The sequence below is a fragment of the Streptomyces sp. NEAU-174 genome, assembly GCF_052665095.1.
Genome location: NZ_JBQTCE010000001.1, coordinates 220,590 through 277,936, shown reverse-complemented (window position 1 = coordinate 277,936; position 57,347 = coordinate 220,590). Strand labels below are relative to the sequence as shown.

At 72.5% G+C, this 57,347-nt stretch carries 48 protein-coding genes and 1 riboswitch (1 of these 49 only partly in view); of the genes, 25 read left to right on the top strand and 23 right to left on the bottom strand.

The window, feature by feature from the left end:
* Both cdgB and ACT2CW_RS01150 read left to right on the top strand, forming a co-directional pair.
* Positions 1-549: the 3' portion of a diguanylate cyclase CdgB gene (cdgB, locus tag ACT2CW_RS01155; RefSeq protein ID WP_445515199.1), read on the top strand. It extends 1,143 nt beyond the left edge of the window; the window shows 549 of its 1,692 coding nt (coding positions 1,144-1,692); its start codon lies beyond the left edge, outside the window; it ends in the stop codon at positions 547-549.
* A gap of 265 nt (positions 550-814) precedes the next feature.
* On the top strand, positions 815-1,807 hold the full coding sequence (locus tag ACT2CW_RS01150) for a CBM35 domain-containing protein (RefSeq protein WP_445515198.1): 993 nt from the start codon (positions 815-817) through the stop codon (positions 1,805-1,807).
* A gap of 186 nt (positions 1,808-1,993) precedes the next feature.
* Here ACT2CW_RS01150 and ACT2CW_RS01145 read toward each other — a convergent pair whose 3' ends face one another.
* From ACT2CW_RS01145 to ACT2CW_RS01135, 3 genes are all read right to left on the bottom strand, one after another.
* Positions 1,994-2,956 carry a 1-phosphofructokinase family hexose kinase gene (locus ACT2CW_RS01145; protein ID WP_164425364.1) on the bottom strand — a complete coding sequence of 321 codons (963 nt, stop codon included), beginning with the start codon at positions 2,954-2,956 and terminating at the stop codon, positions 1,994-1,996.
* A gap of 318 nt (positions 2,957-3,274) precedes the next feature.
* The gene (nagA, locus tag ACT2CW_RS01140; RefSeq protein WP_445515197.1) at positions 3,275-4,594 is read right to left on the bottom strand and encodes an N-acetylglucosamine-6-phosphate deacetylase; all 1,320 of its coding nucleotides are present in this window, start codon (positions 4,592-4,594) and stop codon (positions 3,275-3,277) included.
* Complete coding sequence (locus tag ACT2CW_RS01135) at positions 4,594-5,526, bottom strand: ROK family protein (protein ID WP_445515196.1); 933 nt, start codon at positions 5,524-5,526, stop codon at positions 4,594-4,596. Before ACT2CW_RS01135 ends, nagA begins: the two co-directional genes overlap by 1 nt.
* Positions 5,527-5,817: 291 nt before the next feature.
* Here ACT2CW_RS01135 and ACT2CW_RS01130 point away from each other — a divergent pair, with 291 nt between their 5' ends.
* From ACT2CW_RS01130 to otsB, 3 genes are all read left to right on the top strand, one after another.
* Entirely contained in the window at positions 5,818-7,101 is a 1,284-nt protein-coding gene (locus ACT2CW_RS01130; protein WP_445515195.1) for an extracellular solute-binding protein, read from the top strand.
* Between the two features lie 31 nt (positions 7,102-7,132).
* Entirely contained in the window at positions 7,133-7,435 is a 303-nt protein-coding gene (locus ACT2CW_RS01125; protein ID WP_445515194.1) for a DUF3263 domain-containing protein, read from the top strand.
* 129 nt (positions 7,436-7,564) lie between these two features.
* Positions 7,565-8,416, top strand: coding sequence for a trehalose-phosphatase (otsB, locus tag ACT2CW_RS01120; protein ID WP_401644485.1), 852 nt, complete (start codon positions 7,565-7,567; stop codon positions 8,414-8,416).
* A gap of 294 nt (positions 8,417-8,710) precedes the next feature.
* Here the strand turns inward: otsB and ACT2CW_RS01115 are convergent, their stop codons facing one another.
* A complete protein-coding gene (locus ACT2CW_RS01115; protein WP_445515193.1) occupies positions 8,711-10,189 on the bottom strand; it encodes an alpha,alpha-trehalose-phosphate synthase (UDP-forming) in 1,479 nt (492 codons plus the stop codon).
* Positions 10,190-10,372: 183 nt separating this feature from the next.
* On the bottom strand, positions 10,373-11,320 hold the full coding sequence (locus tag ACT2CW_RS01110; protein WP_445515663.1) for a glucosyl-3-phosphoglycerate synthase: 948 nt from the start codon (positions 11,318-11,320) through the stop codon (positions 10,373-10,375).
* Between the two features lie 199 nt (positions 11,321-11,519).
* Positions 11,520-11,661: riboswitch (SAM riboswitch) on the top strand.
* 18 nt (positions 11,662-11,679) lie between these two features.
* Between ACT2CW_RS01110 and thrC the strand changes: the two genes are divergently transcribed.
* From thrC to groL, 4 genes are all read left to right on the top strand, one after another.
* A complete protein-coding gene (gene thrC, locus ACT2CW_RS01105; protein ID WP_164425374.1) occupies positions 11,680-12,972 on the top strand; it encodes a threonine synthase in 1,293 nt (430 codons plus the stop codon).
* Entirely contained in the window at positions 12,969-13,247 is a 279-nt protein-coding gene (locus tag ACT2CW_RS01100; protein ID WP_037960442.1) for a MoaD/ThiS family protein, read from the top strand. Before thrC ends, ACT2CW_RS01100 begins: the two co-directional genes overlap by 4 nt.
* A 408-nt stretch (positions 13,248-13,655) precedes the next feature.
* Positions 13,656-13,862: a cold-shock protein gene (locus tag ACT2CW_RS01095; RefSeq protein ID WP_009716982.1), complete on the top strand. Its 207-nt coding sequence runs from the start codon at positions 13,656-13,658 to the stop codon at positions 13,860-13,862.
* Between the two features lie 352 nt (positions 13,863-14,214).
* Positions 14,215-15,840 (top strand): chaperonin GroEL, encoded by a 1,626-nt coding sequence (gene groL / locus ACT2CW_RS01090; protein WP_037960437.1) that lies wholly within the window; start codon positions 14,215-14,217, stop codon positions 15,838-15,840.
* 115 nt (positions 15,841-15,955) lie between these two features.
* Here the strand turns inward: groL and murQ are convergent, their stop codons facing one another.
* Both murQ and ACT2CW_RS01080 read right to left on the bottom strand, forming a co-directional pair.
* Positions 15,956-16,897, bottom strand: coding sequence for an N-acetylmuramic acid 6-phosphate etherase (gene murQ, locus ACT2CW_RS01085; protein WP_445515192.1), 942 nt, complete (start codon positions 16,895-16,897; stop codon positions 15,956-15,958).
* Between the two features lie 198 nt (positions 16,898-17,095).
* On the bottom strand, positions 17,096-18,064 hold the full coding sequence (locus tag ACT2CW_RS01080; RefSeq protein ID WP_445515191.1) for a MurR/RpiR family transcriptional regulator: 969 nt from the start codon (positions 18,062-18,064) through the stop codon (positions 17,096-17,098).
* Positions 18,065-18,287: 223 nt separating this feature from the next.
* Here ACT2CW_RS01080 and ACT2CW_RS01075 point away from each other — a divergent pair, with 223 nt between their 5' ends.
* Positions 18,288-18,644, top strand: a complete 357-nt coding sequence (locus ACT2CW_RS01075) for a hypothetical protein (protein WP_086883249.1) — start codon at positions 18,288-18,290, stop codon at positions 18,642-18,644.
* The gene (locus tag ACT2CW_RS01070) at positions 18,644-18,916 is read left to right on the top strand and encodes a DUF4031 domain-containing protein (RefSeq protein WP_138915104.1); all 273 of its coding nucleotides are present in this window, start codon (positions 18,644-18,646) and stop codon (positions 18,914-18,916) included. Before ACT2CW_RS01075 ends, ACT2CW_RS01070 begins: the two co-directional genes overlap by 1 nt.
* Positions 18,917-19,170: 254 nt before the next feature.
* On the opposite strand, the gene ACT2CW_RS01065 is transcribed toward ACT2CW_RS01070, so the two are convergent.
* On the bottom strand, positions 19,171-20,442 hold the full coding sequence (locus tag ACT2CW_RS01065; RefSeq protein ID WP_445515190.1) for a Cmx/CmrA family chloramphenicol efflux MFS transporter: 1,272 nt from the start codon (positions 20,440-20,442) through the stop codon (positions 19,171-19,173).
* A gap of 215 nt (positions 20,443-20,657) precedes the next feature.
* On the opposite strand from ACT2CW_RS01065, the gene ACT2CW_RS01060 reads away from it, so the two are divergent.
* Positions 20,658-22,124 (top strand): DUF222 domain-containing protein, encoded by a 1,467-nt coding sequence (locus ACT2CW_RS01060; protein WP_445515189.1) that lies wholly within the window; start codon positions 20,658-20,660, stop codon positions 22,122-22,124.
* Here the strand turns inward: ACT2CW_RS01060 and ACT2CW_RS01055 are convergent.
* Positions 22,118-22,435: a hypothetical protein gene (locus tag ACT2CW_RS01055; protein WP_445515188.1), complete on the bottom strand. Its 318-nt coding sequence runs from the start codon at positions 22,433-22,435 to the stop codon at positions 22,118-22,120. The genes ACT2CW_RS01060 and ACT2CW_RS01055 overlap by 7 nt on opposite strands.
* 172 nt (positions 22,436-22,607) lie before the next feature.
* Between ACT2CW_RS01055 and ACT2CW_RS01050 the strand changes: the two genes are divergently transcribed.
* On the top strand, positions 22,608-23,438 hold the full coding sequence (locus ACT2CW_RS01050; RefSeq protein ID WP_445515187.1) for a helix-turn-helix domain-containing protein: 831 nt from the start codon (positions 22,608-22,610) through the stop codon (positions 23,436-23,438).
* Positions 23,435-23,659, top strand: coding sequence for a DUF397 domain-containing protein (locus ACT2CW_RS01045; protein WP_414084012.1), 225 nt, complete (start codon positions 23,435-23,437; stop codon positions 23,657-23,659). Before ACT2CW_RS01050 ends, ACT2CW_RS01045 begins: the two co-directional genes overlap by 4 nt.
* Before the next feature lie 434 nt (positions 23,660-24,093).
* On the opposite strand, the gene ACT2CW_RS01040 is transcribed toward ACT2CW_RS01045, so the two are convergent.
* The gene (locus tag ACT2CW_RS01040) at positions 24,094-24,771 is read right to left on the bottom strand and encodes an HD domain-containing protein (RefSeq protein WP_445515186.1); all 678 of its coding nucleotides are present in this window, start codon (positions 24,769-24,771) and stop codon (positions 24,094-24,096) included.
* A gap of 56 nt (positions 24,772-24,827) precedes the next feature.
* Between ACT2CW_RS01040 and ACT2CW_RS01035 the strand changes: the two genes are divergently transcribed.
* Positions 24,828-25,550: a copper homeostasis protein CutC gene (locus tag ACT2CW_RS01035; RefSeq protein ID WP_138915110.1), complete on the top strand. Its 723-nt coding sequence runs from the start codon at positions 24,828-24,830 to the stop codon at positions 25,548-25,550.
* Between the two features lie 314 nt (positions 25,551-25,864).
* Here the strand turns inward: ACT2CW_RS01035 and ACT2CW_RS01030 are convergent, their stop codons facing one another.
* Both ACT2CW_RS01030 and ACT2CW_RS01025 read right to left on the bottom strand, forming a co-directional pair.
* Positions 25,865-27,961: a HelD family protein gene (locus ACT2CW_RS01030; protein WP_445515662.1), complete on the bottom strand. Its 2,097-nt coding sequence runs from the start codon at positions 27,959-27,961 to the stop codon at positions 25,865-25,867.
* Positions 27,962-28,333: 372 nt separating this feature from the next.
* Complete coding sequence (locus ACT2CW_RS01025; RefSeq protein WP_445515185.1) at positions 28,334-29,983, bottom strand: DNA repair helicase XPB; 1,650 nt, start codon at positions 29,981-29,983, stop codon at positions 28,334-28,336.
* Between the two features lie 211 nt (positions 29,984-30,194).
* Here ACT2CW_RS01025 and ACT2CW_RS01020 point away from each other — a divergent pair, with 211 nt between their 5' ends.
* On the top strand, positions 30,195-31,094 hold the full coding sequence (locus ACT2CW_RS01020) for a VanZ family protein (RefSeq protein ID WP_445515184.1): 900 nt from the start codon (positions 30,195-30,197) through the stop codon (positions 31,092-31,094).
* Between the two features lie 63 nt (positions 31,095-31,157).
* Here ACT2CW_RS01020 and ACT2CW_RS01015 read toward each other — a convergent pair whose 3' ends face one another.
* On the bottom strand, positions 31,158-34,055 hold the full coding sequence (locus ACT2CW_RS01015; protein ID WP_445515661.1) for a helicase C-terminal domain-containing protein: 2,898 nt from the start codon (positions 34,053-34,055) through the stop codon (positions 31,158-31,160).
* A gap of 309 nt (positions 34,056-34,364) precedes the next feature.
* Between ACT2CW_RS01015 and ACT2CW_RS01010 the strand changes: the two genes are divergently transcribed.
* A complete protein-coding gene (locus ACT2CW_RS01010) occupies positions 34,365-35,654 on the top strand; it encodes a hypothetical protein (protein ID WP_445515183.1) in 1,290 nt (429 codons plus the stop codon).
* A 35-nt stretch (positions 35,655-35,689) separates the two neighbouring features.
* Here ACT2CW_RS01010 and ACT2CW_RS01005 read toward each other — a convergent pair whose 3' ends face one another.
* From ACT2CW_RS01005 to ACT2CW_RS00995, 3 genes are read right to left on the bottom strand one after another with little or no spacing between them, the layout of a single operon-like run.
* Positions 35,690-36,640: an ABC transporter ATP-binding protein gene (locus ACT2CW_RS01005; RefSeq protein ID WP_445515182.1), complete on the bottom strand. Its 951-nt coding sequence runs from the start codon at positions 36,638-36,640 to the stop codon at positions 35,690-35,692.
* Positions 36,637-37,842: a FecCD family ABC transporter permease gene (locus ACT2CW_RS01000; protein WP_445515181.1), complete on the bottom strand. Its 1,206-nt coding sequence runs from the start codon at positions 37,840-37,842 to the stop codon at positions 36,637-36,639. Before ACT2CW_RS01000 ends, ACT2CW_RS01005 begins: the two co-directional genes overlap by 4 nt.
* A complete protein-coding gene (locus ACT2CW_RS00995) occupies positions 37,839-38,948 on the bottom strand; it encodes a FecCD family ABC transporter permease (protein ID WP_445515180.1) in 1,110 nt (369 codons plus the stop codon). The genes ACT2CW_RS01000 and ACT2CW_RS00995 overlap by 4 nt, the downstream gene beginning before the upstream one ends.
* A gap of 66 nt (positions 38,949-39,014) precedes the next feature.
* Between ACT2CW_RS00995 and ACT2CW_RS00990 the strand changes: the two genes are divergently transcribed.
* The gene (locus tag ACT2CW_RS00990; protein ID WP_164425400.1) at positions 39,015-39,656 is read left to right on the top strand and encodes an HAD family hydrolase; all 642 of its coding nucleotides are present in this window, start codon (positions 39,015-39,017) and stop codon (positions 39,654-39,656) included.
* Positions 39,657-39,748: 92 nt separating this feature from the next.
* Here ACT2CW_RS00990 and ACT2CW_RS00985 read toward each other — a convergent pair whose 3' ends face one another.
* Positions 39,749-40,057 carry a hypothetical protein gene (locus ACT2CW_RS00985; protein ID WP_445515179.1) on the bottom strand — a complete coding sequence of 103 codons (309 nt, stop codon included), beginning with the start codon at positions 40,055-40,057 and terminating at the stop codon, positions 39,749-39,751.
* A 167-nt stretch (positions 40,058-40,224) separates the two neighbouring features.
* On the opposite strand from ACT2CW_RS00985, the gene ACT2CW_RS00980 reads away from it, so the two are divergent.
* Positions 40,225-40,608: a cold-shock protein gene (locus ACT2CW_RS00980; RefSeq protein WP_164425404.1), complete on the top strand. Its 384-nt coding sequence runs from the start codon at positions 40,225-40,227 to the stop codon at positions 40,606-40,608.
* A gap of 216 nt (positions 40,609-40,824) precedes the next feature.
* Here ACT2CW_RS00980 and ACT2CW_RS00975 read toward each other — a convergent pair whose 3' ends face one another.
* The 4 genes from ACT2CW_RS00975 to ACT2CW_RS00960 form a co-directional block, all read right to left on the bottom strand.
* Entirely contained in the window at positions 40,825-41,727 is a 903-nt protein-coding gene (locus ACT2CW_RS00975) for a 1,4-dihydroxy-6-naphthoate synthase (RefSeq protein WP_311766692.1), read from the bottom strand.
* Complete coding sequence (gene mqnB / locus ACT2CW_RS00970; protein ID WP_445515178.1) at positions 41,724-42,659, bottom strand: futalosine hydrolase; 936 nt, start codon at positions 42,657-42,659, stop codon at positions 41,724-41,726. The genes ACT2CW_RS00975 and mqnB overlap by 4 nt, the downstream gene beginning before the upstream one ends.
* Before the next feature lie 81 nt (positions 42,660-42,740).
* A complete protein-coding gene (locus tag ACT2CW_RS00965) occupies positions 42,741-43,247 on the bottom strand; it encodes a hypothetical protein (protein WP_445515177.1) in 507 nt (168 codons plus the stop codon).
* A gap of 332 nt (positions 43,248-43,579) precedes the next feature.
* Positions 43,580-45,079 carry an MFS transporter gene (locus ACT2CW_RS00960; RefSeq protein WP_445515176.1) on the bottom strand — a complete coding sequence of 500 codons (1,500 nt, stop codon included), beginning with the start codon at positions 45,077-45,079 and terminating at the stop codon, positions 43,580-43,582.
* A gap of 420 nt (positions 45,080-45,499) precedes the next feature.
* Between ACT2CW_RS00960 and ACT2CW_RS00955 the strand changes: the two genes are divergently transcribed.
* Together ACT2CW_RS00955 and ACT2CW_RS00950 are read left to right on the top strand one after the other, a co-directional pair.
* Positions 45,500-46,402 carry a DUF3027 domain-containing protein gene (locus ACT2CW_RS00955; RefSeq protein ID WP_445515660.1) on the top strand — a complete coding sequence of 301 codons (903 nt, stop codon included), beginning with the start codon at positions 45,500-45,502 and terminating at the stop codon, positions 46,400-46,402.
* 858 nt (positions 46,403-47,260) lie between these two features.
* Positions 47,261-50,878 (top strand): sacsin N-terminal ATP-binding-like domain-containing protein, encoded by a 3,618-nt coding sequence (locus ACT2CW_RS00950; RefSeq protein ID WP_445515659.1) that lies wholly within the window; start codon positions 47,261-47,263, stop codon positions 50,876-50,878.
* Positions 50,879-50,976: 98 nt separating this feature from the next.
* On the opposite strand, the gene ACT2CW_RS00945 is transcribed toward ACT2CW_RS00950, so the two are convergent.
* Positions 50,977-51,795, bottom strand: a complete 819-nt coding sequence (locus ACT2CW_RS00945) for an SAM-dependent methyltransferase (protein ID WP_445515175.1) — start codon at positions 51,793-51,795, stop codon at positions 50,977-50,979.
* A gap of 349 nt (positions 51,796-52,144) precedes the next feature.
* Positions 52,145-52,426, bottom strand: coding sequence for a DUF2530 domain-containing protein (locus tag ACT2CW_RS00940; RefSeq protein WP_445515174.1), 282 nt, complete (start codon positions 52,424-52,426; stop codon positions 52,145-52,147).
* A gap of 209 nt (positions 52,427-52,635) precedes the next feature.
* Here ACT2CW_RS00940 and ACT2CW_RS00935 point away from each other — a divergent pair, with 209 nt between their 5' ends.
* From ACT2CW_RS00935 to thpR, 4 genes are all read left to right on the top strand, one after another.
* Positions 52,636-54,102: an NCS2 family permease gene (locus ACT2CW_RS00935; RefSeq protein WP_445515173.1), complete on the top strand. Its 1,467-nt coding sequence runs from the start codon at positions 52,636-52,638 to the stop codon at positions 54,100-54,102.
* 263 nt (positions 54,103-54,365) lie between these two features.
* Positions 54,366-54,827 (top strand): MarR family winged helix-turn-helix transcriptional regulator, encoded by a 462-nt coding sequence (locus ACT2CW_RS00930; RefSeq protein WP_164425416.1) that lies wholly within the window; start codon positions 54,366-54,368, stop codon positions 54,825-54,827.
* A gap of 129 nt (positions 54,828-54,956) precedes the next feature.
* A complete protein-coding gene (locus tag ACT2CW_RS00925) occupies positions 54,957-56,294 on the top strand; it encodes an MFS transporter (protein ID WP_445515658.1) in 1,338 nt (445 codons plus the stop codon).
* Positions 56,295-56,506: 212 nt separating this feature from the next.
* Complete coding sequence (thpR, locus tag ACT2CW_RS00920) at positions 56,507-57,115, top strand: RNA 2',3'-cyclic phosphodiesterase (RefSeq protein WP_445515172.1); 609 nt, start codon at positions 56,507-56,509, stop codon at positions 57,113-57,115.
* Positions 57,116-57,347 lie beyond the last annotated feature (232 nt).

Here is a 57,347-nt window from a genome sequence, read left to right as displayed (position 1 = left end):
TCCGGCGGGGTCTATGTGGACGCGGCGGGGCATCTGCACGGCTTCGACGAGTTCGAGTTCTTCGGCACCCCGCCCCCGGTCGAGACCGCCCCGTTCGACGGCCATGTGCACACCGTCCCGCCCAACGAGGACTCCGACATCGACGACGGCCACAAGGGGCTCGCGGTGCTCTTCTGCGACCTCGACGGCTTCAAGTCCATCAACGACCGGTTCGGGCACCACGCGGGCGACGCCGTGCTCATCGAGGTCGCCCGGCGGCTGACCAACGGAGTGCGGGAAGGGGACACGGTCGCCCGCCTCGGCGGTGACGAGTTCGTCGTCCTCGCCGACGGCCTCGGCCGGGCCGACGCGGCTGACCTGGCGGTGCGGCTGCGGAACGCGATCATTCCGCCCATCCGGGTGGACGGCCGGGCGGTCCGGGTCGGTGCCAGCTTCGGTATCGGCTGGGCGGGCTGCGGAATGTCGGCCGAAGAGGTTTTGCACTCCGCTGACCAGCGGATGTACATCGAGAAGCGGTCCCGCTCCAAGGAGCGCCGCCGGGCGGGGTGAGGGGTGCGGGGCGGTGCGGGCGCGGGGTGATTGTGAGATATGTCGGCGGGTGGGAGGTGAGCGCCGCCGGGCCGGATGAGGTAGGGGGACGGTCGGGCGCGGTAGGCTGCGCCGATGCGGCCCTGCCGCCGACAGTGAACCGATCATGAATATTGGCCATCCGGACAGCACACGCCCTGTTGAGGCCCTCTCGACCCTGATATGAGCTGTCGTGGCGCGTTCTGATCCCGCGCCGATGGCCATATGCATAGGGGAGTGACGAGGGATGACGGCCGGCAACAACGGCTCGGGCACACCGGAGAACGACGACCCGTTCGCGTACCTGTATCGCTCGGAGGGCGATCAAGGGAACGAGGGCGGTCAGTCGGGCCAGCCGGGTGCCGCCCCCCGCACCGGTGGCTATGGCTACCCAGGCCCGGCCCAGCCGGGGGTTCCCCGCACCTCGTACAACCAGGTCCGCGCGGTGGGTGAGCGCAACTACGGCCAGCAGATCCCGAACCAGCAGCCGCAGGGTTACGGCCAGCAGGGCGGCTACGGCCGGCAGAACGCCCACTACGCCGCCCCCGAGACCCTGCCCGGCGGCGCCCCCCGCCAGCCCGGTGCGGCCGCCCCGCGCGGCGGCCATGGCGGAGGCGGCCGGGGCCCCAACAACAAGGGGCTGCTCATCGGCGCCATCGCCGTGGTCGCGGTGGTTCTCGTGGGCATCGGCGTCGCCATGATCACCAACGGTGACGACAACAAGGACGACAAGGCCGACCCGACCGGTCAGCCGACGGCGGGCTCCAGCGTCCAGCCCAGCGAACCCTCCGGGCCCTCCAAGGGCCCGGGCGAGGAAAAGCTGCCCATCGAGGACGCCGCGAAGATGAAGCTGACCGGCGGCGCGGCCCCCGCGAGCGACATCAAGGGCGCCAAGGCCGCGGGCGGCACCTACGTGGGCGGGCTCAACACCCCGGGCTCGTCCGCGACCTGGAACGTGGACGTGGCCAAGGCGAAGTCCTACCGGCTGTACGTCACCTACGGCGTGCCCGGCGAGGACCAGAGCATGTCGCTGACGATCAACGGCAAGAAGGAGACGCGGCCGCTCAACATGAAGAACTTCTCGGGCGGGCCGAAGGGTGACTACGAGAAGGGCTGGACGGAGACCTGGTCGATCGTCCAGCTCACGAAGGGCACCAATACGATCACCCTGTCGTGCGACCCCGGCGACAAGTGCGATGCCAACCTGGACCAGATGTGGCTCGCCAAGGCCAAGGGGTAACCAGGGGCTGGGCAAGGGCTGGGTGGTGTCCGGCGGTACGCGTACGCCTGCGGCGGGCTGCTCCCCTCCCCGCCCCTTCCCGAAACTGGGGCTCCGCCCCAGACCCCGGGGGCCAGGGGCGGAGCCCCTGCCGCGTGGCGGAGCCGCCGGACACCCCGTAGGGCCGGGACGGCGCTCCGTGGTTGGTCAGGCTGCTGCTGGGTGTTCCGTCACTTCGATCCGCGTCAGCGCCTCGTCGTAGACCGCACGGTCGAACTCGCCCGCCGCCGGGGCCCTTACGGCGGCCGCCGACAGGGCGACGGCGCGGGCCAGCCGGTCCGGCCAGGGGGCCTCCTCGACCAGCCCGGACAGCAGCCCCGCGACCGCCGCGTCCCCGGCGCCCGTCGGATTGCCCGTCAGCCGGCGCGGTGGGGTGGCGCGCCAGGCGCCGTGGGCGGTGACCATGAGCATGCCGTCCGGGCCCAGCGAGGCGGCCACCGCGCGTGCCCCGCGCCGCCGGGCGTCGCGCGCGGCGCGCAGCGGGTCGGTGGAGCCGGTGAGCCCGGCGAGCTCATCGGCGTTGGGCTTGACGAGGTGGGGGCGGGCGGCGATGCCCCGGCGCAGCGGTTCGCCGCTGGTGTCCAGCAGCGTGGGCACGCCCGCCGCGTGCGCCTCGCGGATGAGCTGGGCGTACGTCCCGACGGGGACCCCGGGCGGCAGGCTGCCGCACAGCGCGACCGCCGACGCCTCGCGCAGCAGCCGGCCGTAACGGTCCATGAAGGTGGACCACTCGGGGGTGGTGACGATCGGGCCCGGCTCGTTGAGCTGGGTGGTGTCACCCGTGGCGGCGTCCACGACGCCGATGGTGCGCCGGGTGGTGCCGGCGATCGGGACCAGCGCGTCGGTGATCGTGCCACGAGGGGCCTTGGGGCCGCCGCCGGGCGTGGCGAACTCGGCGAGCAGCTGCCGCAGCACCGCACCGGTGACCCCGCCGACGAAGCCGGTGACGACGGTGTCATGGCCCAGCGCGGACAGCACCCGGGCCACGTTGAGGCCCTTGCCGCCGGGTCGTTCGGTGACCTCGGTGACGCGGTGGGTGGTGTGCGGGCGCAGTTCCGGCACCCGGTAGGTGACGTCGAGGGCGGTGTTGAGCGTGACCGTGAGGATCACCCTGGCATCCCCTCTCCCGTCCCCCCGCCGGACGGAGACTCCTGTGCTGAATGCGACTGTGTGCCGAGCCGTGCGTACCCGAGCCGTGCGTACCCGAGCCGTGCGTACCCGAGCCGTGCGTACCCGAGCCGTGCGTACCCGAGCCGTGCGTACCCGAGCCGTGCGTACCCGAGCCGTGCGTACCCGAGTCGTGCCTGCCCGTTCCCGTGCCCGAGCGATCATGCCAAAACGAGTGGCTTCGGCCCAGACCTCCGCGTCATTCCGGACAGCGTCCGACAGTGGCAACACCCCGTCACCGCCACCTGAAACCAGGGCACTTCAGCTCAGTTCGGGACGGACCACCCAAGCGCCCCGGCGCATCACGCCCCGCAGCCGGAAGTCGTCGTCGAGCACGACGAGATCGGCGTCCTTGCCGGGCTCGAGCGAACCCACCCGGTCGGCGATGCCCAGCACCCGGGCGGGGGTCGCGGACAGCGCCCTTACGGCCGCCTCGACGCCGAGCCCGTCGATCGTGACGGCCCGCCGGAAGGCCCGGTCCAGGGTGAGGGTGGAGCCCGCGATGGAACCGGCCGTCGGCCCGTCGCTGATCCGCGCGACACCGTCCTTGACCTCGACCTCCATGGGGCCGAGCGGATAGCGGCCGTCGCTCATGCCCGCCGCGCCCATCGCGTCGGTGATGAAGGCGACCCGGTCCGCGCCCGCCCGGTGGAAGGCCAGCCCCAGGACGGCGGGGTGCAGATGGGTGCCGTCGTTGATCAGCTCCACGGTGATCCGCTCGTCCTCCAGCAGCGCGGCCACCGGGCCGGGGGCGCGGTGCAGCAGCGACGGCATCGCGTTGAACAGGTGGGTCGCCACGGTCGCGCCCGCCTCGACGGCCTCCAGCGTCGCCTCGTACGTCGAGTCGGTGTGGCCGACGGCCGCGAGGACCCCGCTGTCGGCCAGCAGCCGTACGGACTCCAGCCCGCCCGGCAGCTCGGGGGCGAGGGTCATCATCCGCGCGGTGCCGCGCGCCGCGTCCACCAGCTTGCGCACATCCGCCGGATCGGGCGCGCGCAGCAGCGAGGGCTGGTGGGCGCCGCAGCGGTGGGGGGAGATGAACGGCCCCTCGAAGTGGATGCCCGCCAACTCGCCCTGCTCCACCAGCTCCGAGAGGGCGGCGGCCTGCCGGGCGAGGTCGTCCAGGTCGCCGGTGACGGTGGAGGCGAGCATCGTGGTGGTGCCGTGCCGCCGGTGCGTACCAATGGCGGTCAGGGCCTCCTCGGGGGTGCCCGCCGAGAACGAGGCACCGCCGCCGCCGTGCACATGCAGATCCACGAAGCCGGGGACGATCCAGCCGCCCGCCAGGTCGAGCGCCTGCTCGCCCGCCAGGTCGCCCGCCAGGTCGAACGCCCGCCCGCCGCCGGAATCCGCGTGGCCGGGCGCGGAATCCGCCGCGGGTCCGGCCGCCGGCTCCGCCGCGGGTCTGGCCGCCGGTCCCCCCGCGGGTCCGGTCGCCGGTCCCGCCACCGGCCCACCCGTCGGCCCGGTCGCCGGTCCCGCCGCCGTGATGCGCGTGCCCTCGACCGTCACCCGCCCGTTGTCGACCACGCCGTCCGGCAGGACCACCCGGGCGCCGGTGAGATGCGTTCGCTGGACCATCAGGCGGTTACCTCCGTGGAGAGTCGGTCCCAGGCGAGCAGACCCGCGCCCAGGCAGCCGGCGGTGTCCCCGAGGGCCGCCGGGACGATACGGGGGAGCTGCTGGAAGGTGAGCCGCTCCTCGACCGCGGTGCGCAGCGGTGCGAACAGCGTCTCCCCGGCCTCGGCCAGCCCACCGCCGACGATCAGCACACCGGGGTCCAGCAGGGTGAGGCCGGTGACCAGGCCGTCGGCGAGCGCGCCCACCATCTCCCCCCACACGGCCACGGCCCTGGGATCGCCGGACCGTACGGCCTTGGCGCAGTCGGCGGCGTCGGCGGCCGGATCGCCGCTCGCGGCGGCCCAGGCGCGGCCCACCGCGGCCGCCGAGGCGAGCGTCTCCAGACAGCCGGACTGACCGCAGCCGCAGGCGGCGCCGCCCGGCCGGACGACGATGTGGCCGATCTCGCCGGAGGAGCCATGGGTCCCGGGGTCGATGCGCCCGTCGACACCGATGGCGCCCGCGATGCCGGTGCCGACGGAGACGAACAGGAAGCGCCGTGCGCCCTCGCCCGCTCCTATGCGCCCCTCGGCCAGCCCGCCCAGCCGGACGTCATGGCCGAGCGCGACCGGGATCCCGCCCAGCCGCTCGGTGAGCAGTGCCCGCAGCGGGACGTCGCTCCAGCCGAGGTTGGCGGCGAAGACGGCCACCCCGCGGCCCTCGTCCAGGACCCCGGGCACCCCGACCCCCGCGGCCAGCGGGGGCCCGCCGAACCGCCGCTCGCCGATCTCGCGCAGCTCGGCGGCGAAGTCGAGGATCGCGGCCACGACCGCCTCGGGCCCGCGCTCCCGCTCGGTGGGCCTCCTGGCCTCGTGGAGGAGTGTGGTGTCCGCCCCGACCAGGGCGGCCTTCATACCGGTGCCGCCCACATCCAGGGCGATGACGTGTTTCACATGGAACAGTCTCGCGCGATCCACCATGAGAGGTCTAGTCCACTCGCCGCTTCTCGTCGGGAGTTCACGCCGTCGCCCGTAGCGGAGTTGGTGTGAACCAACCCCTCCGTTTGTGACTGGGTGACACATCCCACTTACGCGTGTAGCACCTCGCTCACCTGGGCATTTGGGCTCTGATACCGAAGCGATATGCCCATGGTGTAGACCTTGTGGAGGTTTGCAAGGCAGACTCGCTCGACCTCGGGGGAGGACCCTTGAGGATGAAACAAGCCATAGGGTGGGAAAACAGCGGTGCAGCGGCGACGGTTCTTGGGTCTGACAACGGCAGGGGTCGCGGCGGTGGCGACGGCACCAGGACTCACCGCCTGCGGCAGCGAAAGCTCCGGCTCCGGCGGTGATGTCACCCTGAAGGTGGTCGCGGCCGACTACGGCGACAGCACCGCCAACAGCTCCCAGAAGTACTGGAACAAGGTGGTCCGGGCCTTCGAGGCCAAGAACAGCGGCCTCAAGGTCGACGTCAAGGTCTACAGCTGGACCGAGGTGGACCGCCGGGTGGCCGAGATGGTCAAGAACGGTCAGGCCCCGGACATCGCACAGATCGGCGCGTACGCCGACTACGCCGCGCAGGGCAAGCTCTACCGCGCCGACGAGATGCTCTCCATCCCCACCCAGGCCGGTTTCATCACCTCGATCGCCCATGCGGGTGAGGTGCGGCGGGTGCAGTACGGAGTGCCGTTCGTGGCCAGCGCCCGGCTGCTCTTCTACAACAAGAAGCTCTTCGACCGGGCCGGGATATCCTCCGCCCCCACCAGCTGGGACGAGCTCAAGGAGGCGGCCGTCCGGCTCAAGGCCAACGGGGTGAAGATCCCGTACGGGCTGCCGCTCGGCCCCGAGGAGTGCCAGGCCGAGACCATGATGTGGATGCTCAGCGGCGGTGGCGGCTACACCGACCCCAACGGCAGCTACACCATCGACTCCACCCAGAACATCGAGGCCTTCGAATGGCTGCGTGACGAACTCGTCGGCGCGGACCTCACCGGCCCCGGCTCCCCCGCCCGCACCAACCGGCAGGACACCTTCGACGCCTTCGTCCGCGGCGAGGTCGGCATGCTCAACGGCCACCCCACCCTGATGCAGCAGGCGTCCGGCCACGGCATCGCCTACGGCACCGCGCCGCTGCCCGGCCGCAGAGGCAAGTCCCCGTCGACGATGGGCGTCGCCGACTGGCTGATGGCCTTCAAGCAGAACGGCCACCGTAAGGAGATCGGGAAGTTCCTCGACTTCGTCTACACCGAGGACAACGTGCTGGACTTCGTCACCGAGTACGACCTGCTGCCGGTGACCACCGCCGTCGAGCAGACGATGCTCGGCGACCGTGAGTACAAGCGGCTGTGGCGGTTCCTGGACGAGCTGGAGACCGCGGAGTTCTACCCGGCCGACAAGACCTCCTGGGCGGAGGTCAGCAAGCTGATCAAGCAGAAGATCGGCTCGACCGTGGCCAAGGGCGGCGACCCGGCGAGCGTGCTGGGCCAGATCCAGCGCGAGGCCGACGCCATGGAGAATGCCGGGGCATGACAGACGCCGACGCCATGGAGAATGCGGGGGCATGACAGTGGACACGCCCGACCCCGGCCCTTCCGAAGACCCCGCCGACCAGGCCGGGGAAGCGGAGCCGGGCGCGGACACCGGGCTGTCGGAGCGCGACCTGGCCGTCCTCGCCGTGGAGCGGCGCGGCTGGCCGGGCCCCGGCGCCAAGGAGCGGGCCATACGGGAGGGGTTGGGCCTCTCCCCGACCCGCTACTACCAGCTGCTGAACGCGCTGCTTGACGACCCCAGGGCCCTGGAACACGACCCGGTGACCGTCAACCGACTGCGCCGGATCAGGGAGGAACGCCGAGGAAGGCGCTGACGCGCCGCGGGGCGGGACGGCCGGAACCGTGCACCGGGGGGCGATCGTGGGGGCCGGTCACCGGGGGAACGGCCGGGTGGGGCCCGTTGTGTTGGCGGGGCCGGTAGGGTCGCCGGCATGGGCAGCGCTATGGGAAGTCACCCCGTCCCCGTACCCACCACCTCCGCCGGTCGTGAGGGCCTCGTCGCCCTTCTCGCACGGCCCGGGCGCGCCGTCGTCGGACTCGACTTCGACGGCACCCTCGCCGAGATCGTCCCCGACCCCGACCAGGCCCGCGCCCACCCCGGCGCCGTCCCCGCGCTCTCCCGGCTGGCCCCGCGGATGCGCTCGGTCGCGGTGATCACCGGACGGCCGGCCGAGATCGCCGTACGGTACGGCGGCTTCGCCGGGGCCGAGGGGCTGGACGGGCTCGTCGTCCTCGGCCTCTACGGCGCCGAGCGCTGGGACGCGGGCAGCGGCGAGGTCCAGGCGCCCGACCCGCACCCCGGCGTCGCCGCCGTCCAGGCCGAACTCCCCGCCGTCCTCGAGGAGCACGGCGCCTCGCGCGGTACGTGGATCGAGGACAAGGGCCGCGCCGTCGCCGTCCACACGCGCCGTGCCGAGGACCCCCAGGCCACGTTCGAGCGGCTGCGCGCGCCGCTGCACGCCCTCGCCGAGCGCCACGGGCTGATCGTCGAGCCTGGCCGACTGGTGCTGGAGCTGCGGCCGCCGGGCATGGACAAGGGCGTCGCGCTCATCGACTACGTACGGCGGACGGGCGCGGAAGCCGTGCTCTACGCGGGCGACGACCTGGGCGACCTGGCCGCGTTCGCGGCGGTGGAGCGGCTGCGCGAGGAGGGCGTGCCGGGGCTGCTGGTGTGCAGCGGCAGCACGGAGGTGACCGAGCTCGCCAAGCGGGCCGACCTGGTGGTGGACGGCCCGGCGGGCGTGGTGGACCTGCTGTCGGCTCTGGCCGCCGCGGTCAGCGACGAAGCCGCCTAAGCAGGTCGGAGGAAGTCCGCTACGGTTCGGGCAGCGCCCCGAAGGGGCGCGGGGCCGTGTCGATGTGCGGCTCCGCCGCGCGGGCGCGACCAGCCACGACGGCGCCGCAGTCGGCCGACGACCCATCGCGACACTTCCAGCGGAGCGCTTAGGGCTGGGCGGGACAGCGGCTCGCCCGCCCGGCATCCGGATCGCGTCCGGCGCCCGGGGGCCGTGTCCGTAAGCCGGGCCGTGACGCGAGCGCGCCGCGCCGCGCCTTGTGCCCGGGGCGCGTTACTCACCCGGGCCGAGCCGTCACAGCGCCCGCAGCTGCGCCAGGAACCAGGCCTGTGGCGGTAGCGCGGTCGCCGCGGCGGCGAGCCGCTTCGTGCGGTCCGCGCGCTCGTCGTCGCTCATGCGCAGCGCCTCATGCAGCGCGCGGGCCGTGCCCTCCACGTCGTACGGGTTCACCACCAGCGCGTCCTCGCCCAGCTCGGCGTACGCGCCCGCCTCCCGGGACAGCACCAGCGCGCAGCCCCGCTCGGAGACCACCGGGACCTCCTTGGCCACCAGGTTCATCCCGTCCCGGATCGGGTTGACCAGGGCCACGTCCGCCAGCCGGTAGGCCGCGAGGGACCGGGCGAAGTCGTCCTTCACATGCAGGGCGACCGGGGTCCACCCCTCCGTGCCGTACTCCTCGTTGATCTCGTCCGCGATCCGCCGCACCCGCTCCGTGTAGTCGCGGTAGACCGCGAGGTCCTGGCGCGAGGGGTAGGCGAACGCGACGTGCACCACGCGCTCGCGCCATTCGGGACGGGTCTCCAGCAGCCGCCGGTAGGCCAGCAGCCCGCGCACGATGTTCTTGGACAGCTCGGTGCGGTCCACCCGGACGATCGACTTCCGGCCCGGCCCGATCTGCGCCCGCAGAGTGCTCAGCCGTTCGTCCACATCGGCCCGGCGCGACCGCTCCCGCAGGAAGTCCGCGTCGGCGCCCAGGCCGTGGACGCCCAGCCGGGTCTCCCGGCCCTCGAAGCGCACGGCCGTCACCATGCCGCCACCGCCACCGCTACCGCTACCGCTATCGTCGCGGACGATCTCCGCGCCCAGCACCGCCGCGCAGCAGTCGGCGAAGGCGGTGGCCCAGCGCTCGGTGAGGAACGCGGCGCGGTCGCCGCCGAGGATGCCGCGCAGCACACCCGCCGCGACGTCGTCCGGCAGCAGCCGGTAGTAGTCCGGTGGGGCCCACGGGGTGTGGGAGAAGTGACCGATCCGCAGATCGGGGCGGCGCTCGCGGAGCATCGCGGGCACCAGCGCCAAGTGGTAGTCCTGCACCAGGACGACGGCCTCGTCCACCGCCTCCTGGGCAAGCGCGTCCGCGAAGGCCGCGTTATAGCTCTCGTAGGCCGCCCACTGCTCGGCGAACTCCGCGTCGAAGACCGGCTCGACCGGGGTCTGGTAGAGCAGATGGTGGACGAACCACAGCACCGAATTGGCCACGCCGTTGTACGCGGCGGCGAAGACGTCCGGCGCGATGTCGAGCATCCGCACCTGCTGGCCGCCGGTGTCACCGGGGTTCAGATGGCTGTCCCCGGCCCGCCGCGCCGCCTCGCGGTCGCCCTCGCCGAGCGCCGCGCACACCCACACCCCGCCCGACTCGGGGCCGATCGCGCTGAGCCCGGAGACCAGCCCGCCACCGCCGCGCCGGGCGGTGAGCGAGCCGTCCTCGCCCAGGGTGTACGAGACCGGGCCGCGGTTGGACGCGACCAGGATCGGGGCGGTGCGCGGAACTGCCATGTCGCGAGCCTAGCCAGGCGCGGCCCCGCGCAAACGTACGTACGGTTTCTTGCCCCGTAGGTGCTATTCCGGTTCCCGGTTCCAGCCACGTGAGCGCCGAGACGCACGGCGTCACGCCACGTGTCACGCCGTGCGTCACGCCGCGCGTCACCCCGTGCGTCACGCCACGCGTCACCCCGTGCGTTACGCCGCGCGCCGCGCCGTGTACTCCGGGACCTCGACCATCGGCGGCCGCTCCTCGGTGTCCACCGCCGTGGTGCGCGGCTCGAAGCCGTTCTCGCCCCGGTCGAACTGGGTCAGCCGCGGCCGCACCAAGTGGCCCCTGGCCAGCCGCAGCTGTGCGGTGCGGTAGATCGCGGCCGCCATCCGGCCGAGCGCCTGCCCGTCCTGGTGGCGGTGTTTGCGTACCCCGATGTCCACCTGGCCGAGCGCGTCGAGCCCCACCGTGTGCAGCGCGTCCACCAGCAGCCCGAGCTCGACGCCGTAGCCGACCGGGAAGGGCAGCCGCTCCAGCAGCGAGCGGCGCGCCGCGTACTCCCCGCCCAGCGGCTGGACGAATCCGGCCAGCTGGGGCCAGTGCAGATTCAGCAGCGGGCGGGCGACCAGCTCGGTGACCCGGCCGCCCTGGCCCGCCAGCTCGCCGAGCGGGCGGTCGTACATGCCCTTCACCAGGTGCAGCGTGGGGTCGGTCAGCAGCGGACCGACGATCCCCGAGACAAAGCGCGGTTCGAATTCCCGCAGGTCGGCGTCGATGAAGCAGACGATGTCGCCGCTGGTGGCCAGCAGGGACCGCCACAGCACCTCGCCCTTGCCGGGCAGCGCGGGCAGCCGGGGCAGCAGCGAGTCGCGGGGGACGACGGTGGCGCCCGCCGCCGCGGCGACCTCGGCGGTGCGGTCCGTGGAACCGGAGTCCAGCACCACCAGCTCATCCACCAGCGACATCGCCTCGCCCATCAGCTCACGCCGGATCGTGTCGGCGATCTCGCCGACCGTGGCCTCCTCGTTCAGGGCGGGCAGGACCACGCTCACCGTCGTCGCCGCGGACCGCTTCGCGGCCAGCAGGCGATCCAGCGGACGGTCGTCGGCAGACCAGGAGCGGCGCTTCAGCCAGCGCTCCACCTCATCCAGCACCTGTGTCTCTCCCCTGCTGTGGTCGCTGTGACCCATCTCGCGCATCGGACGGCTACCTCAACCATCCGGGCCTTCGGTTACAGTCTTGAACAACGCACATGGCCGTCGTATGTCGGGGTCGACCTCGACGTTTACCGAGGTACCGACGTACCGACGACGCTGGTGCCGACAAACGCCCCGGGTCCGCCCGGCGCCATACCGCTCATCCAGAGGGGCAGAGGGAACGGCCCGTTGAAGCCCCGGCAACCCTCCAGCTGATCTCGCATTCCGCAGCGAGGCTCCCAGCTCGGGAAGGTGCCAATTCCGTCTCGTGGCGAAATGCGTCGCGAGGAAGATGAGGAGAAAGGGCCTCGCCATCCATGGCTGTGCAGTCAGTAGAAAGCTCAACGACCTCCTCCACCTCCGGTGCCTTCGGCCCCGCCGTCGCATTGTCCTGCCGGGAGTGCGGTGAGCGCTTCGAGCTGGGGCCGATCTTCGCGTGTGAGGCCTGTTTCGGGCCCCTCGAGATCGCGTACGAGCTCCCGGCCGGCGACCCGGAGGGGCTGCGCCGACAGATCGAGGCCGGTCCGAACAGCATCTGGCGCTATGCCCCGCTGCTGCCCGTCCCCGCGGACGTGGCGCAGCTGCCGAGCCTGAACCCCGGCTTCACCCAGTTGGTCAAGGCCGACCACCTCGCCCGTGAGCTCGGCGTCACCGGTGAGCTGCACATCAAGGACGACTCCGGGAACCCGACCCACTCCTTCAAGGACCGGGTCGTCGCCATCGCCGTCCAGGCCGCCCGCACCTTCGGCTTCACCACCCTCTCCTGCTCCTCCACCGGCAACCTCGCCGGCGCGGTGGGCGCCGCGGCCGCCCGCGCGGGCTTCCGCTCCTGCGTCTTCATCCCGCACGACCTGGAGGCGGGCAAGGTCGTCATGGCCGCGGTCTACGGCGGTGAGCTGGTCGGCATCGAGGGCACCTACGACGACGTCAACCGCTTTTGCAGCGAGCTGATTGGCGACCCCGCGGGCGAGGGCTGGGGCTTCGTCAACGTCAATCTGCGGCCGTACTACGGCGAGGGCTCCAAGACCCTGGCGTACGAGATCTGCGAGCAGCTCGGCTGGCGGCTGCCGGACCAGATCGTCATCCCGATCGCCTCCGGCTCCCAGCTCACCAAGATCGACAAGGGGCTGAAGGAGCTGATCGCGATCGGGCTGGTCGAGGACCGGCCCTACAAGATCTTCGGCGCCCAGGCCGAGGGCTGCTCCCCGGTCTCCGCCGCCTTCAAGGCCGGCCATGACGTCGTACGGCCGCAGAAGCCGCGGACCATCGCCAAGTCGCTGGCCATCGGCAACCCCGCGGACGGCCCGTACGTCCTGGACATCGCCCGCCGTACGGGCGGCGCGGTGGAGGACGTGAACGACGAGCAGATCGTCGACGCCATCAAGCTGCTGGCCCGCACCGAGGGGATCTTCGCGGAGACCGCGGGCGGCGTGACCGTCGGCGTGACCAAGAAGCTGATCGAGGACGGTCTGCTCGACCCGTCCCTGACGACCGTCGTGCTCAACACCGGCGACGGCCTCAAGACCCTCGACGCGGTGGCCCCCACCACGGGTCCCTCCGCCATCATCCGACCCACCCTTGACTCGTTCCGAGAGGCTGGCCTCGCATGAGCGTCAACGTCCGAATCCCGACCATCCTCCGCACCTACACCGGCGGTCAGGCAGAGGTCCCGGCCGAGGGCGCGACCCTCGCCGAGGTCCTGGCGGACCTGGAGAAGAACCACGCGGGCATCTCGGCGCGCGTCCTGGACGACACCGGCAAGCTCCGCCGCTTCGTGAACGTCTACGTCAACGACGACGACGTCCGCTTCGCCGACGGCCTGGCCACGGCGACCCCGGACGGCGCCGGGATCTCGATCATCCCGGCGGTCGCGGGCGGCTGCTGACCCCGCGCCCCCCTCCTCACCTTTGGCATCGCCCCGTCCGGGGACAACCGGACGGGGCGATTCCGTGTGTGGAATCGCGATACAGTTGCCCGGATTCCCCGACGGCTCCGGGGTCGGAGCCACATATGAGAACTCGTCAAGTTGTGCGTAAAGTGTGAGCGCGAATTGTCGGGTTGGTTCCTTATGTCCGGCCCGGCTTGCCCGAACTTCACATAATTTCTCACTTTTAACCGTTCGACCGTGCCCAGAATTCTCGTCCGATTGACCTGTTGCAGAGGGCGTTGGGACGGATACATTCAGCGGCGGTCGACGCGTTCCGGCGCACACCCCCCACATCCGGGGGGTGAGGTCTGACCCGGGTCCGCGGAGTGCGGTCCTGCGCAAGGGCCAGCAATAGGGGAGTTAGGAATGGCTCAGGGCACCGTCAAGTGGTTCAACGCGGAGAAGGGGTACGGCTTCATCGCGGTCGACGGTGGTGCGGACGTGTTCGTCCACTACAGCGCGATCCAGATGGACGGGTACCGCACCCTCGAGGAAGGCCAGCGGGTCGAGTTCGAGATCTCGCAGGGTCAGAAGGGCCCGCAGGCCGACATGGTCCGCGTGGCCGTAGGCTGACGCGCCGACGCGACGCAGCTGAAACGAACAAATCTGAAGGGTCCGTGCCCCGAACAGGGTACGGACCCTTCGGCGTGCCCGGGTCGCTGGGGTCTGTACGCCCTTCGGGCGCTTGCGCCCACCCGTCGCCCGACCACCGCCCCTCAAGGACGCCCTTCGGGCGCTTGCACTCGATGGGCCCGAGTGCTAATCATTGGCGTTAGCACTCTGACGTTGAGAGTGACAGAAGGACCGGGTCGGTGAGGCCCGCCAGGCCATGCGGGGCAAGGAACCGCGGGGCAGGCAGGTCGTCCGTCGCGGGCGCCAGCGCGGTCCGGAGCAATCCACCCCGTCTCTGGGAGGACCACTTCACATGGCCAAGATCATCGCGTTCGACGAGGAGGCGCGGCGCGGCCTCGAGCGCGGGATGAACCAGCTCGCCGACGCCGTCAAGGTCACCCTCGGCCCCAAGGGCCGCAACGTCGTCCTCGAGAAGAAGTGGGGCGCCCCCACGATCACCAACGATGGTGTGTCCATCGCCAAGGAGATCGAGCTCGAGGACGCGTACGAGAAGATCGGCGCCGAGCTGGTCAAGGAGGTCGCGAAGAAGACGGACGACGTCGCCGGTGACGGCACGACGACCGCGACCGTCCTCGCCCAGGCGCTGGTCAAGGAGGGCCTGCGCAACGTCGCCGCGGGTGCCAACCCGATGGCGCTCAAGCGCGGTATCGAGAAGGCCGTCGAGGCCGTCTCCGCCCAGCTCCTCGAGCAGGCCAAGGACGTGGAGACCAAGGAGCAGATCGCCTCCACCGCCTCCATCTCCGCCGCCGACACCCAGATCGGTGAGCTCATCGCCGAGGCGATGGACAAGGTCGGCAAGGAAGGTGTCATCACCGTCGAGGAGTCGCAGACCTTCGGGCTCGAGCTCGAGCTCACCGAGGGCATGCGCTTCGACAAGGGCTACATCTCCCCGTACTTCGCGACGGACATGGAGCGTATGGAGGCGTCGCTCGACGACCCGTACATCCTGATCGTCAACTCCAAGATCAGCAGCGTGAAGGACCTCCTCCCGCTGCTCGAGAAGGTCATGCAGTCGGGCAAGCCGCTGCTGATCATCGCCGAGGACGTCGAGGGCGAGGCCCTGGCCACCCTGGTCGTCAACAAGATCCGTGGCACCTTCAAGTCCGTCGCCGTCAAGGCCCCGGGCTTCGGTGACCGCCGTAAGGCCATGCTCGGTGACATCGCCATCCTTACCGGTGGCACCGTCATCTCCGAGGAGGTCGGCCTCAAGCTGGAGAACGCCGGTCTCGACCTGCTCGGCCGGGCCCGCAAGGTCACGGTCACCAAGGACGAGACCACGATCGTGGACGGCGCCGGCGACACCGAGCAGGTGCAGGGCCGCGTCAACCAGATCCGTGCCGAGATCGAGAACTCGGACTCGGACTACGACCGCGAGAAGCTCCAGGAGCGCCTGGCGAAGCTGGCCGGCGGCGTGGCCGTCATCAAGGCCGGTGCCGCCACCGAGGTCGAGCTCAAGGAGCGCAAGCACCGCATCGAGGACGCGGTGCGCAACGCCAAGGCCGCCGTCGAGGAGGGCATCGTCGCCGGTGGTGGCGTGGCCCTGCTCCAGACCGTCTCGGTCTTCGAGAAGCTGGAGCTCGAGGGCGACGAGGCCACCGGTGCCCAGGCCGTGCGCCTGGCCCTGGAGGCCCCGCTGAAGCAGATCGCGGTCAACGCCGGTCTCGAGGGCGGCGTCGTGGTCGAGAAGGTGCGCAACCTGACCCCGGGTCACGGCCTCAACGCCGCGACCGGTGAGTACGTGGACCTGATCGCCGAGGGCATCATCGACCCGGCCAAGGTCACGCGCTCCGCGCTCCAGAACGCCGCGTCGATCGCCGCGCTGTTCCTCACCACCGAGGCCGTCATCGCCGACAAGCCGGAGAAGGCGGCCCCGGCGGGCGCTCCGGGCGGCATGCCGGGCGGTGACATGGACTTCTGATCGACTTGGCGCGTTCGCTCGCCGGTCGGTCGTACCGTCCGAACGTCGGGGCGGCACCCTCTCCCAGGGGTGCCGCCCCGACGGCGTATCCGGGCCCCGTGCCCAGATGAGGGGCTCACCCCGTGGCGGCCTCGGTGGCCTCCAGGGCGGCGCGCAGATGGCCGTGCGCCTCGGCGAGGAGCTTCTCGGCGGTCGGGGCGTCCACCTCGCCCAGGATGGTCAGGATCGCGTTCTTCACCTCGCCGTCCGTGGCCGCCAGCGCGCTCTCGATCCGCTCGTCGGAGGCGCCGGTCGCCAGGAAGACGATCCTCCGCGAACGGGCGCGCAGCTTGTCGTTGGACGCGCGCACATCGACCATCAGATTCCCGAAGGTCTTGCCCAGCCGGATCATGGTGATGGTCGAGATCATGTTGAGCACCAGCTTCTGGGCCGTGCCCGCCTTCAGTCGGGTCGAGCCGGTGAGCAGCTCCGGCCCCACGATGACCTCGATGCCGTGGTCGGCCGCGGCGGCGAGCGCCGAACCGGCGTTGCAGGACAGCCCCACGGTGAGCGCGCCGCGCCGCCGGGCGTGTTCGACCGCGCCCACGGCGTACGGGGTGCGGCCGGAGGCCGAGACGCCGATCACGGTGTCGTCGGGCCCGATCCCGAGCCGGTCGAGGTCCCGGGCGGCCAGCTCCGCGCTGTCCTCCGCGCCCTCGACCGAGGTCACCATGGCGTCCGGGCCGCCCGCGATCACCCCGACGACCTGCTCGGGCCGGGTGTTGAAGGTGGGCGGGCACTCGCTCGCGTCGAGCACCCCGAGCCGTCCTGCGGTGCCCGCGCCCGTATAGAGGAGGCGGCCGCCACGGGACATCCGCGCGGCGATGGCGTCGATGGCGGCGGCGATACGGGGGAGCTGACCGGCGACGGCGGTGGGGACGGCGGCGTCCTCCGCGTTCATGATCCGGGCGATCTCGAGGGTTTCGAGCCGGTCGATCTCGGCGAGTTCGGGGCGGAACGCCTCGGTGGTCAGGGTGTCGAGCTGGGCGCGGAGCCGTGCGGAGTCGGCGGTAGTCATGGCGAAGCGGCTCTTTCCGGTACGTCAGCGTGAGGGTGGGGGTGACGGTGACTTGGAAGGGCGGTCACCGGGCGAAACAGTGACTGGTATCGGGGGTGGGAGCGCGAGGGCGGGGCCGGGCGGAGGGTCCGTCGGGCGGGACCGGTGGGCGGGTCCGTCGGGCGGCGGGTCCGTCGGGCGGTGTGGGACCGGCCGGGCTCAGCGGGGCCCGGGACGCGGATCGTGGCGGTGCGCGAGCGCCTCGTACGACGCGGAGAGCGCGGGCGCGGCCGATTCGTACGTCCGCTGGGCGACCCCTATGAACAGGCAGTCCACCACCAGCAGCTGGCTGGTCCGGCTGGACATGGCCGCCGGGCGCAGCTCGCTCTCGCGGGCGGTGGAGGTGGTGAGCACCAGGTCTGCGTACTGCGCGACCTCGCCGTTCGGCCGTCCGGTGATCGCGACGGTGGTCGCCCCGTGCTCGAAGGCCACCCGCAGCGGCTCGATGACGTCCGTCGTACGCCCGGAGTGGGTGATCGCGATGGCGACGTCGCCGGAGTGCAGCTGGACCGCGTTGGTGACCGCGAGGTGCGGATCGGCGTGGGCGTGGGCTATCAGCCCGATGCGCAGCAGCTTCTGGACCAGGTCCTGGCCGACGAGGCTGGACGCCCCGACCCCGTACACATCGATCCGGCGGGCGACGGCCAGCGCCGAGACGGCCGCCTCGACCTGGCTGGTGTCCAGCCCGGCGGCGGTGTCGGCGAGGCACTGCTGCTCCTCCCGCGCCAGCTTGGTGACCACGTCGCCGATCGGATTGTCCACCGCGATGTCCGCGGTGACGGCCGGGGCCCGGCCGGCGGCCTGCTGGGCGGCGAGCGCGGCGAGCGCGAGGCGCAGATCCCGGTATCCGGGGTAGCCGAGCAGCCGGGAGGTGCGGACGACCGTGGCCTCACTGGTACCGGTCCGCTCGGCGAGCCCGGTGACGGTGAGCGCCGCGCAACCGGCCGGATCGCCCGCCACGGCTTCGGCGACGCGGTGCATGGACCGGGTCATGGAGGGGGCTAACGTGCGGACCTTGGCGGCGAGGGCGGCAGGGGCGGGTGGGGCGAGGGGTGTGGGTGCTGGTGTGGGTGGTGTGGCGTCGGGCTGCGGAGGAGGCATGAAAGTTTCCTTCAGATCGCTACTCACCAGCGAAAAGTATTTCCGGCCAGGGTGCCCGTCAACCTTCCGGACGACGACGCGGCGGGTCGGCGAGCGGGCGCGGGGCAGCCGGGACGGATGGGACGGACGGGGCAGCCGGGAGGCGGAGGAATCGAACGGTCGCGGGCCGGGACGGACCGAGCCGAGACGGACCGGGCCCGCGGACGAAGCGAACAGGCGACAGGAGGAAGCAAAGGTGACAATGGGACCCATGAAGCTCGAACAGGCACTGCACGCGGCCCGCGCTCTCGTCCTGGCCGACCTCGCGGCGGGGGAGGTCGCCCGTGCCGACATCGTCTCGCTGGTCGAAGACGCGATCGCGCACCGGCGGTGGTGGGTCGAGCAATGGCCGGAGGGCGCCGCGTACGTGGCCGGTCTGGTCGCCCAGGACGTCCAGGACGCCCTGCTGGAACGGTACGGCCGCTGGCCGCTGTGCCCCGTCTGCACCACGGGCGGCGACCTCCACGCCCTCGACGTGGAGCCCGAGTTGGGCCCCGACCCGCACTGGGTCTGCGGCAAGACGGCGGTCGCGGTGGCGCCCGTGGGATCACTGGGCACCACCCTCTGATGGCCGTCCTGATCGACCCGCCCGCGTGGCCGGGCCACGGCCGCCTGTGGTCCCACCTCGTCAGCGATGTCTCCTACGCCGAACTCCACGCCTTCGCCGCCCGCATCGGCGCCCCGCGCCGAGGCTTCGACCGCGACCACTACGACGTGCCGAGCGAGTTGTACGCGAAGGCGGTACGGGCGGGCGCGGAGGAGGTCGGCAGCAAGGAACTCCTCCGCCGCCTCAAGGCCGCAGGCCTCCGCCGCCCCAAGCGGGCCGCAGGCGCGGACTGACCGGAACGAGCGGGCCTAACGGCCTCCTTGCCGACCGGCCGCCTGCCGCCTGCCGCCCTGCCGCACGCCGCCCTGCCGCACGGCGCGACCGCCGCGCCCTCGCCGTGCGCAGGTCCGTGCGCAGGTCCGCGCCCTCGCCGCGCGCAGATCCGCGCGTGGTGCCGCGCCGCCGTTCGTGCCCACGAGCGTATGCGGGCGTATGCGGGCGGGTGCGGGCGGTGTTGCCGCGCCCGCGCAGCGAGGCGGGGGGCTCCTCAGCGCGTGGTGCGCGACGGGTCAGTGGCCAGGTCGTGGGCCGCTTCGATACCCGCCGAGGAGGCCGACGTGGCCGACGTGGCCGACGTGGCCGACATGGCGATGACGCGGGACGGGCCCTCCGCCCGGTGCACCCGCATCGCGGCGACCGTCGTCGCCGCGCCCGTACCGGCGAGGGCCGCGCCCGTCCAGGCCACGGCAGGGTAGCCCCAGCCCGCGTCGATGACGAGGCCGCCGAGCCACGGGCCCACGGTGTTGCCGATGTTGAAGGCCGAGGTGTTCGTCGCGCCCGCGAGCGTGGGCGCGGCGCCCGCGAGGTTGAACATCCGGGCGTTGAGCGCGGGCGCGGTGAAGAAGGCGGTGAAGCCGAGCATCAGCGCCAAGGTCACCGCCGTGACCGCGCTGTGCGCGGTCAGCGCCAGCGCGCTCAGCACGACCGTCGAGGCGACGATGCCCCAGAACATCGTGCCGAACAGATGCGCGTCCGCGATCCGCCCGCCGATCACCGTACCCAGCAGCGCCCCGACCCCGAACAGCGCCAGCACGGTCGGCACCCAGCCCTCGTCCAGCCCCGCCACGTCCGTCAGCAGCGGCCCGAGGTAGGAGAACAGGCAGAAGACCGCGCCACCGCTCAGCGCGGTGGCGGCCAGCGCCAGCCACACCTGCCGGTCGCGGTAGATGCGCAACTCGGCGCGCAGCCGCGGCTGGTCGTCCCCGGTCGGCACCTCCGTACGCGGTACGAGCGCGACGACCCCGGCCAGCCCGAGCACCGACAGCCCGGCCACCGCCCAGAAGGCGGCCCGCCACCCCGCGTGCTGCCCGAGGAACGCCCCGGCCGGGACCCCGGCGATGTTCGCGATGCTCAGCCCACCGACCATCACCGCCATCGCCTTGGCCCGCGCGTTCACCGGCACCAACGACACCGCCACCGCGGCGCCCACGGCCCAGAACCCGGCGCACGCCAGCGCGCTCACCACCCGGGACGCGAACAGCACCCCGTACGACGGCGCCACCGCCCCCGCGATCTGCCCGAGCCCGAACACCGCCAGCAGCGCCATCAGCGTCGTCCGCCGCGGCAACCGCAACGTGGCCGCCGCCAGCACCGGCGCCCCGACCACCATCCCGATCGCAAAGGCCGATATCAGCAGCCCGGCCGTGGGGATCGACACCCCCATGTCCCGCGCGACGGGTTGCAGCAGCCCGGACAGCATGAACTCGGAGGTGCCGAGGGCGAACACGGACAGCCCGAGGACGTAGACCGCCAGGGGCATGCGGGAGCGAGCGGAATCCGCTGGGGAGGAGGGCATGCCAGGCTCAACGCCATGGAATGACGTCGGCATTCCTGCGCGGAACCTCGGGATGTGTGTTTCTCGAACGTTCACTCGATGGTGTGGACTGGCGGTTGTGATCTAGTGTCGTCACGCTGCGTGAGGAAGGATGGAGATGTGAACCCGCTGGGGGAGGCGGGTTGAGGAGATCACGGGGGGTGATCGACGTGACGGAGGAGACGACCAGCGAACTGAACGGCCCCGGCACACCGGACGAATGGGCCGCCTATCTGGCCACAGCGGCTCCGGGACCGGAGACCGCGGCCGTACTGCCGGTCCTGAACGCGGACAAGCTGTCCCGCACTGGCCGGATCGACGCACTGAAAGCCCTGGAGCGTCATACGGGCTGGATCCAGGCACACCAGGCCCGGATCCTGGCCGCGTTGGAAGCGGAAGCCGAGGCGGAGCTTCCGGCGACCGTACGGGAGCGCGACGCGGAGGCCGTCTGGAACTTCACCTGCGAGGAAGTGGCCTGTGCGCTGAAGCTGTCCGGCACGACGGCCGCAAAGCGCCTGGAGGTCGCCCGCGAGCTCGACCGGCACTACCCCACCACGCTGGGGATGCTGGAGAGCGGAGAGATCTGCTACATGCAGGCAGTAGCCGTTACCGAGGCGTGCGCGGTCCTGGACCCCGAGGTGGCGGGACAGGTCGAGGCCGCCTTGGTGGAGAAGATGCCAGGCATGGCCACCGGCCAGACCCGCCGCGCTCTGGCCCGCGAGATCCTACGAGCCGATCCGCACGGCGCCGAACAGCGCCACCAGGCCCGTAAGCGCGAGCGGCAGATGGTCCACTACCCGAAGGACGACGGCATGGCGCTCTGGGGCGCCACCCTCCCGGCCGAGCAGGCCGCGGCCATGAACGCCGCCGTGGACGCCCACGCCGCCACCCTGCCCGACGAGGGCCGCACCCTGGAGCAGAAGCGGGTGGACGCCCTGGTCGACCTGGTGCTCAACCGCACTGACCCGGGTGTGGCGACTTCAGGTGTGCGGGCTTCAGGCGAATCGGCCCCGGGCGAGCCGGCCTCGAGCGGGCTGGCCCCGGACAGGTCGGGCCCGGGCGGGTCGATCACGAGTGGCCCGATCACGAGTGGCCCGATCACAAGTGGGCCGACCGCAGGTGGCCGCTCGGCGGCAGTCGTCCAGGTCACTGTCCCCTTGGACGTCCTGATCGGCGACAGCGACGATCCGGCCCAGCTCAAGGGCTACGGCCCGATTACCGCAGGGCAGGCCCGAAGGATCGCCTTCGCCAAGGGCACGGTCTGGCACCGCCTGATCATCGAGCCGAAGACCGGGATGCTGATCAAGACCGACCCCACCACCTACAAACCCACCGCCGAAACCGAGCGGCATGTCATCGCCCGCGACGCTTACTGCACCTTCCCGACCTGCCGCATGCCCGCCCACCGTTGCGACCTGGACCATGTCGAACCGTTCAACCACCACGACCGGGCGGCGGGCGGCCAGACGGTCCCGGAGAACCTCGGGGCTCTGTGCAGACGCCACCACCGGATGAAGACCCACCACCCCGGCTGGGCGGTGAAGCGAGACTCCCGAACCGGCACCACCACCTGGACCGCCCCCACCGGCCACAGGTACACCAACCGGCCCCATGACTACCGTCACTGATCGTCTCGATTCCGCTCGTCGGCGCCCTGCTCGCCACGGACAAGGAGCCGTCCACCCCTGCTCTCGGCGACGCGCAATGCGTCTGTCAACGCCTCAACCAGCCGTCGGGCCAGAAAACGGAGTTCGCCGCCGCTCGCCTTGCCCTCGTCGAGCATGGCCCGGGCATGGGCTAGGAGTTGGGCGCCCATGGCGAGTTGGAGATCCTCGACCTTGTCTGCCTTCCGGCTCAACCGGCTGTTGCTGTCGTCCGTCGCCAGATAGCAGGGCTTTCCCTCCGGACTGGACCATGGCAGGAGGCGCAGACCGTTCATGTCATCAGCTCCACTCAGCTGTTTCCGGCGACGCCAAGATGGGCACCGCGCGTAGTCAGTTGGTCACGCGGATAACGCGGATGCCAATAGAATGAGACGCCTTGAACGACAGCGTGCAAGTCCGTGACCTGCCGCGATGCTGACCCTGATCACATAGCGAGAGGTCACAGCATTGGACGAGACAACCCCGCCCGCTCACTTGAACCCGCTCCAGCGCTTCGGCCGTGATGTCAAGCAGGTGCGTCTCGCGCGCAAGCTCACCCAAAAGCGCCTGGGTCAGGCCGCCGGATACTCCGAGGCGTACGTCAGCAGGGTGGAGGCTGGGAAGCTCCTGCCCAGACCCAGCGACAAGTTCGCGAAGGGCTGCGATATCGCGTTCGGCACGGGAGAGTTGTTCGCGGGGATGCTTCGGCGGATCGATGAGGGCGACCATCCTTCGTGGTTCACCCCGTACCTCAACCTGGAGCGGAAGGCGTCGCGGGTACTGGACTACTCGGCGAACCTCGTGCTCGGCATCCTTCAGACGAAGGACTACGCAGGGGCCATCTTCCGCGCGTACTTCTCGCAGGAAGAGGCCGAGGTGATCGAGGGCAAGGTCGCAGCACGTCTGAGTCGACGCGAGGTGTTCGAGCTGGAAACCCCGCCGCTCCTGTGGGTCATCCTGAACGAGGCATGCCTGCGAACGGTGGTAGGCGGTACCGACGTTATGGGCGGGCAACTGGAGTACCTGCTGATGGCTGCCGCGTCGCCCCACATCACGCTTCAAGTCCTGCCGTTCTCAGCAGGTGCTCCAGCCGCTTCAACGAAGCCCTTCACGTTGCTGCGCTTCCCGGACTCGCCCACGGTGCTGTACACCGAGACGCGGGTAGGAGGGAGGATGCACGACTCTCCCCGGACGGTCGCCTCAGCCCTGGACGACTATGATCTGCTCAGGGCGCATGCGCTGTCCCCGGATCGATCACTGGCCCTGATCAAGACGCTGGCGAAGGAGTACCGCGCATGAGTGCCGACTTGGATCTCACCGCTGCCGAGTGGATCAGGTCCTCCTACAGCGACGCCAACGGCGGCCAATGCGTCGAGTTCTCCCGCACCTTCGCCCAGACTCACGGCGCCATCCCGGTCCGCGACTCCAAGAACCCCGACGGACCGACCCTGATTGTCTCGGCAACGGGCTGGTCGTCGTTCATATCGACCCTCATACGTGGTGGGTTCCGCGCAGCCTGATCCCCCGCGCCCTCACCCGAACCAGTCCTCCGCCTAGTGCCCGAGGCCGATGCGTGGTGGTTGCCGCTTCGCTTCGTGCGACTGCCGACACCGGGTCGCCGAGACCGGTGTCATACAGGGCCCCGGTCTTACTGACGGGCACGGGATGCCCGTTCATCAGCCATGGGGCGCCAGTCCGCTACGCTCCGTGAGGCGCAGCCGTATCGCCGTCCCGGCGGCCTGCCCGGGCCCCAGGTCCTCTATGCGGAACAGGCTGCCAGGTCCCGCGATCGTGACCTTGAGCTGGTGCTCCGGGCGTCCTTGGCGGTCGAATCCTCGGTCACCTCGGCCCAGAAGGGGAGGGTCTAGGCATCGAGGTGTACTGCGTTGTCGTCCAAGCTGCCCCCTGGCGTGCGCGGATAGTCCGTCAACTTTAGAGCCACGAACGGCACATGTTACGAACCGAGCAGCTCCAGCTCAGTGGCCATGTTGTGGCGGGCGGCGGCCTCCCAGCGGTCGTGGCCGATGGGCGTGCGGAAGAGGCGGGGCAGGCCCAGCAGATGGCGGAGGACATTGGCGCGGCCCTCGCGGAAGGCGTCGTCGGGGACGAATCCGTACTCCTCGCGGACCGCCGCCGCGTAGGCGCCGTAGTCCTCGGGGGAGCCCGCCAGGACGGCGAGGTCGGCGTCGCAGAGGACCTCGCCGTTGGTGTCGCCCTCGGCGGGGTCGTGGTCGGCGGTGACGAGGACGAGGCGGACGGTTTCGGCCACGCGGGGGTCCGGGACGCCGGCTTCCGGGAGCGCGCGTTCGGCGAGGCGGGCGCTGCGTTCCTCGTTGGTGGAGCGGTCGGGGAGGTAGACGGCGTCGTGGAACCAGGCGGCGAGGCGGATCGCGGCGGGGTCGGGAGCCTGGACGTGGGGGAGCAGTTCGTCCACCCGGTCCAGGACCGCGAGCAGGTGATCGGTGGTGTGGTAGCGGCGCTGGGGCTCGGCCCAGCGGGTCAGGAGGTCTTCGCCGTAGGGAACGGGGGACGGGGCCGTGGCGTCGCGGGCGCTGGTGAGGAGGTCCGTCCAGCGGGTGAGCAGCGCGTCATGGGCCGGATGGCGGGCGGGTGAGGGTGCGGGTGTGGGCATGGGCCAATTGTGGGGTAGCGGTTTGCCCTCTTGTGCGGTGTGGCAAGCTGTCCTGCATGTCTAGACCATTGCTCGAGGTGATCGCCCTGACCCCCGCGGACGCGATCGCCGCACAGGCCGGAGGGGCGGACCGCCTCGAACTGGTCACCGACATGGCCGCCGACGGGCTCACCCCATCCCGTGAGACCTTCGCCGCCGTTCGTTCGGCCGTCGATCTGCCGGTGCGGGTGATGCTCCGCGCGTCGGACGGCTTCGCGACCGGAAACGCGTTCGACGCGCTGTGCGAGGCCGCCGCCGCGCTGCACTCGGAGGGGGCGGACGAGTTCGTCCTGGGCTTCCTGGCCGACGACGGCGGGGTCGACCTGGCCGCCGTCACCGCGCTGACCGAGGTCGTGGGCGCGGGCGGCGGCGTGGACGAGAGCCGCTGGACCTTCCACCGGGCCATCGACCGCGCCGCGGATCGCGACGGCCTGCGCAAGCGGCTCGCGGACATCCCCGGCCTCGACACGTACCTCACCGCCGGGTCGGCGCGCGGCGTGGACGACGGTCTGCCCACCCTGCTCGCTGAGGCCGAGCGGGCCGGTACCCCGGGCTACGAAGCGCGCATCATGGTGGGCGGCGGGCTGCGCCTCGACCATCTGCCCGCCCTGCGCGCCGCCGGGATCAACGCCTTCCACATCGGTGGCGCGGCCCGCCCCGACGGCTGGTCCGGCCCGGTGGACGCCACCGCGGTCGGCCAGTGGCGCACGATCCTGGACGCGCCGGTTCCGGTTGCCTGACCGGGGGGCGACCGCCGGGCTGGACCCTGCCGGACGGCATCCCGCCCCCGCCGGGCCGGACCCCGCCCCGGTGAGGCCGCCAGTCGCGCACGACCTTGGACGCGCCGGTTCCGGTTGCCTGACCGGGAGGCCGACCGCCGGACGGGCACCCCCGCCGGACGGCATCCCGCCCCCGCCGGGCCGGACCCCGCCCCGCCGAGCCGCCAGCCATTCCGGCAAAGGCACCCCGCCGGACGGCACCCCCGCCGGGCGGCACCCCCGCCGGGTGGCACTCCCGCCGGGCGGCACTCCCGCCAGACCGCGCCGCACCCCCGTCAGGTCGCCAGCCGCTCCGGCAACGGTGCGCCGTGGACCACCGTCAGCCCGGACACCGCACGCGTCAGGGCCACGTACAGGCGGCGCAGCCCCGTGCGTTCGTCGGGTTCGCCGTCGACCACGGCGGCCGGCTCGTCCAGGACCACGTAGTCGTACTCCAGACCCTTGGCCAGCGTCGCCGGGACGAGGGTGAGGCGGGACTCGGTGCTGGTCTCCTCGCCGGGGGTGAGGTGGGTCAGGCCCGCCGCGTCGAGGGCCTGGGCCAGGGCCGGGATGCGGGCGTCGGCCGCGATCAGCCCGATCGAGCCATCGTGGGTCAGGGCCTCGTGGCAGGCGGCGATCACGGCCGCGTCCAGTTCCGCGGGGTCCACGGCCCGTACGGAGAAGTCGCCCGCCGCCTCGCGGATCGAGGTGGCCTCCGACAGGCCGGGGGCGATCGCGGGCAGCAGCCGGGAGGCGTACGCGATCACCTCGCGCGGCACGCGGAAGCCCTGGGTCAGCTCCTCGATCCTCGCTCCCTCCTTGCCGAGATGGACCAGGGCCTCCTCCCAACTGGCCGTCGCCCACGGGGTGGTGCCCTGCGCGATGTCGCCGAGCACGGTCGCCGAGCCGGTGCTGCATCGGCGGCCGACCGCGCGGTACTGCATGGGGGAGAGGTCCTGCGCCTCGTCCAGGACCACATGGCCGAGGGACGAGGTGCGCTCGATGAGATCGGCGGCCTCGTCGATCAGCACTAGGTCCGCCGGGGACCACTTCGCGGACTTCACACTGCGCCCCGGCTTCGCCCACAGGACGGTCTTCTGCTCATCGGCGTCGAGGATGCCGTCCGCGTGCTCGGCCAGGAAGTCGGCGTCGGAGAGCAGCCGCAGCACCAGCTTGGCCGGGTCGACCGGCGGCCAGATCGCCTTGACGGCCGCTTTGACGGCGGGGTTACGGGCCACCGCGTCCTGCACCCGGTCGTCGGGCGCCTCGCCCGACTGCTCCATCCGGACCAGAACGGCGTGCGCGATGCGCCGCGGAAGGGCCTCGCGGGCCGCGCCGTAGCGGATGTCGCGGGTGAGCAACTCCTCGACGATCTCCTCCAGTTCGTACGCGGGCACCCGCCAGCGGCGTGAGCCGCGCACCACGACGCACGGCTCGGTGGGGCGGGTGACGTACGAGCGCAGGGCGCGGCGCAGCACCTCGGCCAGCCGTGCGTCGCCCTTGATACGGGCCGCGTCGGCGGAGTCGGTGCCCCGCGTCACCGCGCCCAGGGACGGCCGGGTCACCAGGTCCTCGACGGTCGCCTGTGCCACCTGGAGCTCGCCGAGGGCGGGCAGGACCTGCTCGATGTAGTGGAGGAAGGAGCGGTTCGGGCCGATGACCAGGGTGCCGGAGCGGGCCAGCCGCTCGCGGTGGGCGTAGAGCAGATACGCCACCCGGTGCAGCCCCACGGCCGTCTTACCGGTGCCCGGCGCCCCCTGGACGCAGATGGTGCCGCCGATCCCCTGGCGGACGATCTCGTCCTGCTCCGGCTGGATCGTCGCGACGATGTCGCGCATCGGGCCGACGCGCGGGCGCTCGATCTCGGACTGGAGCAGCTTGCTGGTCTGCGAGCCCCCGGCGGAGCCGGAAAATGTCTCAGTGGTGGGGTCGGAGAGCTGTTCGTCCTCGTACGCCGTCAGCTCGCCGCCCGTATAGCCGAAGCGGCGGCGCAGCCTGATGTCCATCGGCGCCTTCTTGGACGCCTGGTAGAAGGGCTGGGAGACGGGGGCACGCCAGTCGATGACCATGGGGTCGCCGTCCGCGTCGTGCACATGGCGGCGGCCGATGTAGAAGCGTTCTCCCTCGGCGCCCTCCGCCGTCTCCGCGCCCGGCGCGTGCAGATAGTCGAGGCGGCCGAAGAAGAGCGGGGTGTCGGCGAGGTCGGCGAGGGCCTTGATGCGGTCGTTGACCTGGTGGTGCAGGGCTTCGGCGTTGACCCAGTTCGCGGCGACGTCCCGGAGGTCGAGGGCCTCGACGTCGGCGCGCATGACGCGCAGCGCGGCGCGGGACGCGGTCAGATGGGCGCGCTCCCGCGCGAGGGGGTCTGAGTGGTCAGGGGCGTGCGAGGGCACGGCGTAGCCTCCGGCGAGCGAGTACACACAGGCGAGTGCACAAAGCGGATGCGCGGTACGTAGCGGTACGTACATGACGCGCGATACGAGATGCCGACCGGTTTCCGTCCGGGCGGCGGCTCTCCCATTCGGAACGCGGGAGGCGGCAAGACCGGCGATTGTAGCCAGGGCATGTCGGGGAGGCGAATGAATTATGACGGGGCCGGTCAGGCGAGTCGCAGCGCGCGGAAGGTCATGCGCTGGTTGAACCACATCGGCGTCACCGTCGCCGCGCCCATCAGTACGGCGACGGCCAGATGCCCGGCGGCCGAGGTGACCGGGGCGCCGAGCGCGGCGAGAACGAGATGGGGGCCGACGCGGAGCGCGAGTACGTCAGACGTCCTCGTCCGCGAGCAGCTCGCTCGCGTCCACGATCCGGTACGCGTACCCCTGCTCCGCCAGGAACCGCTGGCGGTGCGCCGCGAAGTCCTGGTCGATCGTGTCGCGCGCGACCACCGAGTAGAAGACCGCCGGGTGGCCGTCGGCCTTCGGGCGCAGCACCCGGCCGAGCCGCTGGGCCTCCTCCTGGCGGGAGCCGAACGTGCCGGAGACCTGGATGGCGACCGTGGCCTCGGGGAGGTCGATGGAGAAGTTGGCCACCTTCGAGACGACGAGCACCGACAGCTCGCCCTGCCGGAAGGCTTCGAAGAGCTTCTCCCGCTGGGCGTTGGTGGTCTCGCCCTTGATGACGGGCGCGTCCAGGTGCTCGCCCAACTCGTCGAGCTGGTCGATGTACTGCCCGATGACCAGCGTCTGCTGCCCCTTGTGCCGGGCGACCAGCGCCTCGGTGATCCGCCGCTTGGAGTCGGTCGTGGCGCAGTAGCGGTACTTCTCGTCGGTCTCGGCGGTCGCGTACGCCAGCCGCTCGGTCTCGGTCAGATTGACCCGGACCTCGACACAGTCGGCGGGCGCGATGTAGCCCTGCGCCTCGATCTCCTTCCAGGGCGCGTCGAAGCGCTTCGGCCCGATGAGCGAGAAGACATCGGACTCCCGGCCGTCCTCCCGGACGAGCGTCGCGGTGAGCCCGAGCCGCCGCCGCGCCTGGAGGTCGGCGGTGAACTTGAAGACGGGCGCCGGCAGCAGATGCACCTCGTCGTAGACGATCAGGCCCCAGTCGCGGGAGTCGAACAGCTCGAGGTGCGGGTAGATGCCCTTCCGCTTGGTGGTGAGCACCTGGTACGTGGCGATGGTGATCGGGCGGATCTCCTTCCGCGTACCGCTGTACTCACCGATCTCCTCCTCGGTGAGCGAGGTGCGGCGCACCAGCTCGTGCTTCCACTGGCGGGCGGAGACGGTGTTGGTGACCAGGATCAGCGTGGTCGACTTGGCGGTGGCCATCGCACCCGCCCCGACCAGCGTCTTTCCGGCGCCGCAGGGCAGCACGACGACGCCCGAGCCGCCGTGCCAGAAGCCCTCCACGGCCTGCGTCTGGTACGGCCGCAGCGCCCAGCCGTCCTCGCGCAGCTCGATGGGGTGCGCCTCACCGTCCACATAGCCGGCCAGGTCCTCGGCGGGCCAGCCCAGCTTCAGCAGCGTCTGCTTGATCTGGCCGCGCTCGGACGGGTGGACGACGACCGTCTCCGGGTCGATCCGGGCGCCGACCAGCGGCTGGATCTTCTTCGACCGCAGGATCTCCTCGAGGATCGGGCGGTCGCTGGTCTCCAGGACCAGCCCGTGGGTGGGGTGCTTGAGCAGCCGCAGCCGCCCGTAGCGGGCCATGGTCTCCGCGACATCCACAAGGAGGGCATGCGGGACGGAGTAGCGGGAGTACGCCACGAGGGCGTCCACGACCTGCTCGGCGTCGTGCCCGGCGGCGCGGGCGTTCCACAGCCCGAGCGGGGTCACCCGGTAGGTGTGGATGTGCTCGGGCGCTCGCTCCAACTCGGCGAAGGGCGCGATGGCGCGGCGGCAGGCGTCCGCCTGCTCGTGATCCACCTCGAGCAGGAGCGTCTTGTCGCTTTGGACGATGAGGGGTCCGTTCACGCGCCTGGGTCCTTTCGTGCTGGCCGGCCAAAGAACCAGTGTCCCCCATCGAGGAGGCGTGGCGGAGAGCCACAGGGATACTCCGGGCGGCTACGGGCAAGCGGCGAAGACGGAAAACGAACCGACGGACCGACGGAGCGGCGACAGCGGCGACAGCGGCGACAACGGCGACAGCGGCGACAACGGAGCCATGGGCGGGAGGCGAGTCCCTGTGATCAGCATCGCTGGATGGGAGATCCGGCGGACGGCGGAGAAGAAGCCGAAGACGGGTTCCGGGACGACGGGCGGCCAGAAGAAGACGAGCGGCCAGAAGAAGACGAGTGGGCGGGGCGGGAAGAAGGCGGCCGCGGCCGCCGGTCAGAGGAAGGGGCCGCGGGCGGGCGGGGGGCCGACGAAGGGGCCTGTGGCCGCGAAGAAGCAGAGCGCGAAGGCCCAGCCCACGAAGGCCCAGCCCACGAAGGCCCAGCCCACGAAGACGCGGCCCACGAAGGCCCAGCCCACGAGGACGCGGCCCACGAAGACGTCGCCCACGAAGGGCCGGGCCGCCGAACCCCCCGCGCCCCCCGAGCCCCAGGGCGCCCCGGAGAAGGCGCTGCTACAGCGCACCTCGTTCGGCGCGCGCGTCGCACGGGCGATGGTGCTGCTCGTCGCGTTCGTCTGCATGGTCGGCTTCGCGGCGGCGCTCGCCAAGGCCACGCTCGTGCCCCAGCCCGGTTCCGTCGACCTCGTCCACACCAATCTGCATCCGGGACGCTCGCTGCGCGCCTACGTCGACCAGCCCGCCTTCCAGGACACGGTGAAGCAGATCGGCGGCAATGTGCTGCTCGGCGCGCCCTTCGGGGTGCTGCTGCCGATGCTGGTGCCGAAGGCGCGGGGCGCGGTGCGGGTGGTCCTGGTGACGGCCCTGGTGATGGTGGCCGTCGAGACCGTTCAGGGACTCATCGTCGAGGGCCGGGCCTTCGACATCGACGACGTCATCCTCAACACCTCGGGCGCGCTGATCGGCTATGTCGTGGTCGGCCGTTGGCTCGGCCGCGCCCTGCATCCGCGCCGCCGCCACTGGTGGCACCGGTGGACCCGGCGGGGGACCGAGGCGCCGCCCGCGGCGTGAGCGCCGGACGGGCCGATTTCCGCCCAGGTGGCGTTAGATGGCGTCAGGCGGCGTCAGGCGGCGTCAGGTGGCGTCCTCGGCCAGTTCGGCGGCGCCCGTGATGCGGTGCAGGGGGTACGTACGGACCTCGTCGGCCGTGTGGTCGTACGCCGTGACGAAGCCGCCCTCGACCCGGACCGGGGCGATCACGCGCTGGGTGGCCGCGCCGTTCGCGTTGACGTAGCCGATCCAGACGTTGGAGCCGGTCAGGGCCGCGGCCTGCATGGTGGCGAGGGTGTCGGCGGAGGTGGTGCGGGGGAGCCGGTCGCCACTGGCGGCGGACCCCGACCCGGACGCGGACCCGGACCCGGACGCGGCCCCGGGCCCTGCGCCTGAAGCGGTCTCCGGCCCCGCCTCGGCCACGGCCGCAGGTTTGTGGGGCGCCGTCGCGGCGAGGTCCCCGGCGCGGATGGCGCGCACCGCCGCGCCCAGCAGGGTGGCGTCCGGCACCGGCGGGCCCTCCGGGACCGGGGCGGGCGGCCTGCGGGGCGGGGTGCGCTGGGCTTCGGCCCGGCTGACCAGCACATCGCCCTCGGCGGACTCGGCAGCCGGGGCGTACCCCATCGCCCGCAGCCCCTCCAGCAGTGTGTCCGGCGGCGCCTGCGCGGCCAGCACGGTGGGGGCGAGGCGGCGCAGCCGCAGCCCCGCCGAACGGCGGTCGGCGAGGATCTCGGCGAGCAGCGCGTCGTCGTCGCAGCGCAGATACGCGGAGGCGGTGCCGATGCGCAGCCGTCCGTGCTTACGGGCCACGTCGTCCACCAGGTAGGCGAGCGGCTGGGGCACCGGGGTGCGGGAGTGCGCGGCGAGGAAGGTGTGCACGTCGTCGGCGGTCCGCCCGGCGTCCAGCGCACGGCGTACGGACTCGGGCGTGAAGCGGTAGACGGTCGCGCCGCCCTTGGACTCGACGTCGGCGAGGATGCCCAGGGTCTCGGCGAGCGGCCGCTTCAGCGGGCCGGGCGCGACGGCGGTCAGGTCGGCCTGGAGCAGGACGTGGTCGAGCGGCTCGGGGAGCAACGGCGCGAGCAGCCGGGCGGCCTGCGCGGCCGCGAGGTCGATCTCGGCGGCCGTCGGCTCGTCCGGATGGCGTTCCAGCAGGGCGCGGCCATGGGCGGAGAGCGCGCCCCGGCCGGTGACCCCGAGCATTTCGGCCTCGGCGACGGCCCAGCGGGCCAGCCGCGAGCGCAGGTCCTCGCCGGTGGGCGAGGCGGAGGCGCCAGGGGGCGAGGCGGCGGTGGGCGAGGCGGCCCCGGGGGCGGGAACGGGGGCGGAAGGGGCGGCCGCCCCGGGGGTGCCCGTGCCGGGGGTGGCCGCGGTGGGGGTGGCCGCGGTGGGGGCCGGGGCCCCGCGGTGGCCGGTCGGCCGCTCCCACCGCAGCCGGGCCAGCAGGACGTCGGGTGCGGCCGCGGCGCCGTGCGGGAGGGTGGCCAGGAGTTCCAGGACCCGGCGGCGGACCTCGGGGGCCGGGGAGCGGTCCAGTTCCGGGCCGAGCGCGGCGAGGGTGCGGCCCCTGCTGTCCCGGCCGCCGACCAGGCCCGACGTACGGGTCGCGGGCAGCCAGGCGGCGGCGAGCCGCGCCCAGCGCTCCTCGGCGGGCAACCGCAGCCAGTCGTCGTAGGCGGGGGTGGGGGCGTAGCGCTCGTCGGTCTCGCCGTCGGAGGCGACCAGCCCGGCCGCGTACGCCAGCTCGATCCAGAAGGCGGCGACCGGTTCGGACACGTCGAGTGCCACGGCGGTCCGCTTGAGGTCGCGAACGCTCAGCCCGCCCGCGCGCAGAACGGGCGGCCCGGCGGTCTCCCACTGCCCCAGCAGTTCCTCGACGGTGGCCAGGGCGGTGAAGGTCTGGCCCGCGGCGGTGTTGTCCACAACCTGTGGATCGTGCTCGGTGGTGGGCGAGAGTGGCGGGGCGAACGGCTCGGGTGCGCGGTGCGCCCGGCCGTGGCGCAGATGCAGGGCGACCTCGCGGGGCAGTACGACATTGCGCGGCCCGGACGGCAGCAGCAGCGCGCGGTCCAGCAGCCAGCCGACGGGCGGGGTGGGCGAGGTGACGGACGCCTCCCCGTACGGCGGCCCCCAGGTCAGCTTGGCCAGCACGGCCGCCGCGCCCGCCGGCGCCCCGTCGAGCAGCGCCGCCATCCGGGCGCGGTCCCGGAACAGCTCGGCCAGGGCCGCCACCGCCGTGACGGGATCGTGCGTGGGCGACAGCCCGGCCGCCGCCAGCAGCTCCTGAAGCCGCCCCGGCGACATCCCGGACGTGGCCTCCCGCACGGTCGGGCCGAGCCCGGTGGGGGAGGGCGAGGTGGGCGAGGGCGCGAGCAGCTCCCGAGCGGTCCGAACGAGCCGAAGCCGATCGTCCCCACCCCAGATCAGGGCCTGCTCGCGCAGCGTGGCCACGGCCCGCGGCAACTCGTCGACGATCGCGGCACGCTCCTCGGCACGCAGGGGCGCGCCGATGCCCGCGATGCCTCCGGCGGCTGAGATGGTCCCGGTGTCCGAGGTGGCTCCGGCGGCCGAGGTGGTCCGGGTGCCCGCTGTATCCCCCGGGGGCTGGGCGCTCCCGGCACTACGGGCGGCCCCAGTACCCCCGGCCACTTCCGGACCCCCGGCCCTCTCCGGACCCCGGGCCCCCTCGGGGCCTTCGGCCTTCTCCGGACCCCCGGCCTCTTCCGGACCCCCGGCCCCCTCGGGGCCCTCGTCGCCCGTCAGGAGGTCCCGCAGGGTCTCGTACGAGCAGGGGTCAGGGGCGACGGCCAGGGCCTCGGCGGTCTGTTGTGCGAATCGGTCGAGACGCTCCACCGCCCGTACCACCGAGGCGCGGGTGCCCGCCCGGGTGGCGAGTTGGGTGAGGTCGTTCGGGACCGGGGAGAGCAGATCGGGGCGGGCGCGCAGCAGGGCGGCGAGGGCGTCGTCGGGCCGGGTGCGCAGCTCCTCGGCGAGGGTGCGCGGCACCCCGCGGCCACGGTCGCCGTGGCCGCCGTCTCGTGGGCCGCCGCTCCGGGGGACGCGATCCGGCGGACCGCTGTCCCCGTGGCCGGTGTCTGCGGGCAACTCATGCCTCCCGGTTGCGCGAGCTGGTCTCTTCGGGCATGTCAGCCCTCTCGATTCCATGAACTGCTCATTCGATCCACAGTACCCGCGGGGTGCGGGACGGAGGGGATGCGGCGGGATTCCGGTTCCGCGCGGTACCGTCGGAGCCGACCGATACGCCGACGGTGCGCATACTCAGGGGTCTTGGTGGGGATCGAGAGCGAGAAGCTCGTCTACGACTATCTGAGCCGTGTCGGGGACCTGGCTCAGCAACAGGGTCTGTCGTCCGGTGAACGTATGCGGCTGGTCTCCGGACTCCGTGCCGATATCGACCATCGCCGGGCCACCGGAGGGGCGGACAGCCCGGCCGGGGTGAAGCGGATCCTGTCCAAGCTGGGCTCACCGGCCGACGTGGTGGCCGCCGCGGGTGGCCGAGGCCCCGACCCGGGATCGGGGGGAATGGGTGGTGGGCCCGGTACGGAGGGCGGCGGTGCGGGCGGTGGCGCGTCGCCACGGGGAGCCGCCGGGGCGGCGCGGGCGGCCCGCGACAAGCTGGCCGGGCTCGCCAAGAGCAGCGGTCTCACCGGTAAGGTGCCCGCCCCGCGCGAGGAGGACGCCCCGGGGATGCCCGGCACCGGCCGCACCGGCCGGAACGGGAACGGCCCCGCCAGCCACGCCCCGGGCGACGGCACCCCCTCCCTGATCAAGCCGAGGCCCGCCACCCCCGCCCCGCCCCCGTCCAACGCCGCCTCGCCGCCGCACCTCGCGGGCGAGGACGAACTGGGCCCGCGCGAGTCCGACATGGACTGGTGGCACGTCGAGCCGGGCCCGTTCGGCCAGCCCGAGCAGCGTGATGCGCAGTACGGCGCGGTCGAGGGGTTCACCGGCGGGATCGAGATCCCCGAACTGCTCGGTAAGGGCAAGTCGGCCGAGCAGGAGCGCCAGGAGCGGCGGGAGGCCGAGGAGAAGGCGGCGGCTGAGGCCGAGGCAGCCGAGGCCGAGGCAGCCGCGGAGGCGAAGGCGAAAGCCGAGGCCAAGAAGGCGGAGGCCGGGGGCAAGCAGCGCCGCGGGCTGCGCCGCGTACTGCTCGGGCCCGGTAAGGCGGGTAAGGCGGCCGGTCAGCCCGCGGGCGGGAGCGGCGTCCCCACATGGCTGTCCGGGCTCGGCCCGGTGCTGCTGGTGGCGGTCGGACTCCTCGTGGCGGGCGCCGCGCTGGGCAACATCATCCCGATCGCGTTCGGCTGGGTGATCGCGTACTCCAGCACCTACCGCCGCTCCCCGGCCGAGGCGAAGTGGGCGGCGCTGGGCATGCCCGGCCTGGTCGTGGCCGGGGCCGTGATCTGGCTGTACGGCCGAGCCGACCACAAGTGGGGCGAGCCGATCCCCGAACACGGCTGGAAGGACGCCCTGACCGATACCTGGCCCTACGTCGTCCGGGGCGCGGCCATCGCCTCGGTGCTGTTCCTCCTCTGGCGCGCCGCGAGGCGCAAGGGCTGACGCCGGGCGGCAGACCTCCGCCACGGCCTGCGCGTTCAGCCTTGCTCGGCGGCCCGCCAAGGCGTGCCCGGGACGACCAGGGGGCCGCCGGTCACCGGGTCCGGGACGACCACCGAGTCGAGGCCGAAGACCTCGTGCACCAGATCGGCCGTGACGACGTCCCCCGGGCGGCCGCGTGCCACGATGCTGCCGCCCTTCATCGCGATCAGATGGTCGGCGTAGCGGGCCGCCTGGTTGAGGTCGTGGAGGACGGCGACGACCGTACGGCCGCGTTCGTGGTTGAGCTGGCGCACCAGGTCCAGCACCTCCACCTGGTGGGAGATGTCCAGGTACGTCGTCGGCTCGTCCAGCAGCAGCAGATCGGTCTCCTGCGCGAGCGCCATCGCGATCCATACGCGCTGCCGCTGCCCGCCCGACAGCTCGTCCACCAGGCGGTCGGCGAGCGCCGTCACGTCCGTGCGCTCCATGGCGTCCGTGACGGCCCGTTCGTCCTCCTCCGACCACTGCTGCCACCACCGCTGGTGCGGCTGGCGGCCACGGGAGACGAGATCGGCGACGGTGATCGCCTCGGGCGCGACCGGGGTCTGTGGAAGCAGCCCCACGGACTGGGCGATCTTCTTCGTCGGGATGCGTGCGAGATCCGTGCCGTCGAGGAGCACGGCGCCGCCGCGCGGCCGCAGCAGCCGCCCGAGGGCGCGCAGCAGGGTGGACTTGCCGCAGGCGTTGGGGCCGACGATGACCGTGACCTCGCCGTCGGGTATGTCCAGGTCCAGCCCGTCCACGACGGTGCGGTCCTCGTAGGCCAGGGTCAGCTCGCGTGCGGTGAGCCGGTCCGGCCCATCCGGCCCATCCGGCCGGTTCGCGGAAGCGGCCTCCGCCGGACCGGTCTCCGTCGCACTGGTCTCCGCCGGACTGGTCTCCGCCGGACTGGTCTCGTCCGGACCGGTCTCCGGGCTCGTTCCCGTTGTGGACGCCGAAGCAGTCATGCGGCGGTGCCTCCCTTACGGCCGCGTCCCCCGGAAGACAGCAGCAGGTGGATCAGATACGGGGCGCCGACCGCGGCCGTCAGCACACCCACCGGCAGTTCGGTCGGCGCGAACAGCTTGCGGGCCAGCAGATCGGCGGTGACGACGATGAACGCTCCGGTCAGGGCCGAGCACAGCAGCGGGATCTGGGCGGTCCGGGTCATCCGGCGGGCGATCTGTGGGGCGAGCAGCGCCACGAAGTCCACCGGGCCGGCCGCGCCCGTCGCCATGGACGCGAGGACGACGCCGAGGGCCACCAGGCCCAACCGCACCCGCCCGAGCCGTACGCCCAGCGCGGTCGCCGTGTCGTCGTCCATGGACACCGTGCGCTGCGCCCGCGCCGCCCACAGCACACCGGGCAGCAGCACCAGCAGCGCCCAGCCGAGTGGAGCGGCCTCGGCCCAGCCGCGTCCGTTGAGCGAACCGGTCATCCACACCTTCGCCTGCTGGGCCACGAGATAGTCGCCCTTGGTCAGGAAGAGATGGGTGATCGAGCGCAGCGCGACGGCGAAGCCGATGCCGATGAGCACGAAGCGGGCCGCCTGGAGCCCGCCGCGCCAGGCGAAGGCGTACACCAGCGCGGCGGCGGCGAGACCGCCGAGGACGGAGAGGTACGGCAGGACGGCGTAGGAGCTGACCCCGTAGGTCATCGCGCCCACGGTCACCGCGCTGGCGCCCTGGCTGACGCCGATGATGTCGGGGCTCGCGAGGGGGTTGCGGGCCACCGTCTGGATCAGCGCGCCCGCGATGCCGAAGGCGGCGCCGACCATCAGGCCGAGCGTCATCCGGGGCAGCCGCAGCGTGCCGACGACGAGGTCGTTCGGGGTGGCAGGTCCGAGGTCCCACTGGGTGTGCAGGACGGCCCGCACGGCGTCGGCGGGGGCGACGAAGCTCTCGCCGACGCACAGATACGCCACGCAGACCGCGGCGGTGGCCAGGGCCAGCCCGATCGCGACAAGGGCCGAGCGGCGATGCAGCAGGAACGATCCGCCAAGTCCGCCACGCCCGTCTCGCCCGCCACGTTCACCACGCCCGCCTCGCCCGCCACGCCCCTTGCTCCCGATGCGGATCAGCCCGTATCCGGTCGGGCGGACCCCCGATTCGGTCGGGCGGACCCCCGGGCGGACCCCCGGGCGGGCGGTGTGGCTCTCCGTCGCCGTCACGCGGCCACCGCCTTCCGGCGCACCAGCGTGACCAGGAACGGCACCCCGATCAGCGCCGTCATCACGCCCGCCGGGACCTCGCTCGGCGGGAAGACGACCCGGCCCACCACATCCGAGACCAGCAGCATCACCGGGCCGATCAGGGCGGCCATCGGCAGCACCCAGCGGTGGTCGGTGCCGACGACCGCGCGGGCAATATGCGGGACCGCGAGGCCGATGAACGCGAGCGGACCGGCGGCGGCGACCCCGACGCCGGTGAGGATCGTGGCGCCGAGGGCGGCGACGATCCGTACGACCGCCACGTTCTGGCCGAGCCCCTTCGCGACGTCCTCGCCGAGCGCCAGCGCGTCAAGGCCGCGTGCCACCGCGATCACCAGCACCGTGCCGACCAGCAGGAACGGCCAGATCTGGCCGACGATCCCGGTGTCCCGCCCGGCGAGCGAGCCGATCTGCCAGAAGCGGAACTCATCCAGGGCCGCCGCCTTCGTCGTCAGCACGCCCGTCGTCACGGACACCAGCAGTGCGTTGATCGCGGCGCCGGAGAGCGCGAGCTTGACCGGGGTCGCGCCGCCCCGCCCGCTGGTGGCGATGGCGTAGACGGCGACCGACGCCACCCCCGCGCCCGCGAAGGCGAACCAGACATAGCCGCTGAGGGTGTGCACCCCGGCGAAGGCGATCGCGAGCACCACGCCCACCGACGCGCCCTGGCTGATGCCGAGGATGCCGGGGTCGGCGATCGGGTTGCGGGTGACGCCCTGCATGACGGTGCCCGCCATGGCGAGCGCCGCGCCGACCATCAGCCCGATGAGGGTGCGCGGCAGTCGCAGGGACCGCACGATGTCGGCGGCGTCGCTGGAACCGCCGTGCAGCAGCGCGTCCAGGACCGCGCTCGGCGCGATCTGGCGGCTGCCCACGGCGAGGCTCAGCAGGACTGCGAGCAGCAGGGCGACGACGGCCGCGGTCGTCCAGCCGAGGCGGCGGCGGACCAGGGAGGCGCGGGCGGGAGGGGTGCGGACGGGAGGGGTGCGTACGGGAGAGGTACGGACCGGAGAGGTGCGGACCAGGGGGGCTCTGGGAGGGCGGTTGCTGGTCCGGTCGGCGGTCATCGCGTCCGTTCGCTCGTCGGCTACGAAGTTAGGCGAGGCTAAGTGTATGGGGTGGGCCAAGGCACAATGGCGGGTATGTCTTCGCACCCCGCTCCCACCGTCGGCTTCGACCTCGACATGACCCTCATCGACTCCCGGCCGGGCATCAAGGCGGCGTACGAGGCGCTTTCGGCACGGACCGGCACCTACATCGACTCCGACCTCGCCATCACCCGGCTCGGCCCGCCGCTGGAGCAGGAGCTGGTGCACTGGTTCCCCGATGAGCGCGTCGAGGAGATGGGTGAGCTCTACCGCGAGCTCTACCCGGAGTACGCGATCGCGCCCACCCCGGCCATGAAGGGGGCGCGGGAGGCGATCGAGACCGTGCGGCGGGCGGGCGGCCGGGCCATCGTCGTCACCGCGAAGCACGAGCCCAACGCCAAGCTGCACCTGAGCCACCTGGGCATCGAGGCGGATGCGGTCATCGGCTGGCTGTGGGCCGAGGCCAAGGCGGAGGCGCTGCGGGAGTACGGGGCGACGGTGTACGTCGGGGACCACACGGGTGACGTACGGGGCGCCCGTACGGCCGGTGCGCTCTCCGTGGCGGTCGCCACCGGGCCCTGCGCGGTGGACGAGCTGCTCGCGGCCGGCGCGGATGTCGTGCTGGACGATCTGACGGCGTTCCCGGGCTGGCTGTCGGGCTACATAGGTGATCGCACGGCGGGCTGAGCCCAGCTCATGCGTTCACGAGCTCACGAGCTCACGAGCTCACGAGCCCGGCCGGTTTCATGAGCCCGGCCGGTTCCCCCGATGCACTCGATTCACCCGGACGGCGGTACGGGCGGCTGTGACACCTGGGCGGCGGATGCGGCCTCCCGCCGCTGTGCCGCGATGGAGCGCAGCAGACCGACGGCGGCGAGGGCGAAACCGACGCCCATCAGCATGGATACGAAGTACGCCACCGAGGGCAGCGGGTCCGCGCCCAGGAAGAGCGGCGCGACGGTGACGAGCGTGGCCACCGCTCCGATGGCGAAGACGATGACGCCGGACCGGATGAGCCGGTCGCCGGGAAGGGGCGCCTCTCGGGGGTGGCTGGGGGAGCCGCCGCGGTGCGGGGTTTCATTACTCACCGGACCAGGGTAGATCCGTGCCAGAGCGCGCATAGGAACCGCCCGGGTACGTCTTGTCACCAGGCTCGGGACCATTAGCCTTGTGGTGGCGGGTCTTACGACCCGCTGTAGTGCTATCGAGAGCTGTTTTTCCGTGTTTTCCGACGAGCGACGAGGACGAGACAGACGTGCCTACCGGCAAGGTCAAGTGGTTCAACAGTGAGAAGGGCTTTGGCTTTCTCTCCCGCGATGACGGTGGCGACGTCTTCGTTCACTCGTCGGTGCTTCCGGAAGGCGTCGACGTACTGAAGCCGGGACAGCGCGTGGAATTCGGCGTGGTGGCCGGAAATCGCGGGGATCAGGCATTGTCCGTCACCGTTCTCGATCCGACTCCCTCCGTGGCGGCCGCCCAGCGCCGCAAGCCTGATGAGCTGGCGTCCATTGTCCAGGATCTGACCACCCTGCTGGAGAATGTGACGCAGCAGCTGGAGCGCGGCCGCTACCCGGACAAGGCACATGGCCACAAGATCGCGGGCATGCTGCGCGCGGTGGCCGACCAGCTCGACGTCTGACCCTCGGCGTCTTGCCCTCGATGTCTGACGCTCGGCGTCTGACCTGAGCCTGGGCTGAGTCCGGGCTGAGCTCGGGCCGAGTCCGGGCCGAGTCCGGGCCGAGTTCGACCTGAGCGGCCCGGCGCGCCTCGGCACATACGTCATCCCTCAGCGGAGCCGGACGGATACCCGTCCGGCTCCGCTTGGCGTGCGACCACGTGCCCAGGCGTCAAGGCGTCAGACCGCGTCCAGCGCCCCGGGGCCGAGGGGCGGCACCAGCCCCTCCGCCGCCGCTCGGGTCAGCAGCCCGCGCACCGCGGCGTAGCCGCTCTCGCCGAGGTCGGCGGTGAACTCGTTGACGTACAGCCCGATGTGCTGATCGGCGACGGCCGGGTCCATCTCCTGGGCGTGCTCCAGGACATACGCCCGCGACGCCTCAGGATCGTCCCAGGCCATCCGCACCGATGTGCGGGCGGCGTCGGCGAGCTCCCGCAGCCGCTCGGTGCCCAGTGAGCGCTTGGCGATGATCGCGCCGAGCGGGATCGGGAGTCCGGTGGTCTGCTCCCAGTGCTCGCCCATGTCAGCCAGGCAGTGCAGCCCGTAATTCTGATAGGTGAACCGGGCCTCGTGGATGACGAGCCCGGCGTCGACCTCGCCGTCCCGCACCGCGGGCATGATCGCGTGGAACGGCAGCACCTTGATCTCGCCGACCCCGCCCGGCACCTCGGCGGCGGCCCACAGCCGGAAGAGCAGATACGCGGTCGAACGCTCGCTCGGTACCGCGACCGTCTTCCCCGCCAGGTCCTTGCCGGTGAGCGGCTGCCCCTCGCCGGGCTGCCGCGTGAGCACCAGCGGACCGCAGCCGCGGCCGAGCGCACCGCCGCAGGGCAGCAGCGCGTAGTCGTCCAGCACCCAGGGCAGTACGGCGTACGACACCTTCAGTACGTCGAACTCGCCTCGTTCGGCCATCCCGTTGGTGATGTCGATGTCGGCGAAGGTGACATCGAGCGCGGGCGCGCCGGGGACGCGGCCGTGGGCCCAGGCGTCGAAGACGAAGGTGTCGTTCGGGCACGGGGAGTAGGCGATCTTCAAAGGCTCACTCGAAGGCTCAGCCAGGGGTTCGCTCAGGGGCTCAGTCACTGCCGGGTTCCTTCCGGGTCAAAGGTCCAGGTGCCGAGGAGGGGGGCGATGGTCGCGAAGGCGCCCGTGAGCGCTTCGAGCGCCTCCCCGATCCGCCAGGCCGCGCGGTCGCGCGGTCCGACGGCGTTGGAGACCGTTCGTACTTCCAGAGCGGGCACGGACTGGGCCGCGGCGGCCTCCGCGACGCCGAAGCCCTCCATGGCCTCGGCGACGGCGCGCGGATGGCGGCGCAGCAGCTCGGCGGCCCGTTCGGCGCTCCCGGTCACGGTCGACACGGTGAGCACGGTGCCGCGCACGGCGTCCGTCGCCTCGGCGACGGCGGCGACGAGCGGGGCGGGCGGGAGGTGTTCGACGGTTCCGAAGCCCAGGTCGGTGACGGCGGCGAAGCCGTCGGGGGTCTCGGCGCCCAGGTCGGCGGCGACGATGGCGTCGGCCACGACGACGGAGCCGAGGTGGGCGGTGGCGGGCGCTGGGGTCGTCGGCCGCGCCGTGGCCGTGGCGACAGGCCCCGCAGATCCGGGCGCCGCGGCTTCGGGCCCCACGCTTCCGGTCCCCGCGGCTTCGGGCCCCTCGGCTCCGAGCCGCGCAGCTTCGGACCCCGCGGCTTCGGGCGCTGTGGCGGCGGGCGCGGTGACGGGGGGCCGCGTGCTGAAGCCGCCGCCGATACCGGCCGATACGGCGAGGTCGTAGGGGGTGCGGGCGACCGCGGCCGCGGTCAGGGCGGCGGCGGTTCCGGCCGCCGCGGCCGCCGGGCCGACCCCGGCGGCCAGGACGTCCACGGTGAGCGGCGGCCCGGCGGGCGGCGCCGGGCTCAGCCGGTGGAGCATCCCGCCGGGGACGGGGAGTTCGGCCAGCTCGGGGGCGGTGGCGCCGACGCCCCGTACGACGGCGTCCCGCTCGGCGGCTACGGCCGTGACGATCAGTACGCGCATGGGTGACTCCCCCTTGTCACACACAACCCTGTCACGGCGCGGCCGGTGACCCGGTGCGACCGGGCCCCGTCAAGCGTCCCGTCAGGAGTCCCGTTCCAGCGTGAAGCGCCAGATGCCCTTGACGCCCTGGCTGCTCTTGCCGAGCTCGGCGACCGTGATCGTGACCTTCTTCTCGAGCGTGGTCTGGCCGGTCTGCGGGTTCTGCCGGGCGAAGAGCGTATCGCTGTCGAAGCTGCGGTACGTCTCCTTGCTCGCCTCGGCCATGACCGGGTTGTTGGCGATCAGGCCCCAGCTGGACTTGGCGATCTCGGGGTCCACCCCGATCCGTACCTTGTCCCCGGAGGTCACCTTGATCGTCTTCTCGGGCTTGGCGGACAGGCAGGCCTTGAACTTCTTCGAGCTCAGGTCCTTGCCGTCGCCGTAGCAGCCGTTGCTCGCCTCGGTCGTCACGGTGTTCGAACCGACCGTCACCGTTGCCAGCGGGGTCGGCTTGTCGCAGGCGGAGAGGGCGACGAGCCCGAGGGACACGGCACAGGCGGCGGTGACGGCGCGGCGGCCCTTGCCCCTGGAAAACAGCGCAGCGGTCATGCGGGCAGGCTATCTGGCCGCATCGATCGCCTCGCGCGCGGGTACGACTCCGCAAGCCTCGATTATTTCTCGCCCAAAACCACCGGACCGCCTCGCGCGCGGGTACGCCTAAGCAGGTCGGAGGAAGTCCGCTACGGTTCAGGCAGCGCCCCGAAGGGGCGCGGGGCTGTGTCGATGTGCGGCTCCGCCGCGGCTGTGTCGATATGCGGCTCCGCCGCGTGGGCGACCAGCCACGATGCGGCCGCAGACGCACGACGGCATCTCGTGGCACTTCCCGCGGAGCGCTTAGCCGTTGGCGGTCCCGTCCGCCGGGCTCGGGTGCGGCCCGGGACTCACGCCACCCGCGGATACGGCGCGCCCTGCCGGGAGGCGCTCAGCAGTCCGCGGACGCTCAGCGCCGCGCCCAGCGCGATCACCGCCGCGGCGACCGCCATCCCCAGCACCCCGTGGAGCGGCAGCACGATGCCGATGGCGCCGCCGAGGACCCACGCCATCTGGAGCGTCGTCTCGGACCGCGAGAACGCCGAGGTGCGGACCTCCTCCGGGACGTCCCGCTGGATCAGCGCGTCCAGCGACAGCTTGCCCAGCGCCTGGGAGATCCCGGCGGTGGCGGCCACGGCGGCCACCGTCACCGCGCCGTAGAGGGCCGCCGACACGATGAGCACGCCCAGGGCGGAGCTCAGCACCACCGCGATGATCAGTTCCGGGCCGCGCGCCCGCAGCCAGGCGCCGATCGCGGTGCCCAGCGCGTTCCCGCCGCCCGCGCAGACCGCGGCCAGGCCGAGCGAGACCTCGGGGCCGAGCCCGCCCAGCGGCTGGTCGCGGAGGAGGAAGGCTAGGAAGAGGGTGAGGAACCCGGACAGGGTCTTCAGCGCGGCACACGCCTGAAGGGCGTGCAGCACGGAGGGGCCGACCGTACTGAGGCCGGGCCGCCGGGACCGGCCCCTCCAGAAGGCGAGCCTGGAGACGGTCCCGGAGAAGGCGGTCCCGCCCCCACCGGCCCCCGGGGCGGCGGCCCAGGCCCGGCCCACCCTGGCCTTGGGCTTGCGCACCGTGACCGGCAGATGCAGATGCCGCTGCCCCGAGGTCAGCTGCGCCCTGGCCTCGCCCTTCGCGGAGTCCACCTTGTGCGGCAGGGTGAACGACAGGAACCCGCCCAGCAGGAAGATCACGCACGCCCCGTACAGCGGCCAGCTCGGCCCGATCTGATGCAGCCCGGCCCCCAGCGGGGCCGCCGCGCCGGTGGCGAGCAGCCCGGCGAGGGTGACCCGTGAGTTGGCCTTGACCAGGGAGAAGTGGGGTGGGAGCAGCCGTGGCACGACGGCGGAACGGACGACTCCGTACGCCTTCGACGCCACCAGCACGCCCAGCGCCGCCGGATACAGCTCCAGCCCGCCGCCCGCCACCGCGCCCGCCATCGTCAGCGCGAGCACCACGCGGGTCAGCATCGCGCCCGCCATCGCGGCGCGGCGGCCGTGCGGAATGCGGTCGAGGAACGGGCCGATGACGGGGGCGAGCAGCGCGAACGGCGCCATGGTGATGACCAGGTAGAGCGCGACCCGGCCGCGGGCCTCGTCGGTCGGGACCGAGAAGAAGATCGTGGAAGCGAGGGCGACGGTGATCAGCATGTCGCCCGCGGAGTTCACCGCGTGCAGTTCGATCAGCTTTCCGAGCCCCGACTCGCCGGCGCCGTGGGCGTGGGTGGCCCGGCGGATGCCGCGCCCGGCCGCGGTGAAAGGGAGACGGAGCGCGAAGGGGAGACGGAGCGCGTGGACGACCCAACGGCCCGACCGCCAGGTCGAGCCGCCGCTGTACCACCGCGTTCCTGCCACCTGACCATGGTGCAGCCAACGCGGCCGAAGCGTCAGACCTTCGACGGCTTTCCGGATGGCGGCGCCGTCGCCGGGGATCGGCAACACCCCGCTGTCCAGCGGAAATGCGCTTTCGCGGGGGCGGGAGGGGAGGGGGCGTACGGCGCCGTGGGGAGTGGTCGGGATGAGACGGGGGTAGGGCCGGTGCGGCTGGACAAGGTAGCGTGCGTAACCGCGCCACCGAGGGTCGTTCCTGGCCGTGTGCCGAGTAGCCATCCCGCAGAATGGGACGTACAAGGTGCGCCCGAAGGCCGGATGGGCGCGGACGTCGACGCGGCCCCATGGTCCGCTCCGTCCGCGGTCCCGCGACGGCCGTACGGCTGGCGCACCAGGTCAGACGGCTGCGACGGCGTGGAAGAGAGAATCGATCCTGTGAGTGCGATGCGAAGCCGTACCCCCGACCGCCTGTGCGCCGAGGCGGTCGAACTCGCCCGCGAGGCGGCTCTGGAAGCCGCCCATCCGGGGCAGGTGGGCGAGTATCTGGGCGCTGTCGCCGAGGGCGACCGCGTGGTCACGCATCTCTTCGAGAGCCCCGAGCCGGGCTATCGCGGCTGGCGCTGGGCGGTCACGGTGGCCCGCGCCTCCCGCGCCAAGGCCGTCACCCTGGACGAGACGGTGCTGCTCCCCGGCCCCGACGCGCTGCTCGCGCCGGAGTGGGTGCCCTGGAGCGAGCGGCTGCGCCCCGGCGACATGGGACCGGGCGATCTGCTCCCCACCGAGGCCGAGGACCCGCGCCTGGAGCCCGGCTACTCGGGCGAGGACGCCCCGCCGCCCAACTCCGTGGTCTCGGAGGAGATGGAGCAGCTCGCGGCGGTGGAGGAGGCCGATGTGACGGCCGGCCCCCCCGCGGCGCAGACCCCGCCCGCGACCGGCTCGATCGCGGCCGTCGCCGAGGAGCTGGGCATGCGGCGCGCCCGGGTGCTGTCCCGCTACGGCCTCCACGACGCGGCCGACCGCTGGGACGAGGCGTACGGCCCCAAGACCCCCATGGCCCAGGCGGCCCCCGGCACCTGCGCGAGCTGCGGCTTCCTGGTGGCCGTCGGCGGCTCGCTGGGGCAGGCGTTCGGGGTCTGCGCGAACGAGTTCAGCCCGGCGGACGGCCACGTCGTCTCCCTCTCCTACGGCTGCGGCGCCCACTCCGAGGCCGCCGTCATGCCCAAGCCTCCCCGCCCGGCCCCCCCGGTCGTCGACGAAACGATCGTCGAACCCCTCCCCCTCCACCCGGACCGCACCAGCGGCTCCGTCGAGCCGGACACGCCCCCGGAGGAACTGGGCCACAGCTGACGACGGCGCGGGGCCCCGGCCCCGCGCCGCCCCCGGCCAGGCAGCGGCAGCTGTCCACCGTCGCCCGGGATGCGTCGCTTCCCGGACTCGTCTGGCGTGGGCAGGGGGCCGGGCCCCGCATGCCTTGGCGGGGGCGCGCATCGCCCTGGTGGCGGCTTCGAGCGAGGCGGCCCAGCCGCACCTGCCCGGACGCCGCGCCGTAGGCCCACTGCGCTCGTTCAGGTCCCAACGGCGAGTCCGGCCGCCCCGGTTCGTCCGCACCGGGCGGGCTTCCCGCAGGCTGCCGCTCACCCCGGCCGGGGCTGCGGCGCCCAGGGGCACCTGTGGGGTGTGGTGACCGGCGGGGCTTTCCCCTCCCCGCCCCTTCCCGCTACCAGGGGCTTCGCCCCTGGGCCCCGGTCGGGGTCCGTACTGCGCCACGGCGCCACAACCGAGTCCCCCGGGGTGCGGATCGCCCCCACCGCGCTCGCCGTTCCCAACCGGGGGGCTGGGGCGGAGCCCCCCACGCGGCGGAGCCGCATATCGATACTGCCGGGAAGGGGCGGGGAAGGGAACAGCCCGCCGCAGGCGTCACGATCCGTAGGACATCCCCTTTGGCAAGCTGCGTGCCCGAGGCACGGGCCCGGTGGCCCAGGGGCCCGTGGGCCCCAAGGTGAGGGGGAGAATCCGGTTGTGTGGGGCCCGGGGCGTCGTTTGGGGGCGGATAGCGGTACGTTCGCGGCTAGCAAGGGCGGCACGCTTGGGAACGGCGAGCGCGGTGCGGCGATCCGCACCGCGGGGGACTCGGCGGTGTGGCGCCGCGGCGCAGGACGGACCCCGACCAGGAACTTCCGGAGGCGAGACGTGAGCAGCACGGCGATGGTGCGAGGCGCGACCGAGGACGCGGACCCGTTCGGGACCGCGCGGCTGCGGCGCGGCGTGCTGGACGCCTGGGCCGCGTCGCCCGCCCGGTTCCGGGAGGACGCCAACGCCGAGGAGGACCTGGCGCTGGGCGGCCACCGGGACCGGCTGGTCGTCGAGATGGCCCAGAACGCGGCGGACGCCGCCGCCCGCGCCGGGGTGCCCGGGCGGCTGCGGCTGACCCTGCGGCCGGCCACCGACGGCGAACCCGCCGTGCTGGCCGTCGCCAACACCGGGGCGCCACTGGACGCGGCGGGCGTCGAGTCGCTGTCCACCCTGCGGGCGTCGGCCAAGCGGGACGAGCCGGAGAGCGCGGTCGGGCGGTTCGGCGTCGGCTTCGCGGCGGTGCTCGCGGTGAGCGACGAGCCCGCGGTCGTGGGCCGCACCGGCGGGGTGCGCTGGTCGCTGGCCGAGGCGCGGGAGCTGACCCAGCGCGCCGCCACCGCCGCCGCCACCGCAGGCCCCGGCCCCGGCCTCGCCGAGGAGCTGCGCCGCCGCGACGGCCACGTACCGCTGCTGCGGCTGCCGCTGCCCGCCGAGGGCAGCGCCCCGGAGGGCTACGACACCGTCGTGGTGCTGCCGCTGCGCGACGGCGCCGCCTGGGACGTGGCCGAGCGGCTGCTGGCCGGGATCGACGACGCGCTGCTGCTGACCCTCCCCGGCCTGGCCGAGGTCGTGGTCGAGACCGTCGAGGGCACCCGGACGCTGCGCCGCCGCCAGGACGGCCCGTACACGGTCGTCGAGGACAGCGGCGCCCGCGGTACGACGCGCTGGCGCACCGAGAGCGCCGGGGGGCGGCTGGAGCCGGAGCTGCTCGCCGACCGCCCGGTGGAGGAGCGGCTGCGCCCGGTGTGGTCGGTGACCTGGGCGGTTCCGGTGGACGCGGAGGGCGCGCCGACGCGCCCCGCGACCGCCCCGGTGGTCCACGCCCCGACGCCGACGGATGAGCCGCTGGGCATGCCCGCGCTGCTGATCGCGTCCTTCCCGCTGGAGCCCACCCGCCGCCACACCGCCCCCGGGCCGCTCACGGACTTCCTGCTGGACCGCGCGGCCGAGGCGTACGCGACGCTGCTGCGCGACTGGCATCCGGTCTCGGTCGGCTCGATCGACCTGGTCCCGGGCCAGCTGGGCCGGGGCGAGCTGGACGGGGAGCTGCGCCAGCGGGTGCTGGAGCGGCTGCCGAGGGTGCCCTTCCTGCCCAGCGCCGCCGCACCGGCGGTGGGCGTGGGCGGCACGGAGGACGCGGCCGTGGCCGAGGCGGTGGCGGGCTGGCTCGGCTCGCCGGAGGCGCTCGGCCCGGACGCCGCCCAGGGCGGCCCCGCGGCGGACGAGCCGGCCGCCGCCCCGTCCGTGCCCGCCCCGGCCGACTGGGACGACGACGTGCTGGCGCGCGGCGGCGCCGAGGGCGAGCCGTACGCGCTGCGGCCCCGGGACGCCGAGATCGTCGAGGGCGCGGGCGCGGAGACGGTGGAGGTGCTGGCCGAGCTGTTCCCGACGCTGCTGCCCGCCGGCCTCGAGCGCCGCTCGGAGCTGCGGGTGCTGGGCGTGGCCCGGGTACCGCTGGGCGAGCTCATCGACCGGCTCGCGGGCGTGGAGCGCGCCCCGGCCTGGTGGCGGCGGCTGTACGACTCGCTGGGCGGTATCGACCCGGACCGGCTCAGCGGGCTGCCGGTGCCGCTGGCGGACGGCCGGACGACGATCGGACCCCGGCAGGTGCTGCTGCCGCTGCCGGGCGAGGCCGACGGCGACCTGGACAGCCTGCATGGCCTGGACGGCTCGCACGGCCTGGACAGTCCGCGCGGCCTGGACAGCATCGGAACCGCCGAGTCCGCCGGAAGCGCCGAGTCCGCCGTCACCACCGAGCCCGCCGGACCGGCCGAGCCCGCCGGAATCTCCGCGTCCGCCGGAACCGTCGAATCCGCGCGGACCCCCGAGCGCGGCGCCACCGTCAGCGATACGCATCGCACCCTCGCCCGCCTCGGCCTGAAAGTTGCACATCCGGACGCCGCCCATCCGCTGCTGGAGAAGCTCGGCGCGACCCCCGCCACGCCCCGCGCCGTGCTGACGACCCCGCAAGTACGGGCCGCCGTGGCGCATTCGCTGGAGGCGGAGGACGAGTACGACCCGTTCGCGGAGGAGGGCGAGGGCGGCCTGGGCGCGGCGCTGGACGCCGACACGCTGGCCGACACCGTCCTCGGCCTGGTCCAGCAGGCCCGGCTGGCGCCCGGCGACGAGCCGTGGCTGGCCGCGCTCGCGCTCCCGGACGAGGACGGGGAGCTGGCCCCGGCCGGTGAGCTGGTCCTCCCCGGCAGCGCCTTCGAGCAGGTGATGCGGGAGGGCGAACTGGCCGCGTGCGACGCCGAGCTGGCCGAGCGCTGGGGTGAGCAGCCGCTCGCCGCGGTCGGTGTGCTGGCGGGGTTCACGCTGGTCAGGGCCACCGATGTGGTGCTGGACCCGGATGAACTGGAGCCCCGCGAGGGCGACTTCACCGAACCGGACGACGTCGGCGTGCTGGACGCCGTCGACGTGTGGTGCGAGGACGTGCTGGACCGGCTGCCGGAGACGCCGGTGCCGCCGGTGGCCACCGAGATCGTGGCCGTACGCGACCTGGACCTGGTCGACGACGACGCCTGGCCGCGGGCGCTCGCCATGCTCGCCCAGCCGCCGCTGCGCGACGCGCTGACCGCGCCGGTGCGGGTGCTGCTGCCGGACGGCACGACGGAGATCGTGCGCTCGTACACCGCGTGGTGGCTGCGCGGCCATCCGGTGCTGGACGGCCGCCGCCCCGCCGGGCTGCGCGCGGCCGGGGGTGATCCGCTGCTGGCCGGGCTGTACGAGGCGGTGGACGCGGCCGGGTTCGAGGACGAGCAGGTGCTGCGGGCGCTGGGCGTACGGACCTCCGTGGCCTCGCTGCTGGACGAGCCGGGCGGCGCCGCGGAACTGCTGGCCCGCCTCGCCGACCCGGACCGTGAGGTGGCCCCGGCCCAGCTGCACGCGATCTACGGGCAGTTGGCCGACCTGGACCCGGAGCAGGTGACCCTGCCGGACGAGCTGCGCGCCATCGTGGACGGCGAGCCGACGGTGGTCGAGGCGGGCGAGGCGCTGGTCGCGGACGCCCCGGACCTGATGCCGCTGGCCGAGGCGGACGGCCGGGCGCTGCTGCCCGTACGGCCTACGCGGGCGGCGGAGCTGGCCGAGCTGTTCCAGGTGCGGCGGCTGAGCGAGGCGTACCCGGCGCGGGTGACCTCACAGGGCGATCCGCACGAGGTGCCCGAGGCGGTCCGCGAACTCCTCCCGGGCGCCCCGCTGTCGTACATCGAGCACGAGGAACTGCTGATCGAGGGCCCGGGTTCGGGTGATGGCGAGGGCTCGGGTGATGCCGAGGGCGCGGGCTCGGGTGAGATCGAGCTGGACTGGCGGTATGTGGACGGCACCCTGCACGCCTCGACGGTCGAGGGCGTCGCGGCCGGTCTGTCCTGGGCCGCCGGTCACTGGGCGCGCCGGTTCGAGGTCGCGGCGCTGCTGGAGGATCTGACCCGTACGGAGGAGCTGGCGCGGGCCCGCTGGTTCGACTGACGGGCGCGCGCGTACGGGGTGTGCGCGTGGGCCTTGCCTCGGTGCCCCGGGGCAAGGCCCGTTCCCCGGTCAGGGCTTGCGGGCCACGCCCGCGAGAGTCAGGGCTTGCGTGCCACGCCCGCGAAGATCCACAGCTCCTTGGCCTCCGCCTCGGCCCTGGCCTGCTCGCTCTCGGGCTTCCAGCGGTGCGGCATCACCACGCCCGGATCGACCAGCTCCAGCCCGTCGAAGAACGGAAAGATCTCTTCCTGGGTGCGTCCCTGCACATGGATGCCGCTGCTGCGGTAGAGGTTGGTGACCGCGTCCGAGACCCCGGGGCGGGGGTCGAGACCGCCGTGCGAGAGCACGAGATAGCTGCCCGAGGCCAGGGGCTCGACCAGTCGGCGCACGATCTCGTACGGCTTCTGCTCGTCCGCGATGAAGTGCATGATCGCATTCAGCGACAGCGCGACCGGCTGGGACAGATCGAGGGTGTCGTTCAGCTCCTCGGCGGCCAGGATCGCCTCCGGGTCGCTGACGTCCGCGTGGATGTAGGCGGTGCGGCCCTCGGGCGTGGAGAGCAGCAGGGCCTGCGCGTAGGCCAGCACTATCGGGTCGTTGTCCGCGTAGACGACCCGGGAGTCCGGGGCGGCCTTCTGGGCGACCTGGTGGAGGTTGGGCTCGGTGGGGATGCCGGTGCCGATGTCCAGGAACTGCCGTATGCCCGCCTCGCTCGCGAGCCAGCGGGTCGCGCGGTGCATGAATGACCGGTTGGCACGGGTCCACGGCTTGACGTCGGGCCAGACGGCCTCGACCTGTTCGGCGGCGTGGGTGTCGACCGCGTAGTGGGTCTTGCCGCCCAGGAAGTAGTCGTACATGCGGGCCGAGTGCGGCTTGCTGGTATCGATCTCATCGGCACGAAAGCGGTTACCGGTCATATCCCTCACATTACTGGTGAGTTGATGACCACAAGACGGCAGTTCCCGAACAAAGTGCCCGTCGTGAGGCTTCCGCAACATTGTGAACGGCCCGTGAAGATCGTACAGTTGGCTCATCCGGCTCCGCCCGCGCGTCCCCGCGGCGGAGCCCTCACCTTTCTGTGCGCACCACAGACGGGTGAGCGGGTGCGTCGCGAGGAGGGGAGCGCGCCCGCGCACCAGGCCAGGGCGCCGGGCCGCCGCCGGGAACGGCGGACGGTCCGGCGCCGCGCCGTCACGGGGGTGGGCCGGCCGTTCTGCGCGTCGGCCGTACCGCACCAACTGTTCTGCGCGTCAGCCGTACCGCGTGTCAGCCGTTCTGCGCGTCGGCCGTCCGCGCGTCCCCGTTCCGCGCGCCGCGCCGGATCGCCGCATCCCGGGCCCGTACGTACCAGATGCCGAGCAGTCCGAGCCCGCCGCCGGCCAGGCAGGTCCACAGCCACCACAGATGTCCGTGCTCCTGGAACCAGCCGTAGAAGGGCAGCTGGGCGAGGAAGAGGACGAACCACACGATGGTGCCGCCGGTGATCGTGGCCACAACATTGCCCTCAAGGGGCTCCGGCGCCTCGTGCTTGGGGGTCCACTTCGTCATGGCCACAGCTTAAGGGGGCCGGTCATGGGCCCGGCCGGGGTCGTGCCGGACCTCACAGGGCCCTCACCGGGGACCGGTTTGGCGATCGGACCTTGATAGTTTCATACTGAATACTTCTGGGTCTGAGTGGAATGTCTCGTTCGATCGTCCAAACTGGTTCGATCATCCAAAGGACCCGCTGTTGATGGTCACGCACACTGAGGTCCTCCATGTCCCCCTCGGCCACCGCGCCGGTCGACGCCGGTAAGCAGGCTCCGGCTCCCCCCGCCAACGGCATCGACAAGTTCTTCAAGATCAGCGAGCGTGGTTCCTCGGTCTCCCGGGAGATCCGGGGCGGACTGGCCACGTTCTTTGCGATGGCCTACATCGTCGTACTGAACCCGATCATCCTCGGGGCCGGTACGGACAAGTTCGGGCATCAGCTCAACAACGGCCAGCTGGTCACCGCCACCGCCCTGATCGCGGGCCTGACCACGCTGCTCATGGGGATCGTCGGCAACGTCCCCATCGCGCTGGCCGCGGGCCTCGGCATCAACGCCGTGGTCTCGCTCCAGCTCGCGCCCAAGATGAGCTGGCCGGACGCGATGGGCATGGTGGTGCTCGCGGGTCTGGTGCTGATGATCCTCGTCGCCTCCGGGCTGCGGCAGCGGGTGATGGACGCGATTCCGTCCGGGCTGCGCCGGGCGATCGCGATCGGCATCGGGCTCTTCATCGCCCTGATCGGCCTGGTCGACTCCGGCTTCGTCAGCCGTAACCCCGACTCCGCGCACACCACCGTCCCCCTGGGCCTGGGTGTGGCCGGGCGGCTCCAGGGCTGGCCGGTGCTGGTCTTCGTGGCCGGTCTCGCGCTCACCTTCATCCTGATCGTCCGTAAGACGCGCGGCGCGATCCTGATCGGCATCGTGACCATGACCGTGGTCGCGATCGTGATCAACTCCCTGGCGCAGATCCCGGACGCCCAGTGGGGGCTGACCATCCCCTCGGTGCCGGAGAAGGTGGTCGACAAGCCGGACTTCGGCCTCGTCGGCGACGTCAGCCTCTTCGGCGGCTTCCATGAGGTCGGCCTGCTCACCGGCTGTCTCTTCGTCTTCACCGTGCTGCTGTCCGGCTTCTTCGACGCGATGGGCACGATCATCGGCGTCGGCGAGGAGGCCGGGCTGACCGATGAGCGCGGCCAGCTGCCCGGCATGGGCCGGATCCTGATGATGGACGGCGTCGCGGTGGCGGGCGGTGGCTTCGGCTCCGCCTCGGCCAACACCTGCTTCGTCGAATCCACGGCGGGCGTCGGGGAGGGGGCGCGCACCGGACTCGCGAACGTGGTGACCGGCGGGCTCTTCCTGCTCGCGCTGGTCTTCACGCCGCTGGCCAAGGTGGTGCCCTCACAGGCCGCGACCCCCGCGCTGGTGGTCGTCGGCTTCCTGATCATGGCGGCGAACGTCAAGGAGATCGACTGGAGCGATTCCACGATCGCGATCCCGGCCTTCCTGACCATGATCTCGATGCCGTTCACGTACAGCATCACCAACGGGATCGGGCTGGGCGTCCTCTCGTTCCTGCTGCTGCGCATCGCCACCCGGCGGACCCGGGAGATCCCGTGGCTGCTGGGCGTGGTGGGGGTGTGCTTCCTGGTGTACTTCCTGCTCAACCCGATCGAACAGGCACTCGGCGTCTCCTGAGCCGAGCTCGGCTCGGCTCGGCTCGGCCCGGCCCGGGCCGAGTCGTCGTCCCGCCCTGGTGTACGCCGTTCCGCGCCGATGTACGCCGTCCCGCCTGGCGCATGAGCGTTCCGCCCCGAGCGCCCCGGACCCCCGTGGTCCTGGGCGCTCATGCGTGCCGCCGCGTGTTACTACCCGGAGTCATCTCACTCGTTCGGGTGAAATAGAAATAGGGAAGTCACCAGGGTTTTCATTAGGCGAGGTAATGAGTTATGCTAAAGACCATGCCGGATCTGTCCCGCCCCCAGCACCAGGCGGAGGCGCCCCCCGATGACGCGGCCGCCGTGAGTGCGCTGCGGTCCGGAGTGATGCGTCTCTCGCGGCGGCTCAAGCACCAGCGGGTGGACGAATCGCTCAGCCCGACCGAGATGGCGGTCCTGGGCACGCTGGCCCAGTGCGGCTCCGCCACCCCCGGCGAGCTGGCCCGCAAGGAGCACGTCCAGCCGCCGTCGATGACCCGCATCGTGGCGCTGCTGGAGGCCAAGGGACTGGTCAGGCTCGAGCCGCATCCGGAGGACCGGCGGCAGAAAGTCGTCTCGCCGACCGAGCGGGCAGAGGCCATGCTCGAAGAGAGCCGACGCAAGCGCAACGCCTGGCTGGCCGAGCTGGTCGGGGAGCTGACCGACGACGAGTGGGAGGTGCTGCGCGCCGCCGCGCCCGTGCTGGAGAAGCTCGCGCACATGTAGGAACGACCCGAGGCAGCCAGGAGGCGAACGCACTTGAGTACGGGACCCGGAGCAGACTCCGCACCCGCACCGAAGAACCCCGCACACCCCGGAGGCCCCGGAGGCCCTGGAAACCCGGGCAACTCCGGAATCCCCGTATCCGACCCCGCGCCCGCCGTCACCGCGGGACACACCCGGGGCGGGACCTTCCGTTCGCTGAGGATCCGCAACTACCGCCTGTTCGCGACCGGTGCCATGATCTCCAACACCGGCACCTGGATGTCGCGGATCGCCCAGGACTGGCTGGTCCTGAGTCTCACCGGCTCCTCCACCGCGGTCGGCATCACCACCGCGCTCCAGTTCCTGCCCATGCTGCTCTTCGGCCTCTACGGCGGGGTCATCGCGGACCGATGTCCCCGGCGCCGGCTGCTGCTCTTCACCCAGACCGCGCTGGGGCTGTGCGGGCTCGCCCTCGCCGCCCTCACCCTCAGCGGCCATGTGCAGGTCTGGCACGTCTATCTGATCGCGTTCCTGCTCGGCATGGTCACCGTCGTCGACAACCCGACCCGCCAGGTCTTCGTCAACGAGATGGTCGGCCCCAAGGACCTGCGGAACGCGGTCAGCCTCAACTCCGCGAACTTCCAGTCCGCCCGGCTGATCGGCCCGGCCGTCGCCGGTGTGCTGATCACCGCCGTGGGCAGCGGCTGGGCCTTCCTGATCAACGGAGTCTCCTTCGGCGCCCCGATCGTCGGGCTGCTGCTGATGCGCACCGGCGAGCTGCACAGGGTCGAGCGGGCGCCGCGCGGCAAGGGGCAGCTTCGGGAGGGGCTGCGCTATGTGGCGGGGAACCCCGAGCTGATCTGGCCGATCGTGCTCGTCGGCTTCATCGGCACCTTCGGCTTCAACTTCCCGATCTGGCTGAGCGCCTTCGCCGACGATGTCTTCCACGCCGGTCCTGGTACGTACGGCCTGCTCAACACCCTGATCGCGATCGGCTCGGTGACGGGCGCGCTGCTCGCCGCCCGGCGGGTGGTGGCCCGGCGGCGGCTGCTGGTCGGGGCGGCGCTGATGTTCGGCGTGCTGGAGATGGTCGCGGCGGCCACCCCGTACTTCTGGCTCTTCGCGGCGCTCATGGTGCCGATCGGGATCTTCAGCCTGACGTTCAACGTGACCGCGAACTCCAGCGTCCAGCTCGCGACGGACCCCGCGATGCGGGGCCGGGTGATGAGCCTGTTCATGATGGTCTTCGTCGGCGGTACGCCGATCGGCGGCCCGCTGGTGGGCTGGCTGACCGACACCTGCGGCGCCCGCATAGGCTTCGCCGCGGGCGGTCTGATCTCGGCGGCCGCCGCGGCCGCGGTGGGGCTGATCCTGGTACGGGTCGGCGGCCTCCGGCTGAAGCTGGATCTGCGCCGGGGCCACCCGCATGTGATCTTCGTGCCCCGGGCCCCGGAGGCGGAGGAGAAGTCGCTGGCCGCCACGGCCTGAACCGGCCCTTCGGTCTTGCCGGGGCGCCGCCTCTTTGGCCTTGCCGGGGCTCCGCATTCTTGGCCTTGCCGGGGCGCCGCCTCTTTGGCCTTGCCGGGGCTCCGCATTCTTGGCCTTGCCGGGGCTCCGCCTCCTTCGTCTTGCCGGGGCTCCGCATCCTTGGCCTTGCCTGGGCTCCGCCCCGGACCCCGCTCCTGCGGGAGACTGGGCGGATGAGACTCTTCGCCGCCGTGTTGCCGCCGGAGGCGGCCGTCGCCGAGTTGGCCGCGCGGGTCAAGGCGCTCCGGGCGCTGCCGGGGGCGGACGGGCTGCGCTGGACCGAGCGGGAGGGCTGGCACTTCACGCTGGCCTTCTTCGGCGAGGTGGCCGAGGACGTACTGCCGGAGCTGCACACCCGGCTGGCCCGCGCCGCCCATCGCCACCGCCCCCACGAGCTGCGGCTCGCGGGCGGCGGGCGGTTCGACGACCGGGTGGTGTGGGTGGGCGTCGACGGCGACAGCGAGGCCCTGCGGCGGCTGGCCGACTCCGCCGAGGCGGGGGGCCGGCGGGCCGGGGTCCCGATGGACCGGCACCGCCCGTACCACCCGCATCTGACCATCGCCCGCGCCCGCTCCTCGCGGCACGGCTCCTCGCGGCACGGCTCCCCGGGCCACACCTCCGCCACCAGCCTCGCGCCGTACGTGGACGGGCTCACGGACTTCGCGGGCCGGGAGTGGACCGTGGGCGAGCTCAGCCTGGTGCGCAGCCATCCACCGGCCCCGGGCGTCCCCGGGCAGCAGCCGCGCTACGAGGTGGTGGCGGCCTGGCCGCTGGGTCACTGAGCGGTCCGGCTAATCTCGAGGTGTGGACCCCAAGACCAGAAACATGATCATGAGCGGCGCGCTGGTGCTGATTCTCGTCGTCGTCGCCGCGGCGGCCGCTCTCGGAGGCTGAGAAGGCCGAGAAGGAGGGGTGTGGGGGGGGGGGGGGGGCCCACCCCCCCCCACCCCCCCCCCCCCCCCCCCCCCAAACCCCCCCCCCCCCAACCCCAAACCCCAGAAAACCCCTTCCCCT

Bases quoted from the DNA above. Each gene is read 5' to 3' on its own strand.
- ACT2CW_RS01150 (WP_445515198.1), top strand. From the start codon at position 815: ATGACGGCCGGCAACAACGGCTCGGGCACACCGGAGAACGACGACCCG.
- nagA (WP_445515197.1), bottom strand. From the start codon at position 4,594: ATGGTCCAGCGAACGCATCTCACCGGCGCCCGGGTGGTCCTGCCGGAC.
- ACT2CW_RS01125 (WP_445515194.1), top strand. From the start codon at position 7,133: ATGACAGTGGACACGCCCGACCCCGGCCCTTCCGAAGACCCCGCCGAC.
- otsB (WP_401644485.1), top strand. From the start codon at position 7,565: ATGGGAAGTCACCCCGTCCCCGTACCCACCACCTCCGCCGGTCGTGAG.
- ACT2CW_RS01115 (WP_445515193.1), bottom strand. From the start codon at position 10,189: ATGGCAGTTCCGCGCACCGCCCCGATCCTGGTCGCGTCCAACCGCGGC.
- thrC (WP_164425374.1), top strand. From the start codon at position 11,680: ATGGCTGTGCAGTCAGTAGAAAGCTCAACGACCTCCTCCACCTCCGGT.
- ACT2CW_RS01100 (WP_037960442.1), top strand. From the start codon at position 12,969: ATGAGCGTCAACGTCCGAATCCCGACCATCCTCCGCACCTACACCGGC.
- ACT2CW_RS01095 (WP_009716982.1), top strand. From the start codon at position 13,656: ATGGCTCAGGGCACCGTCAAGTGGTTCAACGCGGAGAAGGGGTACGGC.
- groL (WP_037960437.1), top strand. From the start codon at position 14,215: ATGGCCAAGATCATCGCGTTCGACGAGGAGGCGCGGCGCGGCCTCGAG.
- murQ (WP_445515192.1), bottom strand. From the start codon at position 16,897: ATGACTACCGCCGACTCCGCACGGCTCCGCGCCCAGCTCGACACCCTG.
- ACT2CW_RS01075 (WP_086883249.1), top strand. From the start codon at position 18,288: ATGAAGCTCGAACAGGCACTGCACGCGGCCCGCGCTCTCGTCCTGGCC.
- ACT2CW_RS01070 (WP_138915104.1), top strand. From the start codon at position 18,644: ATGGCCGTCCTGATCGACCCGCCCGCGTGGCCGGGCCACGGCCGCCTG.
- ACT2CW_RS01065 (WP_445515190.1), bottom strand. From the start codon at position 20,442: ATGCCCCTGGCGGTCTACGTCCTCGGGCTGTCCGTGTTCGCCCTCGGC.
- ACT2CW_RS01055 (WP_445515188.1), bottom strand. From the start codon at position 22,435: ATGAACGGTCTGCGCCTCCTGCCATGGTCCAGTCCGGAGGGAAAGCCC.
- ACT2CW_RS01045 (WP_414084012.1), top strand. From the start codon at position 23,435: ATGAGTGCCGACTTGGATCTCACCGCTGCCGAGTGGATCAGGTCCTCC.
- ACT2CW_RS01040 (WP_445515186.1), bottom strand. From the start codon at position 24,771: ATGCCCACACCCGCACCCTCACCCGCCCGCCATCCGGCCCATGACGCG.
- ACT2CW_RS01035 (WP_138915110.1), top strand. From the start codon at position 24,828: ATGTCTAGACCATTGCTCGAGGTGATCGCCCTGACCCCCGCGGACGCG.
- ACT2CW_RS01005 (WP_445515182.1), bottom strand. From the start codon at position 36,640: ATGACTGCTTCGGCGTCCACAACGGGAACGAGCCCGGAGACCGGTCCG.
- ACT2CW_RS00995 (WP_445515180.1), bottom strand. From the start codon at position 38,948: ATGACCGCCGACCGGACCAGCAACCGCCCTCCCAGAGCCCCCCTGGTC.
- ACT2CW_RS00990 (WP_164425400.1), top strand. From the start codon at position 39,015: ATGGCGGGTATGTCTTCGCACCCCGCTCCCACCGTCGGCTTCGACCTC.
- mqnB (WP_445515178.1), bottom strand. From the start codon at position 42,659: ATGCGCGTACTGATCGTCACGGCCGTAGCCGCCGAGCGGGACGCCGTC.
- ACT2CW_RS00965 (WP_445515177.1), bottom strand. From the start codon at position 43,247: ATGACCGCTGCGCTGTTTTCCAGGGGCAAGGGCCGCCGCGCCGTCACC.
- ACT2CW_RS00955 (WP_445515660.1), top strand. From the start codon at position 45,500: ATGCGAAGCCGTACCCCCGACCGCCTGTGCGCCGAGGCGGTCGAACTC.
- ACT2CW_RS00950 (WP_445515659.1), top strand. From the start codon at position 47,261: ATGGTGCGAGGCGCGACCGAGGACGCGGACCCGTTCGGGACCGCGCGG.
- ACT2CW_RS00945 (WP_445515175.1), bottom strand. From the start codon at position 51,795: ATGACCGGTAACCGCTTTCGTGCCGATGAGATCGATACCAGCAAGCCG.
- ACT2CW_RS00940 (WP_445515174.1), bottom strand. From the start codon at position 52,426: ATGACGAAGTGGACCCCCAAGCACGAGGCGCCGGAGCCCCTTGAGGGC.
- ACT2CW_RS00935 (WP_445515173.1), top strand. From the start codon at position 52,636: ATGTCCCCCTCGGCCACCGCGCCGGTCGACGCCGGTAAGCAGGCTCCG.
- ACT2CW_RS00930 (WP_164425416.1), top strand. From the start codon at position 54,366: ATGCCGGATCTGTCCCGCCCCCAGCACCAGGCGGAGGCGCCCCCCGAT.
- thpR (WP_445515172.1), top strand. From the start codon at position 56,507: ATGAGACTCTTCGCCGCCGTGTTGCCGCCGGAGGCGGCCGTCGCCGAG.